This window comes from Mycobacterium sp. NGS33, assembly GCF_059812885.1.
In genome coordinates this window covers 1-49433 of the sequence record NZ_JCALDN010000030.1, presented here as the reverse complement: position 1 = coordinate 49433, position 49433 = coordinate 1, and the positions used below count along the sequence as shown (strand labels likewise).

The following is a 49433-nucleotide window of genomic DNA, read 5'->3' as shown; positions in this document are numbered from 1 at the left end:
CGGTCATCGCCGCAATGGTTTAAGTTTCGCGGCCCAGGGACCGAGAAGATCTAGACCTCGATGACCGTCGGCACGATCATCGGTTGCCGGCGGTAGGTTTCGCCCACCCACTTGCCGACGGTGCGCCGCACGCCCTGGGCGATGCGGCCCGGATCGGTGATGTTCTCGGCCGCCAGCGCTTCCAGTTCGGCCTCGACCCTGCGCACGGCGGGCTCGAGCGCCTTGGGATCCTCGGAGAACCCGCGCGAATGCAGGTGTGGCGGCACGACGGGACGCCCGGTGCCGCGGGCGACCACCACGGTCACCGCCACGAAGCCCGACGACAAAATGAGCCGCTCGCCCAGGGTGATGTCGCCGACGTCGCCGTTGATCAGGCCGTCGACGAACATCTTGCCCACCGGCACCGCCCCGGCGATGGAGGCCTTGCCCGCGACCAGGTCGACGCTCACACCGTTCTCGGCCAGCAGGATCGACTCCTCCGGCACGCCGGTGCGGGCCGCGAGTTTGGAGTTCGCGCGCAGCATGCGCCACGTCCCGTGCACGGGCATGACGTGGCGCGGCCGAATCCCGTTGTACAGGAACAACAATTCCCCGGCGTAGGCGTGTCCCGAAACATGGACGCGCGCTTGGGCGTTGGTGACGACGCGGGCCCCGATCTTGGCCAGCTCGTCGATGACACCGTAGACCGCTTCCTCGTTGCCCGGGATCAGCGACGACGCCAGCACCACCAAATCCCCGGCGGTCAGGGTGATGCTGCGGTGCTCGCCGCGCGACATGCGCGACAACGCCGACATCGGTTCACCCTGGGTGCCGGTGGTGATCAGCACCACCTTCTCGGGCGGCATCATCTCGGCGGCGCCGATGTCGATCACGTCCGAATCGGCCACCCGCAAGAATCCCAGTTCCCGGGCGATGCCCATGTTGCGCACCATGGATCGACCGACGAACGACACCCGCCGGCCCAAAGCGACTGCGGCGTCGATGATTTGCTGCACACGGTCGACGTTGGAGGCGAAGCACGCCACGATGACGCGGCCTTCGGCGCCGCGGATCAGCCTGTGCAACGTCGGGCCCACTTCGCTTTCCGACGGCCCGACGCCGGGGTGCTCGGCGTTGGTCGAGTCGCACAGGAACAGGTCCACCCCGGCGTCACCGAGGCGGGACATGCCGGGCAGGTCGGTCGGCCGGCCGTCCAGGGGAAGCTGGTCGAGCTTGATGTCGCCGGTGTGCAGAACCGTTCCGGCACCGGTGTGTACGGCGATCGCCAGCGCGTCGGGGATGGAGTGGTTGACGGCGAAGTATTGGCATTCGAAGACGCCGTGACTGCTCTTCTGGCCCTCGGCCACCTCGACGAACACCGGCTTGAGGCGATGCTCGCGGCACTTCGCGGCGACCAGCGCCAGCGTGAACTTCGACCCGACGACCGGAATGTCGGGGCGCAACTTGAGCAGGAAGGGAATGCCGCCGATGTGGTCCTCGTGGGCGTGGGTCAGCACCAACGCCTCGATGTCGTCGAGCCGGTCTTCGATGTGGCGCAGGTCCGGCAGGATCAGGTCGACACCGGGCTCGTCGTGGGTGGGGAACATCACCCCGCAGTCGATGATCAACAACCGGCCCAAGTGCTCGAAAACGGTCATGTTGCGACCGATTTCGCTGATGCCGCCAAGAGCGGTGACCCGCAACCCTCCCGTGGCCAAAGGGCCGGGCGGGGCGAGGTCTACATCCACTTCTCGGAAACTCCTCGGGTCAGCGCAGCACCGACGCCGCGCGCATATCGGCGGCCAACGCGTCGAGTTGTTCTGGCGTCGCGGGCATTTGGGGCAACCGCGGATCGCCCACGTCGATGCCCTGCAGGCGCAGGCCGGCCTTGGACATGGTCACCCCGCCCAGGCGGGCCATCGCGTCGCACAGCGGGGCGACGGTGGCGTTGATCTTGCGGGCGGTGCCGATGTCCCCGGAGCTGAAGGCGGACAACATCTCCCGAAGCTGTCCCGCCGCCACGTGAGAAATCACGCTGATGAAACCGGTGGCGCCCATGGCCAGCCACGGCAGGTTCAGCGCGTCGTCGCCCGAGTAGTAGGCCAGGCCCGTCTCGGCGATGATCTGGCCCCCGCTGTGCAGGTCGGCCTTCGCGTCCTTGATTCCGACGATGTTCGGGTGGGCGGCCAGCGCGCGGATGGTGTCGGGCTGGATCGGGATCACCGAACGCGGCGGAATGTCGTACAGCAGGACCGGCAGCTCGGTCGCGTCGGCGACGGCGGTGAAGTGGGCGATGAGCCCGCTCTGGGGCGGCTTGGAGTAGTACGGCGTGACCACCAGCAGCCCGTGGGCACCCTCGGCCGCGCACGCCTTGGCCAGCCCGACGCTGTGCGCGGTGTCATAGGTGCCCGCACCGGCGATGACGCGCGCGCGGTCGCCGACGGCCTCCAGCACGGCGCGCAGCAGCTCTCGCTTCTCGTCGTCGGTGGTGGTCGGGGACTCGCCGGTGGTGCCGGAGATCACCAGGCCGTCACAGCCCGCGTCGATCAGGTGGGTGGCCAGCTGGGCGGCCGCGGCGGTGTCGACGGAGCCGTCGGGTCGAAACGGTGTGACCATCGCGGTCAGCACGGTTCCCAACCGGGCTGGGGCGTCGAATCCGGCCGTGCTCACGGTGTTCAGGTTACCTGGCCCCGGCAAGGTATTTAGCACCCACGTGGCCGCGCCGTGGCGCGGCTTGGCGTCAGGCTTCGGTCGCGAGCGGGCTGGTCGCGACCTGCGTGCCGTCCGCCAGGGTGGAGATCTCGAAGTCGGCGAACACGGCGGGCGCCACCCCCGACAGCTGACGCAGGCATTCGATGGCCAGCCGACGGATTTCCACGTCGGCGTGCTCGCTGGCGCGCATCGCGATGAAGTGGCGCCACGCCCGGTAGTTGCCGGTCACGACGATGCGGGTTTCGGTCGCGTTGGGCAGCACGGCGCGGGCGGCCTGGCGGGCCTGCTTGCGCCGCAAGACGGCGCTGGGCTGATCGGCGAACTTGGCTTCCAGCTTGGTCAGCAGCTCGGTGTAGGTGGCACGGCTGGCGTCGGCGGCCGCGGCCAGGATGCGCTGCAGTTCCGGATCGTCGTCCAGGCCCGGCGGCACGACGACGTGCGAGTCCTTCTCCGGGACGTAGCGCTGCGACAGCTGCGAATACGAGAAGTGGCGATGCCGGATCAGCTCGTGGGTGCACGATCGCGAGATCCCCGTGACGTAGAAGGACACGCTCGCGTGTTCGAGCACCGAAAAATGCCCGACGTCGATGATGTGCTTGATGTAGCCGGCGTTCGTCGCGGTCTTGGGGTTGGGTTTCGACCAGCTCTGGTAGCAGGCCCGGCCGGCGAACTCGACCAGCGCGGGGCCGCCGTCGGCGTCGGTGTCCCACGGCACGTCCGGGGGCGCCAAGAAGTCGGTCTTGGCGATCAGTTGCACGCGCAGCGGCGCGATCTCGGCCACGGCGCTCACCTTAGCCCGGCGACGATGCGCGCCACGGAGTGGCGCGAGGAGAAGCGGGGCAATCCGCCTTAGCCCGGCGACGATGCGCGCCACGGAGTGGCGCGAGGAGAAGCGGGGCAATCCGCCTTAGCCCCGCGACGATGCGCGTCCGCCATCAGCTGACCCGCTTGGCCGCCGTGCGCAGCTCGCCGGACAGGTCACCGCGGCCGGCGACGCTGAATCCGCCCAGGCCCAGCCACGCCGCCATGGACCCAAGCTCACCGGCCAGCGCCGCGGCGACGCGGTTCCTGGGCGCATCCGGTTCGCCGAACGCGCCGAGGACCCGCAGCGTGTTGGCGGCGCGGTCGGCCTTGAGGTCGACCCGCGCCACCAGGCGCCCGTCCATGAGCAGCGGCCACACGTAATAACCGTATTGGCGCTTGGCGGCCGGCGTGTAAATCTCGATGCGGTAATGGAATTCGAACAACCGCTCGACGCGCGGGCGGAAGAAGATCAGCGGATCGAACGGGCACAACAGCGCGGTGCCGCGGTCGGCGCGGGGCACCGCGCGGCCCGCCCGCAGGTAGGCCGGCGCCGACCAGCCGTCGACGTCGACGCGTTCGAGGTCACCGGCGCTGACCAGCGCGGCGATCGCCGGCTTGACCTGGGCGGCCGACAGCCGAAAGTAGTCGCGGAGGTCGGCCTCGGTGCCGACACCGAGCGCGGTGGCCGCCCGCAGCGTGAGCTCGCGGATCGCCTCGTCGTCGTCGACCTCGCGGGCCAGCACGCGGGCCGGCAGCACCCGTTCCACCAGGTCGTAGTGGCGTGCGAAGCCCACCCGGGTGGCGGTGGTCAGCACCCCGGCGGAGAACAGCGCCTCGGCCACCCATTTGGTGTCGCTGCGCGTCCACCAGGTGCCCTTTTTACGGCGCGGCTCGGCGTCCAGGTGCGCCTCGATCTGGCCCGCCGTGCTGGGCCCGAGCTCGGCGATGGCGGCCACGATCTCGTCGGCCAGCCGCGGGTTGGCCTTCACGATGTGGGTGCCCCACCGCCCGTGCCGGTACTGGCGCATCCGCCAGCGCAACAGCGGCCAGTCCTCGACCGCCATCAGCGCCGCCTCGTGGGCCCAGTATTCGGCCAGCAACCGCGACGAACGCGGGCCCCAGGCGGCGCGGTCGAGCACGTCACGGTCGTAGGGGCCGAGCCGGCTGAACACCGGCGCGTAATGCGCCCGCACCGCCACCGAGACCGAATCCAGTTGCAGCACTTGAATTCTGGAGATCAGCCGCTTCAGGTGCGCACGGGTGATTCCCCCGGCGGGCCGGGGCTCGGTAAAACCTTGGGCCGCAACGGCTATCCGGCGGGCTTGGGCGGCCGATAGCCTGGGGGTCGACACGGCGCCGAGAATACCTCTTGGGTGCGACAACCCCTGGCGGCGGCGCCAGCGGAAACTCAGCCCGCGCGGACCTTGCGGTCCAGCGGTTTCAGGACGGCTTCCTCGCTCGAACCGTCTTGTTCGGCGTAGGCCGCCTCGAGGGCCTTGGGCACCTCGTCGAGGTCGTGGTACACGCCCATCAGCTGCTCGAGGATCTTGATGCGCCGCGCCGTCGCCTCGTCCACCGCGCGCTGCGCCTTCTCCCGGTAGTGGTCGGCGCCCTTCTTGGCGTCGCCCAGGAGTTGCTCGCACTCGCGTTCGGCCTCCTGGCGCGCCTTCTGGATCGCCGATTCGGTCTCCGCGCGCATGCCGGCCAGCTCGGCGTCGAGCTTCTGCTTGGTCTCCGCGTATTCGGCTTCCAGGGCTTTTTGCTGCGCGGCCATGTCGGCGAGCACCTCGTCGCGCTTGCGTTCCGCGGCTTCGGCCTCGGCCTCGGCCGCCGCGATCAGCGCATCCGCTTCGGCCCGCGCCTCGGCCTGCATCTCGGCCACCTCGTCGACCGCGCGGCTGAGCATCTTCGCCATCCGCTGCTGCACCGCCTGCGGCGCGGGCGAGGTGTCCGTGAGCACGGCCACCTCCTTGCGCAGCGCGGCCGTTTGATCGGCGGATTCCTGCAACCGGGCCCGTAGGCTCTCGACGTCGTCAAGCAGCAGCTGCTGCTTGGTGGTCAGCATCTCGATGTGGGCATCAACCGCGGCCGCGTCGTAGCCCATGAATTTTCGAGAGAACGTCTTCACGGGTTCGGTTATCACTGCCAAATTCCCCCTTCTCTCTTCGAACGCCTGGTTGACCCTGTGCGACCGACCCCCGCGTCCGAGTATGTCAGGTCAGCCCGCGGGCGCGAACGGGTGCGCAGCGGGCCGCAGATAGCTGTGGAAGCGATACCGCAGCCCCGAGCGGCTGGCCAGCCACTCCCCCGTCTCACCGACCCAGGTGTCGTCCAGCGTCGGCGCCAGGGCGTCGTCGTCATCGCGGCGCAAATCGATTTCGATCTCGGTGACCTCGCAGCGGGTGGCGTGCGGCAGCGCCAGCAGATAGATCTGCTCGCCGCCGATCACCCACGTCTGCGGTTCGCCCTCGCCCTCGGCCAGCGCCGCCTCCAGGGATCCGACCACCCGCGCCCCGTCGGCGACGAAGCCGGTGTCGCGGGACAGGACGACGTTGCGGCGCCCGGGCAGGGGGCGCACCTTCGCCGGTAACGACTCCCACGTCCGCCGGCCCATGACCACCGGGCGGCCCATGGTCACCTCTTTGAACCGGGAGAGGTCTTCGGGCACGTTCCAGGGGATGTCCCCACCGCGCCCGATGACGCCGGAGGTCGACTGAGCCCACACCAGGCCCACCTCGGTCATACGGCGACGGGGGCTTTGATCGCCGGGTGCGGATCGTAATTCTTGACGACGACATCCTCGTAGACGTAGTCGAAGATCGAATCTCGTTGCGCCAGAACGAGTTCTGGGTATGGTCGGGCATCGCGGCTCAGCTGCAGGCGCACCTGTTCGACGTGGTTGTCGTAGATGTGGCAGTCCCCGCCCGTCCACACGAACTCGCCGACCGCCAGGCCGGCCTGCGCGGCCATCATGTGCGTCAGCAGCGCGTAGCTGGCGATGTTGAACGGCACGCCCAAAAACAGGTCGGCGCTGCGCTGGTAGAGCTGGCAGCTCAGCCTCCCGTCGGCCACGTAGAACTGGAAGAACGCGTGGCACGGCGGCAGCGCCATCTGCGGGATTTCGCCGACGTTCCACGCCGACACGATGATGCGCCGCGAGTCGGGGTCGGTGCGCAGCAGTTCCAGGGCGGCGCTGATCTGGTCGATGTGCTCACCCGAGGGCGTCGGCCACGATCTCCACTGCACACCGTAGATCGGCCCGAGCTCGCCTGTGTCGCTTGCCCATTCGTCCCAGATGGTGACCCCGTGCTCGTGCAGCCAGCCGACGTTGGAATCGCCGCGCAGGAACCACAGCAGTTCGTAGATCACCGATTTCAGGTGCACCTTTTTGGTGGTGAGCAGCGGGAAACCGGCCGACAGGTCATAGCGCAGCTGCTGACCGAACAGGCTGCGGGTCCCGGTGCCGGTGCGGTCGGATTTGGCCGTTCCCTGCTCGAGCACCAGGCGAAGCAAGTCCTCGTAGGGGGTCGGGATCGGCACGCCGCAAGAATACGTCTACGCGCGCGGAGTAGAACGGGTGCCATGCCGAACATCATCGACGTCGTCACCACACCCGATGGCACCTGCACGGTGCACCTGTTCACCCCCGACGGCCCCGAATCGCAAGTCCCCTGGCCCGGGGTGGTCATGTATCCCGACGCCGGCGGCGTGCGCGACACCTTCGAACAGATGGCCGCCAAGCTGGCCGAGTTCGGTTACGCGGTGCTGCTGCCGGATGTCTACTACCGCACCGCGGACTGGGCGCCGTTCGACATGGCGACGGCCTTCAGCGACAAGAAGGAACGCGGGCGCCTGTTCTCGATGATCGGCAGCGTCACCCCGGACCGGATGGCCGCGGACGCGAGCGCGTTCTTCGACTATCTGGCCGCCCGCCCCGAGGTGGCCGGCGAGCGGTTCGGGGTGTGCGGGTACTGCATGGGCGGCCGCACGTCGCTCATGGTGGCCGGCCGGGTGCCCGACCGGGTGGCCGCGGCGGCGTCGTTCCACGGCGGCGGCTTGGTGACCGACACCGAGGACAGCCCGCACCTGCTCGCCGACCGGATGAGCGCCACGGTGTACGTGGGCGGCGCCCGCAACGACGCGTCGTTCACCGCCGATCACGCCGAGCAGCTCGACAAGGCGCTGACGGCGGCCGGCGTCGAGCACACCATCGAGTGGTATTCGGCCGGGCACGGATTCGCGGTCCCGGACAACGCGCCCTATGACCCCGCGGCGGCCGAGCGGCATTGGGAGGCGATGACGGAGGTGTTCGCCTCGGCGCTACCGCGGTAGCGCCGCCCGCAGCACCGTCGCGGCCACGGCCGCCCCGTCCGTGCGGATCGTCGCCGCCACCGAGCGCGCCCGCGCCCGGGTCCGTTCGGTCAGCACCGCCTCGAGCGCGGCCGACAGAGACTCGGTGGTCGGAACCGGACCGTCATGGGCGGCGCCGATGGCCAGATCGCGCACCCGGGCCGCCCAATAGGGCTGATCGGCCCCCTGGGGCACCACCACCTGCGGCGCGCCCGCCCGCGCGGCCGTCGCGGTGGTTCCCGCCCCGCCGTGGTGCACGACGGCGGCCACCCGCGCGAACAGCGCCTGGTGGTTGACCTCGCCGATGGCGAGGCAATCGTCGCCGTCGTCGATCGGGCCCAGCTGCGCCCAGCCGCGGGACAGCACCACGCGGAGGCCCTGGGCGCGGACCGCCTCGATGGCGACCCGGGCGACGTCGTCGGAGGCGCGCATGGGCATGCTGCCGAAGCCCACATAGACCGGCGGTGCGCCCGCGTCCAGGAACGCCAGCAGCTCGCCCGGCAACGGCCGCTCGTCGGGCAGCAGCCACGCGCCGGTTCGAACCACCTCGAGGTCGCTGGGCTGACGCCAGGGGTCGAGGACCGGATCGGTCGCCAGCCACGGGGACTCGGTGAGCGCGTAGTCGCGCAGGTCGTCCAGCGGCGCCAGCCCGATCGACGCCCGGTGAGCGTTGAGCGTCGCGCCGAACAGCTCCTGCAGGTGCCGGCCATCGAGTTGCCACAGCACCCGGTTGTCGACCACGCCCGGCGGGAAGGGACCGTGCGCGTAGGCGGGCGGGGGGTGGTGCGGCGACGGCAGGATGGTGGGCTGGTAGCTGGCGTAGACGTAGTGGATCCCCAGCCTGTCGGCCACCGATCGGGCGGCGGCCGCCGCCGGCGGGAACCCGGCCACCACCAGCGCGTCGCAGCCTTGGGCCGCGGCGGCCACGGCGTCGAATTGCGCGGCGATCAACGCGTCCAGTTGCCCGCGCAGCTCCGCCTCCGACGGCAGCGGCCCGGTCTTCATCGCCCGCAGTGATGCGCCGAAGGGCGCCAGCGGCACGCCGGCACGGGCCAGCAGCTCGACGAATTCCGTGTCCGGCGGCGCGCTGACCCGCGCGTCGACGCCGAGCGCCCGCAATTGGACCGCGAGCGCGGCAAGCGGCTCGACCCCTCCGCGCGAGTCGTACGCCGTCAGCAACACTCGCATCGCACCGCTCCCACTTCCACCCGCGTGGTCGCAGAACTTTATCGTCGCCCACCGGCCCGGCCGGGAACCGCGGGCCGGCCATCGGGGATGCCGCCGCGGAATGGCCTGGCTGCGCCGGCATTTGCCGGCCCGCGCGTAAAAATCACCGCGAGCCCAGGCATGGCGCGAGCGTGCGCGCCGCGTGGCCGGCTGACCGTCAGAACGCGGGCAGGTCCACCAATTCGGCCAGGCGGGCGCGGTGACGGTAGGCGGTGCCGAATGCCAACTGGTCGCTCTTGGCTCGCTTGAGGTAGAGGTGTGCCGGATATTCCCAGGTCATGCCGATGCCGCCGTGTAATTGGATGCATTCCTCGGCGGCATGCACGGCGATGTCGCTGCAGTAGGCCTGGGCGATGGCCGCCGCGGCGTCCGCGTCCGCGCCGTCGCGGGCGCAGGTGTCGGCGGCGTAGCGGGCCGCGGCGGTCGCCGCGCCGATCTCGAACCACAGGTCCGCCAACCGGTGCTTGATCGCCTGGTAGGAGCCGATCGTGCGGCCGAACTGCCGGCGTTGCCGGACGTATTCCAGCGTGGTCTCGAAGCACCACTGGGCGACCCCGAGTTGCTCGGACGCCAGCAGCGCCGCCCCGGTCCGGATGGCGTCGGTGACGGGCCCGTCGCCCACCCCTGCGCGCGACGACGGCGTCCCCGAAAACGACACGGTGGCAAGGGGTCTGGTCATGTCGAGCGCGAGCAGCGGGGAAACCTGCACGCCCGCCGCGGCGCGGGCGACGGTGTGCAGCTCGAGCCCGCCGGGCGCGGCGACCGGAACCACCAGCACGTCGGCGGCGTCGGCGCCGGCGACACTGGTGACCGATCCGCTCAGCCCGTCGGAGTCGCCACTGACCAGCGGGACCGGATCGCCCGGCGCGCTCGACAACGGCACCACCAGCGCCGCCGTCAGCTCGCCCTGGGCCAGCGCCGACACCGTCTCGGTGTCACCGGCCCGCAGCAGCGCGAGGGTGGCCAGGACCGCGCTGGACACAAACGGCACCGGAGCGACGGCCCGGCCGATCTCCTCCATGACCACGGCGGCCTCGCGGGCGGTCGCACCGGCGCCGCCCAGCGACTCCGGCACCAGCAGGCCGGCCACGCCCAGTTCGGTGGCCAGCGTGCGCCACACATCCGAAAAGTCTTGTGGCTCTGCGTTATACGCCAGCGCCACTCGTTCGGGCGGGCACCGCTCGGCGAACAGCTGGCGCACGCCGGCCCGTAACGCCTCCTCGGTGTCGGAGTACAGCAGGTCGGCGGTGTGCGCGCTCATCGAGGCAGATCCTTCCAGGCGACGTCCTTGTCGACACGATGCTCACCCGGCAGGCCCAGGATGCGCTCGGAAATGGTGTTGCGCAGGATTTCCGAGGTGCCGCCCTCGATCGAGTTGCCGCGCGCCCGCAGGTAGCGGTATCCGGGCCCGCGGCCGGTCAGGTCGACCGTCTCGGGCCTGCGCATGGTCCAGTCGTCGTAGCAGAGGCCCGATTCGCCGTGCAGTTCGATCTCGAAGCCCGAAATCGCTTGCGCCAGTTTGGCGAATGCCACCTTCATGCCGGCACCCTCCGGGCCCGGCTGACCGGTGGCGGCCTGTTGCCGCAGGCGTTCGCCGGCGAGCCGGAGGACCTCGGCCTCCACCCACAGCCGCATCAGCTGATCGTGCATGGCGAGGTTGCGCAGCGCCGGCTCGTCGCGCCAGGCGGCGGTGACCTTGCCGATATGACCGCCTTCCCGCGGCGCCCCGGCGCGGGATCCGATCGCCACCCGTTCGTTGTTGAGCGTGGTGGTCGCGACCCGCCAGCCGCCGCCCTCCGGGCCCAGCCGATTGGCGTCGGGCACCCGGACGTCGGTGAGGAACACCTCGTTGAATTCCGCCTCGCCGGTGATCTGGCGCAGCGGCCGGATCTCGACGCCGGGCTGCGTCATGTCGCACAGAAAGTAGGTCAGGCCGGCGTGTTTGGGCACGGCCGGATCGGTGCGGGCCACCAGGATGGCCATCTGCGCGTGCTGCGCTTGCGAGGTCCACACCTTCTGCCCGTTGACAATCCAGTCGTCGCCGTCGCGCACCGCGCGGGTCGACACCCCGGCCAGGTCCGATCCCGCGCCCGGCTCGCTGAACAGTTGGCAGTAGATCTGCTCACCGGTGAACAACGGGCGCAAGAACTTTCGTTTCTGTTCGTCGGTGCCGAACGCGGCGATGGTCGGCGCGGCCATGCCCATCCCGATGTAGTTCTTGGGCGTGCCGCCCACCGGCGCACCGGCGGCGGCCAACCGGGCATCAACGCGTTCCTGGGCGGTGCGCGGCAGGTCCAGCCCGCCGAAGCCGCGCGGCAGGTGGACCCAGGCCAGACCCGCATCGTATTGCGCGCCAAGGAAATCCCGCGGGTCGCTGGCCGTCGGATCGTGTTCGTCGAGCAGGGCCTGAACCCGCGCGTCCAGGTCGGCCGTATCGACGGCGGTCATCGACCGCCGCCCGGCGCGGACTGGAAGCCCTGCGCGGCGCCGAGCAGCAGGCCGCCGTCGATCACCATGGTCTCGCCGGTGATCCAGCTCGCCGCGTCGGACACCAGGAAGGCGACCGCCGCGGCCACGTCGACGGGCTCGCCGATGCGCCCGAGCGCGATCGACGAGGCCAGCGGGTCCTCGTGGTCCTTCCACAACGCCTCGGCGAGCTTGGTGCGCACCACCCCGGGCGCGATGGCGTTGACCCGCACGCGCGGCGAAAGCTCCAGCGCCAGTTGCTTGGTGACGTGGATTAGCGCGGCCTTGGTGGCGTTGTACATGCCCATCGCCGGCGATTGATGCAGGCCGCCGATGGAGGCCGTGTTGACGATCGCCCCGCCGTGCTCGCCCATCCACGACTTGACCACGAGCGAGGTCCACAACAGCGGGGCCCACAGGTTGACGTCGAAGATCTTGGTGAAACGGGCGTGATCCTGGTCGATCAGCGGACCGTAGGCCGGGTTGGTTCCGGCGTTGTTGACCAGGATGTCGACGCTGCCGAAGCGCTCCAGCGTGAGCTCCACGCAGCGCCGCGCGGCGTCCTCGTCGACCGCATGCGCGCCGACTCCCAGGGCCTGCTGCCCCACCTGGGCGGCGGCCTCGTCGGCGGCCTCCTGCTTGCGCGCGGTGAGGACCACGTTGGCCCCCGCCGCCGCCAGCTGCTGGGCGATCGAGAGCCCGATTCCGCGCGACGCGCCGGTGATGATCGCGGTGCGGCCGGTCAGATCTTGCGAGGTCATAGGGTCAGGCCTTCCGTCGCGGTGAGAGCCGCCGTGCGGCAGCGGAACTTCGTTTGGCGTCGAATTTTATTCGCGATGTTTTGGACCCGTGTTGAGGTGGTATGCCAGGCGCATGTTATCGAAATTGACACTGATGAAACCGCTGGTTGTCGCCGGGGCTGTCGCTGCGGCCATCGCCGCAGCGCCGACGGCCGCTGCTGACGTGTACGTCGCGGGACCAGCTGCCAACTCCGCCGCCCCGACCCACGTCATCTTCAAGGATGACCCGGGCGGCGGCGGCTGCGACGCCAACGGAAACTGCGGCTCGGGCGGCCAGTTCAACGGTCCGGGCGGCGGTCCGGGCGGTCAGGGTTGCGTCCCGGGCGTCGGCTGCGGCTCCGGCGGGCAGAACGCGGGTCCGGGCGGCGTGCCCGGCGGTACCGGATGTCTGCCCGGCGTCGGCTGCGGTTCCGGCCACGCCTGATCGATCGGCCCCTCAGCCGCCCGAGAGCCTGGTGATCCAGGCCCGGGAGGCTGCTGGGTCAATGACGTCGTCCAACTCGAACGTGGTGGCCGCCCGCAGCGCCTTGCCGTGTTCGTAGGCCGCGGCCACCAGGCGGTCGAACAGGGCTTGCCGCTCGGCCGGATCGTCGGCGGCCGCTAGCTCCTTGCTGAACCCGAGGCGCACAGCGCCTTCCAGCCCCATGCCGCCGATCTCGCCGGTGGGCCAGGCGATGGTGAACTGCGGCGCGCGGAACGAACCGCCGGCCATCGCCATCGCGCCCAGCCCATAACCCTTGCGCAGAATGATCATTCCCAGCGGCACCGTCAGCCGGGCACCCAGGACGAACATCCGGCCGAAACGGCGAACCGCCGCGTCCTTCTCCGCGTCCGGCCCCACCATGAACCCGGGCGTGTCGCACAGCGAGATCACCGGCAACCCGAACGATTCGCACAAGGCGAGGAAGTCGCCGGCCTTGTCGGCCGCCTCGGCGTCGATCGCGCCACCGAGGTGGTGGGTGCTGTTGGCGATCAGCCCGTACGGCACGCCCTCGACGCGGACCAGGGCGGTCACGATCCCCACGCCGTAGTCTGCCCGCAATTGAAGGACCGAGCCCACGTCGACGATCGACTCGATCGCCCGATGCACGTCGTACGCGCGTAATCGGTTCTGCGGCACCACCTGGCGGGCCAACCGCGGGTCGGGGGCGGTCCAGTCGCTCAGCGTGCCCTGAAAGTACGACAGGTATTGCTTGGCCAGGGCGACCGCGTGGGCCTCGTCGCGGGCGACCAGGCCGACCACCCCGTTGCGGCGCTGCACGCCGATCGGCCCGATCGCCTCGGGCGGATACACGCCCAGCCCGCCGCCCTCGATCATCGCCGGGCCGCCCATCCCGATGTTGGCGTCCGGCGTCGCGATGATCACGTCGCACACTCCGGCCAGCGCCGCGTTGCCGGCGAAGCAACGGCCCGACACGATCGACACCAGCGGCACCTCGCCGCGCAACGCCGCGAGCATCCGGAAGGTCGGCACGTCCAGACCGGCGGCGCCGCCGACGTCGGTATCGCCCGGTCGGCCGCCGCCGCCCTCGGCGAAGAGCACGACGGGCACGCGCTGTCGCGCGGCAAGATCGAACACGCGGTCGGTTTTGGCGTGGTTGCGCATGCCCTGCGTGCCGGCTAGCACCGTGTAGTCATAGGACACCACGACGGCCTGCGCCGCGGCCCGCCCGAACCGGTCCGCGCCGATGGTGGCCAGCCCGGCGACCAGGCCGTCGGCCGGGGTGTTGACGATCAGGTCCTCTTCCGAGCGGCGGCTGCGCTGGGCCGCGACGGCGAGCGCGCCGTATTCGACGAAGCTGTCGGGATCGACCAGATCGGCGATGTTCTCCCGCGCGGTGCGACGGCCCCGCTGGTGCCGCTTGGCAACGACGGCCGGGCGGCCCTCGTCGAGGGTCAGGGAATGCCGGTGCACGACCTCGTCGAGGTCGGCACGCGGTCGATCGAGATCCATTGCCGTCGAAGATGATTCGTCGTCGCCGGTGGGATCGGTGCGGGTGAAGACCAGCAGGGGATCTCCGGTCCCGACCACCTGGCCTGGTGTCACCAGGACCCGGACGGTCCGCAACGCGTCCGGCGCGACGAGCACGTGCTGCATCTTCATCGATTCCAGGACCACCAGCTGGCCCCCCGCCGGGTATTCGGCGCCCTCGGCGGCCACCTCGACCACGGTGCCGGCCAGCTGGGCACGCAGCGCATCCTCGCCGGGATAGAGCTCGATCGCCGCCGCCCGGGGTTCTTGCTGGTGCGACAGCGCGGCCCAGGCCAGCTCGGGGAGCTTCTCGTCGAGGAAACCGGTGCTGACCCAACCGGATTCGAGGCGATCATCGGCCAGCAGCTCGCGCAGGAACGCGATGTTCGTGTGCACGCCCTCGATGCTGAATTCGGCCAGCGCGGTGCGGGCCTTGCGCACCGCCGCCGGCCACGATGACCCGCGCTTGGCGGGCGATCCGTGGACTCCATGCACAAAGACGATGAGCTTGGCCAACAGCGAGTCGTACTGGGGGCTTATCACCAACCCCGCCGGCCATAGGTGTCGACGCGCACGCCGGGACCGCTGGGCGGGGAGAACACGGTGAGTGCGCCCGCGGAGGGCGCGACGGAGAAGTCGGGCCCGAAGGTCTCCGCGTTGACCCTGAGCTGAATGGCGACGCCGCGCCGCGCGGCCGGCTCGCCGATGACTTCGGTGCCGTCGGAGGCGATTCCGGACGGCAGCCCCAGCTGGTAGAAGGACGCGCCCCCGGCGATGGCGAGCTGCGCGGCCACCAGGTCGAGCCCGGTGGTTTCCTCGGTAACGGTGTGCTCGACCTGGATTCGCGGGTTGACCTCGAGGAACACGAAGTCTTCGCCGGTGACCAGGAATTCGACGGTGGCCAGCCCGCGCAGGCCGACGCGGGCGCACAGCCGCACCGCCGCCCGGTGCAGGGCCCGGCGCAGGTCATCCGAAATCCCTTGGGCGGGCGCGATTTCGACCAGCTTCTGGTAACGCCGCTGGATGCTGCAGTCGCGGTCGCCGACCGCGTGCGCGTGCGTCTGATGTCCGGCCGGCGCCGCCACCTGCACCTCGATGTGGCGGGCGTCGGTGAGCAGCGCCTCGGCGAACAGCGCGGGATCGCCGAATCCCAGTTGTGCTTCGGCGGCGCAGCGCCGGTAGGCGTCGTCGATCTGATCGGCGCTGTGCACCTTGCGCATTCCCCGGCCTCCGCCGCCGGCGAGGGCCTTGATCATGATGCCGCCGCCCTGGGCGGCGAAGAACGCCTTGACGTCCTCGACGCCGCTCGGGCCGTCGGTCGCGGGCAGCACGGGGACCCCGGCGGCGATCGCGGCGCCGCGCGCGGCGGTCTTGTTGCCCAACAGTTCGAGGACCCTGGCGTCGGGTCCGACAAATGTGTAGCCGCCGGCCGCGCAGGCGTCGGCGAATGCGGCGTTCTCACTGAGGAATCCGTAACCGGGATGAATCAGTTCGGCGCCGGAGCTTTTCGCCGCCGCCAGCATGGCGGCCTGGTCCAGATAGGCTCGTGGGCCGGTGCCCGGCAGGCCGATCGCCTCGTCGGCCGCATGCACGTGCGGGCTCTCGGCGTCGTCTTCGGCATAGACCGCGAGGGTGCGCATGCCCAATTCGGCTGCGGTGCGTATGATTCGCAGCGCGATCTCGCCGCGGTTGGCGACCAGCAGGCTCGCGCTCATCGCAGCGGCTCGCCCCACTGAACCTGCTCACGGAGTCTGGCCTTGAGCAGCTTGCCGCCGGCATTGCGCGGCAGCGCGGTGTCGACCACGGTGACGTATTGCGGCACTTTGTAATCGGCCAGCTGGGCGCGGCAGTGGTCGAGCACCGCCGGCACGTCGATCTCGTCGTCGCCGCCGAACAGCACCGCCCCGACCTTCTCCCCCATGACTTCGTCGGAAACCCCGAGCACGCAGGCGTCGGCCACGTGGGGCGCGGCCAGCAGCACGGCCTCCACCTCGACGCTGGAGACGTTCTCACCGCCGCGGTTGATGATGTCCTTGAGCCGGTCGACGATGTGCACCCGGCCCGCGTCGTCGACGCGCACCACGTCGCCGGTGTGCAGCCAGCCGTCCGCGAAGGTGGTGGCGGTGGCCTCGGGCCTGTTCCAGTAGCCGGTGGTCACGTTGGCGCCCCGCGCCACGAGCTCGCCCTCGCCGGGGTCGTCGCCGAACGGGATCACACCGAGGTCGACCGCGGGCACCGCGTACCCGACGGAGTCGGCGTGCTCGACGGCCTCGGCGGCGGGCAGCACTGTCATCAGCGATGCCGTCTCCGTCATGCCATAGCCGTTGAACACCGTGGCGTGGCCGAACGCGTTCTTCACCGACCGCACCAGCGACGGGGCGATCGGGGCGCCGCCGTATCCCACCCACCGCACGCCCGACGTGTCGAGTGCGGCAAATTCCTTGTGGCGCAACAACAGCGAATAGATCGCCGAGACCGTTACCAGGATCGAGATGCGCTCGGCGGTCAGCGTGGTGAGCAGCGCGTCCACGTTCAGCGCGGGCATGATCACCGACGCGCCACCGAGCCGGGCGGCGGTCAGAAGCTGGGTGTTGCAACCGGTCACGTGGAACAACGGCACCGAGATCAGCGTGCGCATCGCCTCGCCGAGGTCCCGCGGCTGTTGCAGGCAGCGGATCGCGTTCTCGGTGTTGGTCAGAAATGCCTCGTGCGTGGTCGGCACGCCCTTGGGGTGGCCGGTGGTACCCGAGGTGTAGAACAGCGCGGCCGTGTCGGCGTGGTCCAGTTGGTCGGTGACGTACGGGTGACCGTCGGGCAGCGGCGCGTCGGGCGCCAGATCCACCCGGGCCCCGGAGTCGGACAGGACGAACTCGACCTCCGGCCGCGCCGAGCGCGTATTGACCGCCACCGCAACGCCACCGGCCATCACGATGCCCCAGAAGGCCAGCGCCCAGTCGAGGCCGGCGGGGTAGCGCACCGCGACCCGGTCGCCGCGCCGCAGGCCGCCATCGCGCAGCCCGCCGGCGACTCGCGCCGCACCGTCCCAGAGCTGCCGGTAGGTCAGCCGGCCGCCGCCCAGCTCGACCAGGGCCTCGGCGTCCGGCCGCGCGTCGACGTGTTCGGCGAGCATGTCGAGCAGGGTGGCCGGGAGCGCATCGTAGCGCGGTATGCCGTCGGGGCCGCGGGACACACCGGTCATCGGGAACGGGTTGGCGCCGCGCGGAATTTCGATCACTGGAGGCATGCCCGGTCCTTACTATCCTGCTGCCCTATCGTGATAGCGGTGACGATCGAGGATTCCGCCATCATGCCCGAGGCGTTTTTCACTGTAGACGGCGACTCCTATGTTCCGGGTGCGATGACGCAAGGCCCGTGGGGCGCGGCGATGGGCGGCCAGATCGTCGGGGGGCTGTTGGGTTGGGGCATAGAGCGATCGGGCATTGATCCCGAGTTCCAGCCCGCCCGCCTGACCGTCGACCTGATCCGGCCGGCGCTGCTGCTGCCGGTGCAGATCCGGACCTCGGTCCAGCGGGAGGGCCGGCGGATCAGGCTGGTCGATGCCGCCCTGATTCAGCGCGACACCATCGTGGCCCGCGCCAGCGCGCTGTTCCTGCGCCGCGGCGAGCATCCCGAAGGCCAGGTGTGGTCGTTTCCGGTCGAAATGCCGCCGCTGCCGGCGTCCTACGACGGCTTTCCCACCGACATGCCGTTCCATATCTGGGGATACGGGGCGACGTTCGAAGGCAGCCCCGGCATCGCCGCCGGCGAGTGGGAGCAGTCCCATGCCCAGAAGTTCGCGTGGGCGAGGGTGTTTCGCCCGATGGTGCACGGCCACGCCCTGACGCCGTTCACCCGCCTGGCGTTCGTCGGCGACATCACCAGCTCGCTCACGCATTGGGGCACAAGCGGATTGCGGTACATCAACGCCGACTACACCGTCACGGCGAGCCGGCTGCCCGAGGGCGAATTCGTCGGGCTGGCCGCGCAGAGCCACTACGGCACGGCCGGTGTCGCCACCGGCGCCGCGACGCTGTTCGACCAGCACGGCCCGCTCGGCACCAGCTCCGCGCTGGCGGTGGCCCAGCCCGCCGGCGCGTTCCGGCCGACCCACACCTAGGCGGGCACCCTGGACTCGCGAGCCGTTTCGCGGGAGCCTTCAGTGGTGAACAAGCGCACAGCGAACAGCCGCCTCGCGGCCGCCGCCGTCTCCTTCCTCGGCTACACGGCGGTGATGCTCGTGCTGGAACGTCGTATGCGCCGCAGCGGCGGGCCGGGGATCATCGCATTCGAGTTGGCCGGCAGCGCGCCCCGAGCCGAAGACATCATGACCCGGTGGGGCAGCGATGGTCAACGCGCGGCGCGCCTGTCGCTGTGGCTCGACTTCGGCTACATGGCGACCTACGGCGTGTTGACGGCGCTACTGGTGGACCGCGCACGCCGGCGGCGTGGACACCCGGCTGTCGTGCCCGCCGCGGTGCTCATCGCCGTCGCCGGTGACGCGGTGGAGGGAGTCTCGCTGCTGAGGGTGTTGCGCCGGACACGCGTCGGTGTGCATGCCCGGCGCGCACGGGTCGCCGCGTCGATCAAGTTCGCCGTCCTGGTGGGGGCGGTGGGATACGCCGCGACCGGATCAGTCCGTCGGGAAACGGGCGTCGGCTAGTCCATCAACTGCGCGGCGACCGTCGCCCCCAGCTCCCAGCACGCTTGCAGCTCGTCCTTGCTCGGCTTGCCCGAAACCACCACGGTCGCAGCGGCTTTAGACCAGCCCAGCCCGGTGGTGATGGTATCGACGGCGCGCTCGGCGCCCTCGGTGCCCTCGTTGCCGTGCAGGTACAGTCCGAACGGCCGCCCGCGGGTGGAGTCGAGCAATTGGTAATAGGCGCAGTCGAATGCGTGCTTGAGGGCGCCCGAAATGTATCCGAGGTTCGCGGGGGTGCCCAGCAGGTAACCGTCCGCGGCCAGCATCTCGGCCGGCGACACCGTCAGCGCCGGGCGTCGCAGCACCTCCACGCCCTCGATGTCGGGGTCGGTGGCACCGGAGACCACCGCCTCGAACATCTCGTGGGTGTGCGGCGACGGCGTGTGGTGCACGATCAGCAGCGTCTTGCGCGGCGCTTCGCTCACCGGCGCCCCTGCAGGTCGACCGCGGTCTTCATCGCCTCGCGCGCGCGGCGACGATCCCCGGCGTAGTCATAGGCGCGGGCCAGCCGATACCAGCGCCGCCAGTCGTCGGGGTGATCCTGCACTTCCGTGCGTACCGCGGCGAACAGTTCGTCGGCCGCGTCGCGCTGGATGCGCCCCGACGGCCGGCGCGGCAGCGCGCTGGTGTCCAGTTCCATTCCGTCGGCGGCGATCAGCCTGGCCAGCTTCTGGTGCGCGAATCCGGCGCGCAGCGTGGCGATCATCGCCCACAGCCCGATCACGGGCAGGATCAACACCGCCACTCCGAGGCCGACGGCGGCGACCCGCCCGGAGCCGATCATCGCGACGGCCACCCGCCCCAACAGCACGAAGTACACCAACAGCGCGACGCACATGAAGGCGACGAGCAATTGGGTGCGCAGCGCTTTGGTCATGGCAGATTCAGGTCATTGCAGATCGAGCAGCGCCTCGAGACCCACAGTGAGGCCGGGGTGTTCCTTGACGCGCCGCACCGCCAGCAGCACGCCGGGCACGAACGAGGTCCGGTCAATGCTGTCGTGGCGGATGGTCAGCATCTCCCCCTCGGTCCCGAACAGGATCTCCTGGTGGGCGACCAGCCCGGCCAACCGCACCGAGTGCACCGGGATGCCGTCGACATCGGCGCCGCGCGCACCCGGCAGGGCGGTGCTGGTGGCATCGGGGTTGGGCGGCAAGTCTTTTCGCGCCTCGGCGATCAGCTTCGCGGTGCGCGCCGCGGTTCCCGACGGGGCGTCGGCCTTGTGCGGGTGATGCAGCTCGATCACCTCCGCGGAGTCGAAGAAGGGCGCCGCCTGCTTGGCGAAGTGCATCGACAGCACCGCACCGATCGCGAAGTTCGGCGCGATCAGCACCGACGTGCCCGGGCTGTCGGCGAGCCAGTTTTGCACCTGTTGCAGCCGCTCGGCGGTGAAGCCCGTGGTCCCCACGACGGCGTGAATTCCGTTGTCGATGACGAACTTCAGATTCTCCATCACCACGTCGGGGTGGGTGAAGTCGATGACGACCTCGGTGTCACCGTCGGTCAGCAGGCTCATCGGATCGCCGGCGTCCACCTCGGCGGACAAGCTCAGATCCTCGGCGGCGTGCACGCCCGCCACCATCGCCGATCCGACCTTGCCCTTGGCTCCCAGCACTCCTACCCGCATGGCCTTCACCCTAGACCGGGCCACATCCGCACCGCCGCGTGCGTCATGACCACTCGCACGCGGGTTCTTCGCGCCGATCAGGTGTGGACGATCCAGCCCGCAACGGCGTAGGGAGCGGGATGCGCGGGATCGTTCATCGTGATGTACAGGTCGCCTGCCGTGGGCACAGCGAAACCGACGAATCCATGCGTGGTCTGCCCGTCGTGCAGGCCACCCGATGTCAGCGGGGGCATCTTGTCCAGCCTCCGGAAGTCGACCGCTAACGTCGCCGGCTGGGGCGCATCGTCGGGATGCGTCCATGGCTGAGCGCCGCCGCCATGGCCGGCGAACATATGGTTCTGGTTGACCTGGAAGAACCGGTGCGACGTCGCGGTGATGGTCAGTTCCACCACGTTGCATGCGGAGTCAGGCGCCGGATTCGCAAAATGAGACGTGCACCCCGGCGGTAACCACGTTGCGCTGTTGACAGTGATGTCGGCGGTCGCGCCGTCGGCCGCCCGCGCGTGCACGGGCACGCCCATCTGACCGATCGGAAACGGCGGGCTCTCGGGCGTGTCGGCCGAAGCGGAGGGACACGGGCATGCGGCGATCACCACGGCGACCGCGGCTGCGGCATTGACAAATCCCGCGCGCACCACGGGTGATTACCCGCGGCGCTGCCCCAAAAAACGCCTGCGGACCGCCTCGAAGTTGCGTCATCGGACCGCCGGACCGGGGTGAGTTGTCCACAGTCCGGGATCCATCCACAGCTGCCGCGACAGTCCGTTTCCCTCCGGGCCCCGCCCGCATAACATTCGAACATGTATTCGATCGAGGCGCCGGCGGAGGTGTTGGCCGCCCTGGACGCCCAGGACGCCGCCGACGCGGCGATCCGCGGGCTGAACCTCGACGTGCTGAGCCCGGCCGTGCGGCTGCGCGTGCTCGAGCGGATGGAGGCCTCGCGCCGGCGACAGATCGCGCTGAGCCACGACGTGATCGCGGGGTTGGCCAAAGAGGATTCCGCCGACATCGGCGGTCCGGTGCACAAAGTGGTCGCCGACTGGCTGCGGATCAGCTACGCCGAGGCGTCCCGCCGGCTTCGCGACGCCACCGAGCTGTCTCCGCGCTTGACCCTCACCGGCCAGGAGCTGCCGCCCCCATTGCCGGCTACGGCCGCGGCGTGGCGGGAGGGGCTGCTCGACGGCCAGCACCTGCGTGTCATCCAAACGTTCATCCGGGATCTCCCGGATGCCGTCCCCGCCGCCACGGTGGACAGCGCCGAGCGATTCCTGGCCGGCCAGGCCCGGCAGCTGCGTCCCGATCAGCTGCAGAAGATCGCGCACCAGTGCGCCCTGCGGATCAATCCCGACGGAACGTTCTCCGACGCCGACCGGGCACGCCAGCGTGGCTTCACCTGGTGCGGCCAACGGCCCGACTGCATGAGCGTCGCGAAGCTGATCGCCTCACCCGAGCTGCGCGCGAACCTCGACGCCTGGCTGTCCCGCTTCGCCGCCCCCGGGATGTGCAACCCCGACGATGAAACACCTTGCGTCGCAGGAGAACCCGATGACGAGCGCGCCCGGCGCGATATGCGCACTCCGGCGCAGCGCCGGCACGATGCCCTCAACGCCCTGGTGCGCGGTCAGCTGGGTGACCCGAAACTCGGTCAGCACAACGGATTACCCGTGACCGTCATCGTGTCGACCACCCTGCAGGAGCTGACGTCGGGCGGCGGGTGCGCGGTGACCGGAGGCGGAACCCTGCTGCCGATGCGCGATGTGATCCGGATGGCCCGCCACGCCTACCACTACCTGGCCGTGTTCGACGATCACTCGCGCCGCCCGCTGTATCTCGGCCGGTCGCGGCGCATCGCGACACCGGATCAGCGCATCGTCTTGTACGCGCACGACCGCGGCTGCACCCACCCTGGCTGCGACGCGCCCGGCTATTGGTGCGAAGTGCATCATTGCGACGAGTGGGCCGCCGGCGGCGCGACGGACGCGAACAACCTCACGTTCGCCTGCGCGGCGCATCACAAGCTGGCCGCACGAGGCTGGCGGACACGCAAAACCTCCCAGGGCCGTACGGCGTGGATCCCGCCGCCACAGCTGGATCGCGGCGTGCGCACCAACGACTTTCACCATCCCGAACGCCTCTTCGACGACGGTGCGTCGCCGTGACCGCCCTACGTCTTGAACCGCCCGGCGAAACCGCGCAGCGGCAGGTCGGCGCTGGTGATCAGTCCCGGCGGCGCCGCCACCACCGACTTGATCGAGGCCAGCGCGGGCATGCCGGTGACGGTCATGCCGATCGAGGCGAAGTTGTCCGGGTTGGACAGGTCGACGCCGGGCTTCGGGAAGATCATGTGCTTGTTGTAGATGCAGGGATCGCCCTTGATCTGAGCGATGTAGCAGCCCTTGATGTTCCAGCTCGGGTCGGTGTGCGGGGTCATCTGCCATTCCAGGTGCGTCTCCACCCGCGGCACGCCGTCGACCATGCCCTGGTACTTGATGTAGTTACCACCCAGCGAACCCTTGGGCAGCGTGTACCAGCCCAGGTCGACGTCCCTGGTGCACGCGCCCAGCTCATAGCTGAACGTGACCTCGTCGAGCGTCAGGTCGAAACAGTCGGCCATCATGTACACGCTGTCGGCGAAGACACGCGTGTACTTCTCGAGCTTCGAGGGGATTTCGGGGTCGTCGACCGGCTGGCCGTAACCCACCTCGATCCAGGTGTCCTTGGAGTGGTGGCATGACACATCGACGGACTCGATGGTGGTTACGTTCTCGATGTCGGCGACGTCGGCCGAGCACACCACGCCCAGAATCTGATTCAGCCCGGGGTTCATGCCGGTGCCGTAGAAGGTCGCGCCACCCTTTTCGGCGGCCTCGGCCAACAGCTCGGTCACCGGCTTGCCCGACGGGTGCGGGTGGTTCCTGTCGCGGTGCCAGCCGGTGATCCAGTCGGCGGTGGTGACGATGTTGATGCCGGCCTCGAGCACCCTGACGTAGAGGTCCTCGTCGGGGAACACCCCGTGAAAGGTCAGCACGTCGGGCTTGGCGGCGATGATCTCCTCGACCGTCCCGGTGAAGGCCACCCCGTTGGGCGCCAGGCCGGCGAACTCGCCGGTATCCTTGCCGACTTTCTCCGGCGAATAGCAGTGCACGCCAATGAGTTCCATGTCGGGCTGGGTGGCGATCCGCTTGATCATTTCGGTGCCGACGTTGCCGCTTCCGACCTGAAAGACGGGTACCGGTGCTGTGCTCATTGCCTGGAGCCTTCCTGCGTTGCGAACGCCTCGGGATAGAACTGCTTGGCCCACTTGCGAATTGCGGTGAAGCCTTCGTACTCGTCGGGGGCGAGCGCGGGCGGATCCGAATAGCGCTGGTGGCGCCAGATCTCGATGTCCTGCTCGAACTGGCGGATGACCTCGCGGCCGAATTCGTCCGCCTTGGCGGCCGCGCGGGCGGGGTCTTTGTGCGGCGTTCGGCCGATGTAGACCATGAAACGCACGTCGGAGGTGAACTCGTCGATCGGCGTGATCGCCGAGATGGTGCGGTTGTCGATCATGCCCCAGCTCTTGGTCACCGCGATGCCCAGTCCGCCGTTGATGGCCTGCACGCCGCTGTTGACGTCCTCGATCTTCTGCCCGTCGTCGCCCTCGAAGGTGATGGTGAAGTCGACGTAGGACACCGGCTCGGCGAAGTCGTGGCGGGTGAACACCGGCACGATCGGGGTGTTGTGCACGAACTTGAAGTGCGCGAAGTCCACCCCGTTCTCCAGCACGTATTGCGGGTGCAGTTCCAGGCTTTCGCGATACAGCCGCTGTTGCGGGTAGTAGTCGTCCGCGCTGCTGCCGTCCCCGAACGCGGCGAACACGTCCGGCGCGTCGAAGTAGGGTTCGCGGCGGTCCAGGTCATGCCAGATGTACACCGAGGCGTTGCGCTCGACCACCGGGTAGGTGCGAATGCGGCGGCCGCGGTTGGGCCGGTCCTGGTACGGGATGCAGACATTGCGGCCCTCGTGGCTCCACTGCCATCCGTGGAACGGGCACTGCAGCACCTCGCCGACGACCGTGCCGCCGTACCCCAGGTGTGCGCCCAGGTGCTCGCAGTAGGCGTTCATCACGGTGAGCTCGCCGGATTCGGCGCGCCAGGCGACCATCTCCTGGTCGAAGTACTTCATTGTGTGCACGTCGCCGACGCCGATCTCGCCGGACCAGGCGACCTGGAACCAGCCGGTCGGTTTCATCGACAACGGTGGCTTAGCCATCGAGCCCTGCCATGTGAGCTGCCCTCCCTCGCGTACGAATGATAAGCCGCGCCGCCAGCCAAATCAAAGTACCCTCTATGAAAATCTTCGTCGACGGGGCGCCAGTGGATAAGATCGGCAAATGACCCGCCCACGCAGCGCCGCCGGCGTCGCGGGCCGGCGCCCGAATCGGCGGGGCCATGCGACTCGCGAAAGCATGCTCGAGGCGGCGCTGCGCTCCCTGGCCTCCGGCGAGCCCGGCTCGGTGTCGGCCAACCGGATCGCCAAGGACATCGGCGCCACCTGGGGCGCGGTGCAGTACCAGTTCGGCGACACCGACGGGTTCTGGGCCGCGGTGCTGCACCGCACCGCCGAACGGCGGGCCGCGACGTTCTCCACGCTGTCGACTCCGATCTCGCCGGACGCCCCGCTGCGCGAGCGTGTCGGCGCCATCATCGAGACCCTCTATCGCGGTCTGGCGTCGCCGGATTCCCGCGCGATCGAGAACCTGCGGGCCGCGCTGCCGCGTGATCCCGACGAGCTCGAGCGGCTCTACCCGCGCACGGCCGCCGAGCTGTTCTCCTGGGGCAAGAGCTGGCTGGAGACCTGTCAGCACGCGTTCGCCGGTCTGGCCGTCGATCCGGATCGGGTCCGGGAGGTGGCCGCCCTGATCCCGGGCGCGATGCGCGGCCTGGTCTCGGAGCGTCAGCTGGGTTCCTACGCCGACCTCGACATGGCGCGCCGCGGGCTGACCAACGCCCTGGCCGCCTACCTCGAGCCGCCCCGGCCCTAAGGCGCCGCCGCGTCAGGCGTCGATGACGATACGCTCGCCGTCGGCCCGCGAGACACACACCAGCATGCCGTCGTCACCGGCCGCGGCGCGGCCGCGGTGATCTACTTGTCCGGCAAGCACTTTGACCCGGCAAGTCCCGCAGAATCCCTGCCGGCACGAGTAGGGGGTGGTCGGATCGCGATCCAGCATGACGTCGAGCGCCGTCCGGTTCGCCGGCACCGCGAGCACCTGCCGTGATCGCGCGAGCTCCAATTCGAACGGGGCCCCGTCGACGACGGGTGCCGGGCTGAAGCGCTCGTAATGCAGTGGCGCACCGGCATGTTCGTTGCGGGCGATCCGGACGGCCTCCAGCATGGCGCTGGGACCGCACACGTAGACAGCGGTCGCCGGACCCGCCCCGGCCAGCAGCTCCGCCACGGTGGCGAAGCGGCCGCGCTCGTCGTCGGCCCACACCGTCACGCGATCCGGCCCCATCGACACGACCTCGTCGAGCAGCGGCATGTACTCGCGGCTGCGACCGGAATAGACTGCGCGCCAATTGATGCCGCGCTGCGCGGCCACCTGGATCATCGGCAGGATGGGCGTCACCCCGATGCCGCCGATGACGAACAACACCTCGTGTTCGGCGGTGCCGAGGTAGAACGCGTTGCGCGGCCCTTCGAAAGACAGCATGTCGCCCACGTCGAATGCCTCGTGCATCTCAATGGAGCCGCCCCCGCCGTCGGCGATCCGGCGCACGGCGATGCGGTAGTCGGTGCGTCGCCCGGGCGCACCGCACAACGAGTACTGCCGGCGCCGGCCCGAGGGCAGCAGGACGTCGATGTGTCCGCCGGGCGTCCAGGACGGGAGCAACCCGCCGTCGGGGTCGGCCAGGGTCAGCGCGACGACGTCGGGCGCGGCGAGCTCGCGCCTGGTCACCACCGCGGTCAGCGTGCGCTGCACCGGCTGCACCCGCGACGGCGACCAGCGGGACACCGAGGCGAACCCTTCGAACACCGCCCGCACACCCCACAACAGCGAGCCGAAGCGGTCGTGCTCGCGCCGCCCGTACAGGTCGGTGGGCCTGCTCGCCCAGATGCTTTCCGGCACCTCAAACGGTCCTTACTTCTGCCGAATGTCCAAGCGCGCAAACAACCGAATCGCCCCGGGGCTGATGCGCCGCATGGCGTAGCCGATCCTCGACTCCGCGGCGATCGGCAACACGGCCGGACCGGTCTTGATGGACTTGACGATCGCCTTGGCGGTGGCCTCGGGGGTGAAGTTGCGGCGCCGATAGGCGGCGTCGGCCTTGCCCCGCGCCCGCTCCTGCTGGTCGGCCGTCATGCCGGCGTAGATCGTGTTCTTGGCGATGTTGGTGTTGACGAATCCCGGGCACACCGCCGTGACGCCGATCCCCTCGTCGGCGAAGTCGGCCCGCAACGATTCGCTCAGAGCCAGCACGGCCGCCTTGGTGGTGCTGTAGGCGACCATGGATTTCGACGGCAGGAACGCCGCCGCGGAGGCCACGTTGATGATCGTGCCGCCCTCGCCCCGCTCGACCATCTGCGCCCCGAACGCCCGGCTGCCCGAGATGACGCCGCGGACATTGACGCCCAGGATGTCTTCCCAGTTCGCCGAGCTCGTCTCCAGGAACCGGCCCGCCATGCCGATGCCGGCGTTGTTGACCAGGATGTCGACCACCCCGTGTTCGTTGCACACCTGCGCCGCAAGGCCATTCACGGCGGACTCGTCGCTGACGTCGACCTGGTACACCGGGGCCTCGGCGCACGCCGCACGCACGGCGTCGGCGGTGTCGTTGGCCGCGGCCAGATCTCGGTCGACGAGCACGATCTTGCGCGCGCCGTGCCGGGCCAGTTCCACCGCCGTCGCCCGGCCGATCCCGGCGCCGGCCCCGGTGACCAGGGCCAGTTTGCCCCGCACCTCGCGCCGCTCGCCGCGCACCTCGGCCGCGCCGGCGCCGGTGGCGCCGGCGACGTTGCGGTCGACCCACTCGGCGGTCAGCCGGGCGATGACGTCGGGGCGCGACGTCACCACCCAGTGCCCGCCCTCGATCTCGGTCACCCTGGCGCCGTGGGGAATTGCGCCGGTGAATCGTTGTAGCGCGGGGGTGACGAAGATGTCCCGGCGCGGAACCAGCGTCTGGACCGCGACCGAGGTCTCGGGCAGTTGGCGGCCCGGAGCCAGCATCGGCGCCGGCATGTTCTGCCGGTACAGGTTGAGCCCGTGCACATAGTCGGTGATCGAACGCATGGTGTCGTGGCGTTGGCTGCGCGTGCTCGACCGGCCAATGCGCTCAAGGGCCTCAACGACTTTCACCCCGACGCGGGAGCGGAACGACAGCTCCGGCACGCCCGGGCACAGGAAGAAGCCGATGTAACCCGACGAGATCAGTTGCCGGATGACCCGGGCGACCGCGCGCGGGGTGCGTGCCGAGCGCAGGAACGCGCCGGCGTAGTTCAGGTGCGGCCCCGAGATCGAGGTGAAGGACGCGACCTTGCCCATCACCGCGTCGTCGGTGACCGCCGCCCAAGCTTGGATCGACCCCCAGTCATGGGCCAGCAGGTGCACCGGTCCGACGCCCAGGCTGTCGATCACCGCGCCGATGTCGGAGACCAGCTGCGTGAAGCGGTATCCGGATCTTTGTGCGGGGCGGGTGGATTCACCGGCGCCGCGCACGTCGTAGGCCACGACGTTGTAGGGGTTGCCGGCCAGCTCGTGGGCCACGCCGTCCCAGACATGGTGGTTGTCCGGAAAGCCGTGGATTGCCAGGATGGTTGGCCGCCCGGGGTCGATGTCGGTGTAGGAGTGCACGGCCAGCGTGACGCCGTCGCTGGCGGTAATGGTCGACGCGACCGTCGACGTCGTCGTCGAGTTCGTGGTCATCAGTGCGAGGCGCGGGCGGCGGGTGAGACGGCCAGGTAGTCGACGGCGAGCCCCAGTCCGCCGAGCTGTGCGGGGTGAAAGCCGGGTCGGTAGTAGTTGCCCATCGCGCGGATGAAGCGCAGCGGCCCGGGCACCAGGCCGCGCCGCGCGGCGCTGAAGTAGTCCCGCCAGCGGGGCTTGGTGCGCGGCGGCAGCTCGGGATCCAGCGAGTACATGAACCGCACGCCGCGAATCCACAACAGCAGCATGGCGGGCGTCACGACCAGTTGGGCACGCACTTGCCGCCAATAGCCGGCCTGCAGGTGCTTCATGGTGTCGAAGGCCACCGCCTTGTGTTCGACCTCCTCGGCGCCGTGCCAGCGCAACATGTCCAGCATCACCGGGTCGGTGCCGATCTCGTCGTGGGCCGGCGAGTCGAGGATCCACTCCCCCAGAATCGCGGTGTAGTGCTCGATGGCCGACACCAGCGACACCTGCTCGAGGAGCCAGCTCTGCCGCCGGCGCTCGCTCCAGTGGGGGCGGGGCCCCAGCAGCCGGTCGAACAGCCACGTGATCTGGCCGGTGTAGGGCGTCAGGTCGATGTCGCGCGCGGCGAAGTGGGCGAGCACGTTGGCGTGCGCCTGCGAATGCACGGCCTCCTGACCGATGAAGCCCTGCACATCCAGCCGCAGCTGGTCGTCCTTGATCAACGGCAGCGTCTGCTTGAACACCTCGACGAAGAATTCCTCGCCGGCGGGCAGCAGCAGGTGCAGCACGTTGAGGACGTGGGTGGCGAACGGCTCACCCGGCACGTAGTGGAACGGCAGCTGTGACCAGTCGAAGTGCACGTCGCGTGCCTCGAGCACCAGTCGCTCGTGGTCCAGCGAGGCGTCGTGCGGACCCGCTGCCTGGTCGTCGACGGTCAGCATCATGCCCCCTACCTCGGCGTTTAGCCCTCGATCACGGTCTTGCGGTGGACGCCGCGCGTCCCAAGGCGCGTCCCAAGTATAGGTAGGCGACCCAGATATGCGAAACCGCCGGTACTGGGTTCTTCGGCGAGGCCCTCAGCGGGCCGCGACGTGCCGGCGCAGGTCGTACTGGCCGGGGTCGGGGTTCGCCAGCATCCGCCGGTGTTCGGCCGGCGTGAGGGGCCACACCTCCGGCACGCCGTCCTTGTTGAGGTACCAGCTGTTACAGCCGGTGGTCCACACGGTGTCCGGCATCGCCGCGCGCAACCTCGCGTTGAACCGCTCGGTCGCGGCGGCCGTCGGCTCGACCGTGTCGAATTCGTGGCGGCGCCAGCGCTCCACCCAGCCCACGATGTGGTCGGCCTGCGATTCGGCCACCGTCGTCAGCGCCAGGTTCCCCACCGGGCTGTGCGGCCCCAGCATCATGAAGAAGTTGGGGAAGCCGGACAGCGCCACGGTTTGGTAGGCCCGCGGCCCGTCGCGCCACACGTCGTTGGCGCGGATGCCGTCGCGGCCGATCAGCTCCATCGGCCGGAAGAACGCGTGGGTGTCGAATCCGGTGGCGAGCACGATGACGTCCACCTCATGGAGGACCCCGTCGGCGGTGACGATGCCGCGCTCTTCGACGTGGTCGATGCTCGCCGTCACCAGGTCGACGTCGTCGCGCTGCATCGCCCGGTAGAAGCCGTTGGACATCACCAGTCGTTTGCAGGCCGGCGTGTAATCGGGGGTCAGGGCTCGCCGCAACTCGGGATCGCGGATCTCCCACAGGCTGGCGCGGCACAGCGCCGCCATGATCTTGCGGCGCAGGCCCGGCTTGGTCAGTCCGACCGCGAAGTAGTCGTAGCCCAGGCTGTAGGCCCGGTACGCCAGCGCATCGAGCCACGGCATCTTGCGCCGCGTCAGCCCGGTGAAGCCGCTGTAGCGCGGATTGGCCAGCCGCAGCACCCATTGCGCCGTGCGCTGGAACAGCGTGACGTGCCCAGCCGTCCCGGCCAGCCCGCACACCAGCTGCACGCCGGTCGATCCGTTGCCGACGACCGCGACCCGGCGGCCGCGCACGTCGACGCCGTGATCCCAGCGCGCCGAGTGAAAAACGTTGCCGCCGAAGTCATCCAGGCCCGGAATCGACGGCAGCCGAGGGTGGTGCAGCACGCCGGTGGCCGAGATCAAGAAATCGACCTTGAATTCCTGGCCGGTTTCCTCGCCGGCGTCGGTGCGCACCACCCACCGGCCGTCGTCGAAACGCGCGTGGGTGATCTCGGTGCCGAACCGGATCCGTTCCCGCAACCCGTAACGGTCGGCGACGCCGCGGAAATAGGCCTGGATTTCGCCGCCGGGCGAGAACAGGTGCGACCAGTCGGGGTTTCTGGCAAAGCTGTATTGGTAGATGCGCGAAGGGATGTCGCAGACCAGACCCGGGTAGGTGTTGTCCCGCCAGGTGCCGCCCACCTCGTCGGCCTTCTCGTAGATCGTCACGTCGGTGATTCCGCTGCGCAGCAAGGCGATTGCGACACACAGCCCGGACATGCCCGCTCCGACGACGGCCACGGCGGGATCGCGTCGCGTCATCGCAGACTCCGGCGGTTGTTGGGCTAGTGGCTTTCGGCGCGCTGCTTGAGGCGCTGCAGGGTGAGCCGGATGTGCTCGGTGTTGGCGGCCACCCGATCGGTGACGCCGGTGGCCTTGCCGGCGACCTTGCGGAACCACCCGGGCCTGCGGTCCCAGGTGCTTTCGGTGACCGCACATCCGCCGTCGGCCGCGACGATGTCGTATTGCCAGCGGGCGACCGGAAAAATGGTGTGGCTCACGTCGAATGCGAAGCGGCGACCCGGCTCCGCCTCGGTGACCGTGCACTTGGTGCTCCAGCGCCGGCTGGCGCTCCGGTTGTGGCCGGTGAACACCGCGCCCGGGCGCACGGCGTCGCCTTTGCGCCATTCCATCGCCACCGCCTCCTCGGCCAGCTCGGCCAGCGTGGGCAGGTCGGTGATGAGCCGGTACACCTCGTCGGGCCGGGCCTCGATCTGCACGGTGGCCGTCACGCACGGGTCGTTCATTGGCCGATCATAGCCAGCAAACATCGGCTTTTGCGCCCCTCACGAACTTTCTTCACACTTGAAGGTGAACCGGCAACCTAGGGGCGATCATGCGAGTCGGCGTACCGACCGAGACCAAGACCAACGAGTTTCGGGTGGCCATCACCCCCGCCGGTGTCGCCGAGCTGACCCGGCGCGGCCATGACGTGTTGGTGCAGGCGGGCGCGGGAGACGGGTCGGCGATCCCGGATGCCGAGTTCAAGGCCGCCGGCGCGCAACTGGCGGACACGGCCGAGCAGGTGTGGGGCGACGCCGACCTGCTGCTCAAGGTCAAAGAGCCGGTGCCGGCCGAGTATGACCTGTTGCGGCGCAACCAGATCCTGTTCACCTACCTGCATCTGGCTGCGTCGCGGGCGTGCACCGAGGCGCTGTTGGCGTCCGGGACGACGTCGATCGCCTACGAGACGGTCCAAGCCGCGGACGGCACGCTGCCGTTGCTGGCCCCGATGAGCGAGGTCGCCGGCCGGCTGTCGGCTCAGGTGGGGGCCTATCACCTGATGCGCACCCACGGTGGGCGCGGCGTGCTGATGGGTGGGGTGCCGGGCGTCAAACCCGCCGACGTCGTGGTCGTCGGCGCGGGGACGGCCGGCTACAACGCGGCCCGCGTCGCCAACGGCATGGGGGCGGCGGTCACGGTTCTCGACGTCAACATCAACAAGCTGCGGCTGCTCGACGCGGAGTTCGGCGGCCAGGTCCGCACCCGCTACTCGTCGGCCTACGACCTGGAGGGCACCGTCAAACGCGCCGACCTGGTCATCGGCGCGGTGCTGCGGCCCGGCGCAAAAGCACCCCACCTGATCTCGAATTCCCTTGTCTCGCAGATGAAACCGGGCGCGGTGCTGGTGGACATCTCGATCGACCAGGGCGGCTGCTTCGAGGACTCCCGACCGACCACGCACGACGACCCCACCTTCACCGTGCACGACACGGTGTTCTACTGCGTGGCGAACATGCCCAGCGCGGTGCCCAAGACCTCGACCGTGGCGCTGACCAACGCGACGATGCCCTACGTGCTGGCGCTTGCCGGCCGTGGCTGGCAGGCCGCGTGCCGATCGGATCACGCTCTGGCCAAAGGCCTTTCGACGCACGACGGCACCCTGCTCTCCGAGCAGGTGGCCACCGATCTCGGCCTGCCGTTCACGGACCCGGCCGGCGTTCTGGGCTAACCCGTGGCCGCGAGTTTGGCGATGATGTCGGCCGCGGGCCCGGCGCACGCGTGCTTGAACGACGTCCCCGCCCACAGGGGCATCCCGTTGGGATCTTCCATGGCGGCGGCCGCTTCCCGGATCGGCGAGGTCATCTGGTTGACCTCGGGGTAGCCCAGCGGTGCCACGTGGTCGAGAGTCCGGGTGAAGTCGTTCTCCAGGCCGCGCGCGTAGCGGCCCGAAAACGCCCGCGTGACAACGGTGGTGGCGAACAGCGGGTTCTTCAGGGCGACGCGGTGCGCCGAGTTGGTGCCCGCCTCGTCGGCCAGCAGCAACGCGGTGCCGACCTGGGCCGCCACCGCTCCCCTGCGCAGCGCCGCGCCGACCTCGTCGGCGGTGCCCAGGCCGCCCGCCGCGACGATCGGGACGTCATGGGCGTGCCGGATCCGGTCGATGAGCTGGTGCAGCGACTCGTTCGCGGGTTCCATGTCCGGGGCGAACGTGCCGCGATGCCCACCCGCGGCGGGTCCCTGGACCACCAGGCTGTCCGCGCCGGCCGCGACGGCCACTCCCGCTTCGTAGGCCGATGTCACGGTGACCATCACCAGCAGTCCCAACGCGCCGAGCCGCCGGATCACGTCCGGCGGCGGCACGCCGAAGGTGAACGACACCAGCTCGGGCCGGACGTCGGCGACCACCTCGAGCTTCTGCTCCCACTCGTCGTCGTCGCCGTGCTCCGGGTGACCGACCTCCACGTGGTAGTGCTCGGCGATCTCCTCGAGTTCGGCCGCGTAGTAGTGCAGGGCCACCCAGTCGGCGACGCTGGGTTGGGGCACGAACAGGTTCACCCCGAGCGGACCGGTGGTGGCCTTGCGGGCCGCGGCGATGTCGTCGGCGAATTGCTCGGCGCTGCGGTGCCCGCCGGGGACGAAACCGAGCCCACCCGCATTGGACACCGCCGCGGCCAACGCGGGAGTCCCGGGCCCGCCGGCCATGGGGGCGCCCACGATGGGCACCGTGATGTCCCAGAAGCCCAGTACCATCCGGCTAGTCCGTCGACGGCGAGCGCCGCCACGGCGCGAGTGAGGAGGCGGACATTTGAGTTAGCCTACCATCGCCCGAAGTTGTTGCGGCAGTGATCGTTTGGCGGCATAAGGGCCCAGAACCGCGGCGCCGTAGCGCTGCCCGAGCAGCCGGTGGGCCACCGCGTTGACCTCGTCGACGGTCACCCGATCGATTTGTGCCAGCGTGTGCTCGATGCTGCGGTGTCTGCCGTAGTTGAGCTCGCTGCGGCCCAGCCTGCTCATCCGCGAGCTGGAATCCTCCAGGCCGAGCACCAGCCCGCCGCGCAACGACCCCTTGGCGATCCGGCATTCCGATTCGGTGATGCCGTCGCGGGCCACCGACTCGAGCACGCCGCTGGTCACCGCCATCACCTCGGCGAAGCGTTCCGGCTGGCAGGCGGCATACACCGACAGCGCGCCGCTGTCGGCGAACACGTCCACCGTCGAGTACACCGAGTAGGCCAACCCCCGCAGCTCCCGAACCTCCTGGAACAGCCGGGAGCTCAGGCCGCCGCCCAGCGCGGTGTTCAGCACCGACAGCGCCCAGCGATGCTCCCAGCCGCGCCCGGGCGTGCGCACACCCAGCGACACGTGGGCCTGCTCGGCGTCCCGGTTGCCCAACATCAGGACGGGACGGCCGGCGACCCGGCCGGACCCCTTGCGCGGCGCGATCGGTTCGCGCCCGCGGACCAGATGCGGCCCGAAGTGCTTGCGCACCAGCGCGACCACCTCGTCGTGGTCGACGTTGCCGGCCACCGCGACCACCATCCGCTCCGGCGTGTAGCGCCGGACATGAAACGAGTGCAGCTGGTTTCGGGTCATCGACGTCACCGAGCGGGCGGTGCCGATGACGGGACGGCCCACCGGATGATCACCGAAGAGCGCGGACAGGAACATGTCGCCGAGCGCGTCCTCGGGATCGTCGTCGCGCATGGCGATCTCTTCGAGGACCACGTCGCGTTCCAGCTCGACGTCGGAGGCCGCGCAGCACCCGTTGAGCACCACGTCGGCCACCAGGTCGACGGCCAGGGCCAGATCGCTGTCGAGCACGTGCGCGTAGTAGCAGGTGTGCTCCTTGGCGGTGAACGCGTTCAGCTCTCCCCCGACGGCGTCCATCGCCTGCGCGATGTCCACCGCCGTGCGGCTGGGGGTCGACTTGAACAGCAGATGCTCGAGGAAGTGCGCGGCGCCGGCCACGGTCGCGCCTTCGTCGCGCGAGCCGACCCCGACCCAGACCCCGACCGACGCGGAACGCACCGAGGGCAGGTACTCGGTGACCACCCGCAGGCCGCCCGGCAGCGTGCTGCGCCGCAGCGTGGCCTGGGGTGCGACGTCGGCCTCAGCGGCCTTGCCCCGGCGCAGAGCACCGGCCCGACCGGGACGCGTCCCGGTCGACGAGTCAGCTGCTCGCCGTCGCGGCATCGGCAGGTGCGGCCGCCGGAGCATCGGCGGGAGCCGAGCTGTCTTCCTCCACCAGGACCAGCGAGATCTTGCCGCGCTTGTCGATGTCGGCGATCTCCACGCGCAGCTTGTCGCCGACGTTCACCACGTCCTCGACCTTCGCGATCCGCTTGCCCTTGCCGAGCTTGGAGATGTGCACCAGGCCGTCACGGCCGGGCAGCAGCGACACGAACGCACCGAAATCCGTTGTCTTGACCACGGTTCCGAGGAACCGCTCACCGACCGTGGGCAGTTGCGGGTTCGCGATGGCGTTGATCCGGTCGATCGCGGCCTGCGCCGAGGGCCCGTCGGTGGCGCCGACGAACACGGTGCCGTCGTCCTCGATGGAGATCTGCGCGCCGGTCTCCTCGGTGATCGCGTTGATCACCTTGCCCTTGGGGCCGATGACCTCACCGATCTTGTCCACCGGAACCTTGATGGTGGTGACCCGCGGCGCGTACGGACTCATCTCGTCGGGTGCGTCGATGGCCTCGGCCATGACCTCCAGGATGGTCAGGCGCGCGTCCTTGGCCTGCGCCAGCGCTCCGGCCAGCACCTGCGACGGGATGCCGTCGAGCTTGGTGTCCAGCTGCAGCGCGGTGACGATGTCCTTGGTGCCGGCGCACTTGAAGTCCATGTCGCCGAAAGCGTCCTCGGCGCCGAGGATGTCGGTCAGCGTGACGAAGCGACGCTCGGTCTTGCCGTCGACCTCGACGTCGTCCGACACCAGGCCCATCGCGATACCGGCGACCGGGGCCTTGAGCGGCACACCGGCATTCAGCAGCGACAGGGTCGAGGCACACACCGAGCCCATCGACGTCGAACCGTTGGAGCTCAGCGCCTCGGACACCTGACGGATGGCGTAGGGGAACTCCTCGACGCCGGGCAGCACCGGAATCAGGGCACGCTCGGCCAGGGCGCCGTGCCCGATCTCGCGCCGCTTGGGCGAGCCCACCCGGCCGGTCTCGCCGGTGGAGAACGGCGGGAAGTTGTAGTGGTGCATGTAGCGCTTGGAGGTCTCGGGCCCCAGCGAGTCGATCTGCTGAGCCATCTTGACCATGTCGAGCGTGGTGACGCCCAGGATCTGGGTCTCACCGCGCTGGAACAGCGCGCTGCCGTGCGCCCGCGGCACCACGGACACCTCGGCCGACAACGCGCGGATGTCGGTGATGCCGCGGCCGTCGATGCGGAAGTGATCGGTCAGGATGCGTTGGCGCACCAGCTTTTTGGTCAGTGACCGGTATGCGGCGCTGACCTCTTTCTCGCGGCCCTCGTAGGTCTCGGCCAGGCGCGCCAGCACCTCGGCTTTGAGCTCGTCGGTGCGCGCGTCGCGTTCGGCCTTGCCGCCGATGGTCAGCGCCTTGGCCAGCTCGTCGGTGGCCACCGAGGCCACCGAGTAGTAGACGTCGTCGCCGTAGTCCGGGAACGTCGGGAACTCGCCGACCGGCTTGGCGGCGGCCCCGGCAAGCTCCTCCTGCGCGCTGCACAGCACCGAGATGAACGGCTTGGCGGCCTCGAGCCCTTCGGCCACAACGGTTTCCGTCGGCGCCTGGGCGCCGCCCTCGACGAGCTCGATGACCTTCTCGGTGGCCTCGGCCTCGACCATCATGATCGCGACGTCACCGTCGACCTTGCGGCCGGCCACCACCATGTCGAACACGGCGCGCTCGAGCTGCTCGACGGTCGGGAACGCCACCCACTGGCCGTCGATGAGCGCGACCCGCACGCCCCCGATCGGACCCGAGAACGGCAGCCCGCTCAACTGGGTCGACGCCGACGCGGCGTTGATCGCCAGCACGTCGTACAGGTCGTTGGGGTCCAGGCTCAGGATCGTCACCACGACCTGGATCTCGTTGCGCAGCCCGGACACGAACGACGGGCGCAGCGGCCGGTCGATGAGCCGGCAGGTCAGGATCGCATCGGTGGAGGGACGGCCCTCCCGACGGAAGAACGAACCGGGGATGCGACCGGCGGCATACATCCGCTCCTCGACGTCGACGGTCAGCGGGAAGAAGTCGAAGTGCTCCTTGGGGCTCTTGCTGGCGGTGGTCGCCGACAACAGCATGTTTTCTTCGTCGAGGTAGGCGACGACGGCGCCAGCGGCCTGCTGGGCCAACCGGCCGGCCTCGAAACGGATGGTGCGGGTGCCGAAGCTCCCGTTGTCGATGGTGGCGGTCGACTCGAACACGCCCTCTTCAATTTCAGCGACAGACATGGACGTCCGTACGGCCTCTCTTGTATTCAGCTTTTTCGCGTGGCCACGCGCGAACCGCAGGCCTGACGGCCACGGGTCACCCGCGGGAGGCGCTGAGTCTGAATACGGCTACGGCCATCGATCGAAGCGGCCGACCTGCCCCAGATCCGGAGAGCCCGGCAGCCACTACCGAAGACCGCCCGATGCAGACTGGCTGCTCCCTCGAACGTGCGTAGTGACACGCTGGAACGGCACACGCGGATCTGCGTGACCGCACCGTTTGCTCGGACCGAACCGGCCCAGAACGTCCTCACTCTACACGGGCGACCTCTGCCCGCCATATCGCTCGGAATTTGCGGGGCCGCGAACGCCCCGTGAGGCCTGCGTCAGCGACGCAGGCCCAGCCGCTCGACCAGCGAGCGGTATCGCTCGACATCGATCTGCGCGACGTACTTGAGCAGCCGCCGGCGGCGTCCGACCAGCAGCAGCAGCCCGCGCCGCGAGTGGTGGTCGTGCTTGTGCACCTTCAGGTGCTCGGTCAGGTCGGCGATCCGCTTGGTCAGCAGCGCGACCTGCGCCTCAGGCGAACCGGTGTCGGTGCCATGCAGGCCGTAGTTGCCCAGGATCTCTTTTTTCTGCTCGGCAGTAAGCGCCACGAACTAACTCCATCAATCGGTGCCGCGAGAAATCTTGTGCGTGGCCGCCGCGGACTGCAGCACACGCCATATCGGCTGGCGAGTCTATCAGCGGCGGCGACGTCCACCGAAATCGCAGGCCAGCGCGGCGCCGTTGACAACATACAACCATTTGGTTGTATGTTGCCCGGGTGACCGTAGACCAGGAAGACCGGGTGGACGCTCTGTTCCACGCGCTCGCCGACCGAACCCGGCGCGACATCGTGCGCCGGACACTGGCCGGGGAACACTCGGTTTCGGCATTGGCACTCAAGTACGACATGAGCTTCGCCGCGGTGCAGAAGCACGTCGTCGTGCTGGAAAGGGCCGGCCTGGTCACCAAACGACGACGCGGTCGCGAACAGCTGGCCAGCGGTGACGTGGCGACCGTGCGGTCGGTGGCCGCGATGCTCACCGAACTCGAATCCCTCTGGCGGGATCGCATCGCCCGCGTCGACGAACTCATCGCATCCGACTCACACCAGGAGGACTGAACCATGCCCGTGACCGACGTCCAGCACGACCCGGACAACCTGACGCTGACCATCACGGCGGACTTCGCCGCGCCGGTAGCCCGGATCTGGCGGTGTACGCCGACCCTCGTCAATTGGAGAAGGTGTGGGGGCCCCCGTCCCACCCGGCGACCGTCGTCGACCACAGCCTCACACCCGGCAGTCGCACGACGTATTTCATGACCGGACCGGACGGCGAGAAATACGCCGGGTACTGGGAGATCACGGCCGTGGACGAACCGACGAGCTTCTCGTTCCTGGACGGCTTCGCCGACCTGGACTTCAACCCGAACCCCGACCTCCCGGTCTCGAGAAATGTGTACACATTCGCCGAGCACAACGGCGGCACTCGCGCGACCTACGTGAGCACCTACTCCTCCGCCGAGGCGCTGCAGCAGGTGCTGGACATGGGCGTCGTCGAGGGCGCCTCTTCGGCCATCGACCAGATCGACGGCCTGGTCGCCGCCTGACGCCTCCTGGCGGCTCCTGCGGATCAGTCTTGGGCCGAGAGGGTGATGCGGGTCCGTTCGGTGTCCCTGCCCATCGCCTCGATCAGGTCCCCGATCGAGTCGAACTTGTGCTGACCGCGGATGCGGGCGACGAAGTCCAGGGCCACGTGCTGCCCGTACAGGTCGGCTTCGGTATCCAGGACGAACGCCTCGACGGTGCGGGTGCGCCCGGAAAACGTCGGGTTGGTGCCCACCGACACCGCCGCCTGATAACGCTCGCCCCGGACCATCTCCCCAGGGGCCCCCGCCCCCTGACCATGGCCGAGCACCGTGAACCACGCCGCGTACACGCCGTCGGCCGGGATGGCCGAGTACATCGGCGGCGCCACGTTCGCGGTGGGAAAGCCCAGTTCGGCGCCGCGACCGTGGCCGCGGACCACCACGCCCTCGACCCGGTGGGGCCGGCCCAGGGCCTCCATGGCCGCCACCACGTCGCCGGCGTCCACGCAGGACCGGATGTAGGTGGACGAGAACGTCACGGTCTCGTTGCTGTGGTGCTCGGAGAGCAGCGACATCGACTCCACGGCGAACCCGAAGCGCTCGCCGGCGCGTCGCAGGGTTTCGACGTTGCCGGCCGCCTTCTTGCCGAAGGTGAAGTTCTCCCCCACGACGACCTCGACCACGTGCAGGTTTTCCACCAGCAGCTCGTGGACGTAGCGCTCCGGGGTGAGCTTCATGAAATCGGTGGTGAACGGCATCACCAGGAACACGTCGATGCCCAGCTCTTCGACCAGCTCGGCGCGCCGGGTCAGCGTCGTCAGCTGCGCGGGATGGCTGCCGGGGTAGACCACTTCCATCGGGTGCGGATCGAACGTCATCAACACCGTCGGGACGTTGCGGGCGCGCGCCGCTTTCACGGCGTGCGCGATCAGCTCGGCGTGGCCGCGATGCACACCATCGAACACACCGATGGTGAGCACACACCTGCCCCAGTCCGTGGGTATCTCGTCTTGGCCGCGCCACCGCTGCACGTCCGCAAGCCTACGGCGCCGAGTGGTCCGCCGGGAGATCGGAGCGGGGCAAACCCCGCCATGGTGTCGGGGAACACGCCGGATCAGGCGTGGGTTGCCTAAACTTTGTCGTTGTGAGGGCTGACGAGGAACGTGGCGGTATCAGCGCGGTCGGCCAGGACTACCTGAAGGTCATCTGGAACGCCCAGGAGTGGTCGCTGGAAAAGGTCAGCACCAAGATGCTGGCCGAGAAGATCGGGGTGTCGGCCAGCACCGCCTCGGAGTCCATCCGCAAACTCGCCGAGCAGGGCCTCGTCGACCACGAGAAATACGGCGCGGTCACACTGACCGAGGCGGGGCGGCGGGCGGCGCTGGAGATGGTGCGCCGCCACCGGCTGCTGGAGACCTTCCTGGTCAACGAGCTCGGCTACGCCTGGGACGAGGTGCACGATGAGGCCGAGGTGCTCGAGCACGCCGTGTCGGATCGCCTGGTGGCCCGCATCGACGCCAAGCTGGGCTTCCCGCAGCGCGACCCGCACGGGGACCCGATCCCGGCCTCCGACGGGCAGGTGCCCACCCCGCCGGCCCGCCAGCTGTGGGCGTGCGACGACGGTGACACCGGGACGGTGGCCCGCATCTCCGACGCCGACCCCGAGATGCTGCGCTACTTCACCGACGTCGGCATCAACCTGGATTCCCGGCTGCGGGTGCTGACCCGGCGCGAATTCGCCGGAATGATCTCGGTGGCGATCGATTCCGGCGACGGCGCCGAGACGACGGTCGACCTGGGCAGCCCGGCCGCCCGGGCGATCTGGGTGACGGCCTAACTCGACAGCAGACCCTTGGCGATGTGGGTGACCTGAACCTCGTTGCTACCCGCATAGATCATCAGCGACTTGGCGTCGCGGGCCAGCTGCTCCACCCGGTACTCGGCCATGTAGCCGTTGCCGCCGAACAGCTGCACGGCCTCCATCGCCACCTCGGTGGCCGCCTCCGAGGAGTACAGCTTGATGGCCGACGCCTCGGCCAGCGTCAGCGGCTTGCCGGCCTGCTGGCGCTCGATGGTGTGAAAGACCATGTTCTGCACGTTCATTCGGGCGATCTCCATCTTGGCCAGCTTGAGCTGGATCAGCTGGAACTGCCCGATGTTCTTGCCCCACAAGGTCCGGGTCTTCGCGTAATCCACGCACAGCCGGTGGCATTCGTCGATGATGCCCAGCGCCATCATCGCGATCCCGATCCGCTCGGCGGCGAAATTGTCGCGCGCGCTGTCGCGGCCGTCCCCGCTGGCGTGCTGTTCGCTCTCGCCGAGCAGCCGGTCCGGTCCCAGCCGCACGTTGTCGAAGAACAGCTCGCCGGTCGGCGAGGACATCATGCCCATCTTCTTGAACGGCTTGCCCTGCGTGAGGCCCGGCATGCCGGCATCGAGCACGAAGACCAGCACCGGGCGGTCGCGTTTGTCCACAGTCGCGTCGCCCTCGTCGAGCTTGGCGTAGACGACCAGGACGTCGGCGCAGGGCCCGTTGGTGATGAAGGTCTTCTGCCCGTTGAGGATGTAAGACCCATCTGCGTCGCGCCGGACCGTGGTCTTCATGCCGCCGAACGCATCCGAACCCGAGTCCGGCTCGGTGATGGCCCACGCCGCGATCTTGTCCAGCGTCATCAACTCGGGCAGCCAGCGTTCCTTCTGGGCCAACGTCCCGCGGCTGGCGATGGTGGCCGCGCCCAGGCCGAGGCTCACCGACGCCGTGCTGAGCAACCCGATGCTGACCCGGGCGATCTCGGAGACCAGCACCGCGATCATCGATCCCTGGGCGCCGCCACCGAAACCGCCTGACCCGTCGGGCTTTTCGCTGGATTCTTCGGCGGCGGTTCCGTCCAGCTTGGCGCGCTCGCGGTCCAGCATCTTCTTGACCGACTCGGCGGCCATGGCGTCGAGGCCGAACTGGCTGAACAGCTTGCGCGCGACGGGATACGGCGACATTGCGCCGGTTTCCAATTCGTCCAGATGCGGGCGGATCTCTTTGTCGACGAACTGCCGAACGGCATCCCGGACCATCAGGTCCGTCTCGGACCACTCGATCATGGCGCCCTTAACGCTCGGCGCGCTGGTAGGCGGTGACGACGGCCGCGCCACCCAGCCCGATGTTGTGTTGCAGTGCGGCGGTGACATTGTCGACCTGTCGCTTGTCGGCGGTCCCGCGCAGCTGCCAGGTCAGTTCGGCGCACTGCGCCAGCCCGGTCGCGCCCAGCGGGTGACCCTTGGAGATCAGGCCGCCCGACGGGTTGACCACCCAGCGCCCGCCGTAGGTGGTGTCGTTGTTGTCGATCAGCTTGGGCGCCTCACCCTCGCCGCACAGACCCAGGGCTTCGTAGAGCAACAGCTCGTTGGCCGAGAAGCAATCGTGCAGCTCGATCACCTGGAAGTCTTGCGGCCCGAGCCCGGACTGATCGTAAACCTGTTGCGCGGCTTGGACATTCATGTCATAGCCGATGAGGTTCTTGGCGCTGCCGTCGAACGTCGAGGCGAAGTCGGTGGTCATCGCCTGCCCGACGATCTCCACGGCCTGGGCGGCCAGCCCGTGGCTGTCGACGAAGCTTTCCGAGGCCAGGATCGCCGCGCCCGAACCGTCGGAGGTGGGCGAACACTGCAGCTTGGTCAGCGGGTCGGAGATCATCCGAGCGGCCAGGATGTCATCGAGCGTGTAGGACTCCTGGAACTGGGCGAACGGGTTGTTGACCGAGTGCTTGTGGTTCTTATAGCCGATCTTGGCGAAATGCTCTGCGGTGCTGCCGTATTGCTTCATGTGTTCGCGGCCGGCGGCGCCGAACATCCACGGCGCGACGGGCATCGCGAACTCGTCGATGGCGGCCATCGCCTTGACGTGGCGGCCCATCGGCGATTCGCGGTCCTGGGCGCCGCCGCCCAGCGAACCGGGCTGCATCTTCTCGAAGCCGAGCGCGATCGCGCAGTCCACGATGCCGCCGCGGATGGCCTGGGCCGCGAGGAACAGCGCCGTCGACCCGGTGGAGCAGTTGTTGTTGACGTTGACGACCGGGATGCCGGTCATGCCCAGCTCGTAGAGCGCGCGCTGGCCGGACGTCGAATCGCCGGCGACGTAGCCGACGTAGCCCTGCTGGACCTCGCGGTAGTCGATGCCGGCGTCGGCGAGCGCGTTGGTTCCCGATTCCCGGGCCATGTCCGGGTAATCCCAGCCCTCCCGGCGGCCCGGCTTTTCGAACTTCGTCATGCCGACGCCGATGACGTAGACCTTGTTGGACATCCTTGTCCCCTTCCGAACCGTGGGCGGTCTAGGCACTCAGTGTGCAACGTGGCCCAACCAACCGTTCGGCCGGGGCGGGTGACAGTGCCGGCGGTGACAGCGCCGCGGGCGGCTACAGCGTCGCCGGGCGGATCACCACCACCGACTTGGTGCGTGACCCCTCGTCGCGCAGCAGCGCCATCACCCGGCCGTCGGGATCACACGCCGCGTAGACGCCGTCGATGCCGGCCGGCTGCAGCGACCGGCCGTTGGCGGTCGCCTCGGCCTGGTCGGACGACAGGTCGCGGCGCGGGAAGATCAACAGGCAGGCCTCGTCCAGGCCGTAGCTGAGCCGGGGCCGCTCCGCCAGCTCGTCAAGCGGATACGCCTGATCGAGCCCGAAGCGCCCGACGCGGGTGCGCCGCAACGCCGTCAGGTGCCCGCCCACCTCCAGGGCGGCGCCGAGGTCGCGGGCCAGGGCGCGGATGTAGGTTCCCGACGAGCAGTCGACCTCGACGTCGAGGTCGACGACGTCGGCGCCGGCGCGGATGTCGCACACCTCGAACCGGTCGATGCGCACCGGGCGGGCCGCGAGCTCGACGGCCTGGCCCTCGCGGGCCAGCCGGTAGGCGCGCTTGCCGTCCACCTTGATCGCGCTGACCGTCGACGGCACCTGCTGGATGTCGCCGCGCAGGCCGGCCACCGCCGATTCGATCGCCTCGCCGGTGAGGTGGCGCGCCGGGACGCTGCGCACCAGTTCGCCCTCGGCATCGTCCGTGGACGTGCTCTGGCCCAGGCGGATGGTGGCGGTGTAGGACTTGGCGGTCGCGGTCAACAGGCCCAGGATCTTGGTGGCGCGCTCGATGCCGATCACCAGCACGCCGGTGGCCATCGGGTCCAGCGTCCCCGCATGCCCCACCCTGCGGGTGGCATAGATCCGCCGGCAGCGCCCGACCACGTCATGACTGGTCATCCCGGCCGGCTTGTCGACGACGACTATTCCGGGCCCGCTGGGGCTTTCGGTCATAGCACGATCGCGGTGAGCACCAGCCCCCGCTCGACGGACCAACGGCCCCGCAGTTCGGTCAGCGGCGGGCCGGACAGCGCCGCCGGGTCGATCAGGATCCGCGACACGAACCCGCCCGTCGTCGACCCGGGACCGTCGGCCTCGAACGCGATGTGGGCGTCCTCGAAGCCCAGCCACCGCTTGGTGAGCGGGAACCACGCCTTGTACGTTGCCTCCTTGGCGCAGAACAGGATTCGATCCCAATGCAGATCACCCGACAGGTTCGCCGGGATCTCGGTGCGTTCGGCGGGCAGGCTGATCGCATTCAGCACCCCGTCGGGCAACACGTCGTGCGGTTCGGCGTCGATGCCCACCGAGCGCACCGCGTCCGTGCGGCCCACCACCGCACCCCGGTAGCCCGTGCAGTGGGTCAGGCTGCCCACCACGCCGTCGGGCCAGCAGGGTTCTCCCTTCTCGCCCTTGAGGATCGGGACCGGCGGCAGGCCGAGCTCACCGAGCGCGATGCGGGCGCAGTTGCGGACGGTGATGAACTCGTTGCGCCGCTTGGCCACCGACCTGGCGATCAGCGACTCCTCCTCGGGCAGCGGCGCGAGATCGGGCGGGTCGGAATACGTCTCCGCGGAGGCCAGGCCGTCCACCATCGGGAGCACCGAGGACACCAGCTTGTCCCCCGTCATCGAGATTGCCGCTGCCGCAACCGTTCCCGGAACTGCTCGGCCTGCTGCCGCATCTCGGGAGTGATCTGGAAGTGGCCACCGAAGTCGTTGAGGTCGCCCGGCGCGTACTGCGGATCCGGCAACACCTGGCGCAGCCAGCTGGGCGGCCTGCGGCGGCGCCACTCGCGCGGATAGCCCACCGACACTTCCTCGAAGCGCACGTCGTCATACCAGGTGGTCCGCGGGATGTGCAGGTGGCCGTAGACCGAACACACGGCGTTATACCGGGTGTGCCAGTCGGCGGTCTTGGTGGTCCCGCACCACAGCGAGAATTCCGGGTAGAACAGGGCGTCGCAGGGCTCACGGACCAACGGGAAGTGGTTCACCAAAACGGTCGGCGTCATCCAGTCCAGCTCTTCGAGCCGGGCGCGGGTGATCTCCAGACGCTCGCGGCACCACGCCTCGCGGGTGGGGTACGGTTCCGAGGAGAGCAGGAACTCGTCGGTGGCCACCACGTTGCGCTCGCGGGCGATGGTCAGGCCTTCGGCTTTGCTCGTGGCTCCCTCGGGCAAGAAGCTGTAGTCGTAGAGCAGGAACATCGGCACGATCGTGGCCGGTCCCCCGCGCTCGGTCCACACTGGGAATGGATGCTCGGGCGTGACGATGCCCATCTCGTCGCACATGTTGACCAGGTACTCGTAGCGCGCCTTGCCGAAGATCTGCACGGGGTCGCGGGTGGTGGTCCACAGCTCGTGGTTGCCCGGCACCCAGATGACCTTGGCGAAACGCCGTCGTAGCAGGTCAAGGGCCCAGCGAATCTCGTCGGTGCGTTCGGCGACGTCACCGGCGACGATCAGCCAGTCGTCCGGATGGGACGGGTGCAGCGATTCGGTGACCGGCTTGTTACCCAGGTGACCGGTGTGCAGGTCGGACACCGCCCACAGTGTCGGTTGCCCACCGTTGCTCGATTCCCGCCCAGATGTATGCCCAGCCACGAATAACCACCCTAACGACTTGACCCGGCCAGGCCCCTTTCGCGGGCGTCATTTCGGCCGGCGAGCGGGTGAGTTAGAACAAGTTCAGGTTTGCCTGTGACGTCGCGCGCGGTACTTGTACACTCCCCCGAAAGGGCCGCTCGGGCGTCAGGGGGTGTCGTGTTCGCCAATGTTCGTCTGATGGGGGCGCTGGGTGCGCTGCTCACAGCGGCCATCGGGGGCACGGTGGGCTTGGTGAGCGGCCCGGCCCCGTCGGGTGGCGGGGATCGGCCCGTCGAGCTGCGCTCGACGGCCCAGCCGATGGAGACCACGATGAAGAGCCCGATCGTGGCGACCACCGATCCGCGCCCGTTCGACGCCTGCGAGGACATCCCGTTCGACGTCATCCAGCGCCTCGGGCTGGGATTCACACCGCCCGAACACGAAGACGGGCTGCGCTGCCACTTCGACGCCGGGAACTACCAGGTGGCCGTCGAGCCGATCATCTGGCGCACCTACGAGGCCTCGCTGCCCGCCGACGCCGTCGAGACGACGATCGCGGGTCACCGGGCCGCGCAGTACTGGGTGCTCAAACCGACCTACCACAACAGCTACTGGTTCTACTCGTGCATGGTCGCGTTCAAGACCAGCTACGGCGTGCTGCAGCAGGCGCTGTACTACTCGACCGTCTACTCCAACCCCGAGGTCGACTGCATGCAGACCAACGTGCAGCGCGCCAACGACCTCGCGCCGTATTACAAGTTCTGATTTCCGCCGCGCCGCGTCGCGACCGGCCGGCCGGGCCCTAGGGTGAGGATCGTGAGCACGACCATGACCCGGCCCGCGCAGCCGGCGCTGCACACCCTGCGACACCTGGGCACCAAAGCCGCCGCCCGGCTGCTCGGCCTGCCGCCGGAGACCACCGACTACACCGTGGCGCGCGTGCGCGTGCCGATGCGCGACGGGGTCTCGCTGGTGGCCGACCACTACGCACCGGCGACCGCGTCGCCGCTTGGCACCCTGCTGGTCCGCGGCCCCTATGGACGCGGGTTTCCGTTCACGCTGATATTCGGCGCGCTGTACGCCGCGCGCGGCTATCACGTCGTGCTGCAAAGCGTGCGCGGCACGTTCGGATCGGGCGGGGCCTTCGAGCCGATGGCCAACGAGGTCGACGACGGGGCCGACACCGTCGCCTGGCTGCGCGAGCAGCCATGGTTCACCGGCCGCTTCGCCTCCATCGGAATGTCGTATCTGGGGTTCACCCAGTGGGCCCTGTTGCAGGATCCCCCGCCGGAACTGGCCACCGCCGTCATCATGGTCGGTCCGCATGATTTCAACGAATCAACTTGGGGCACCGGCACATTCGCGATCAACGACTTCCTGGGGTGGAGCGACATGGTGGCGCACCAGGAGGACCCGGTGCGGGTGCGCGCCGCGCTGCGCCAGCTGCAGACCCGCCGCAGGGTGGCCCAGGCCGCGGCCGCGGTGCCGCTGGGCGACGCCGCGCGCGGCGTGCTGGGCACCGGCGCACCGTGGTTCGAATCCTGGGTCGAACACAGCGAACCCGACGACCCGTTCTGGGATGCGTTGCGGTGCACCCAGGCGCTGGACCGGGTGCAGGTGCCGGTGCTGTTGGTGGGCGGCTGGCAGGACATCTTCATCAGGCAGACGCTGCAGCAGTACGCGCACCTGCGCGGTCGCGGTGTCGACGTCGCGCTCACCGTCGGCCCCTGGACGCACACCCAGTTGCTCACCACCGGGTTTTCCACCTGCGCCCGGGAGTCACTGGACTGGCTGGGCACGCACCTGGGTGGCGCGGCCACGTCGCGCCGGCCCAGCCGCGTGCGCGTCTACGTCACCGGCGGGGGCGGCGGCTGGCGCAGCCTGCCTGACTGGCCGCCCGCCACCACCGGACGCGCGCTGTACCTGCGGCCCGGCGGCTACCTGGGTGAGACCGCGCCCACCCTGAAGGGGTTGGCGCCCGCCACCTTTCGCTACGACCCGACCGATCCGACACCGACCACCGGTGGCCCGTTGCTGTCCGCCAACGGCGGATACCGCGACGACAGCCGGCTGGCATCGCGCGATGACGTGCTGGCCTTCACCAGCGCGACGCTCACCGAGGACTCCTACGTCTACGGCTGCCCGGTCGTCGAGCTCGCCCACGGCGCGGACAGCCCGCACGCCGACCTGTTCGTGCGGGTGAGCGAGGTCGACGCCAAGGGCCGGTCACGCAACGTCAGCGAGGCGTATCGACGGCTGCGCCCGGCGTCAAAACCGAAGTCGGAGAAGATCGTTCGCCTCGACCTCGACGGCATGGCCCACCGCTTCCGGGCCGGTTCGCGCATCCGGGTGCTGATCGCCGGCAGCTGGTCGCCGCGCTACGCGCACAATCTCGGCTCCGGCGAGCCGGTGCTGACCGGCCGGCAGCCCACGCCGGTCACCCACACCGTGCGCTACGGACGCTCCCGGCTGGTGTTGCCGGTCGGGCCCGCCGAGTTGTCAGCCAACGGCGTCGCGGACCCGGGCCGCGACCGCGGCTAGCGCCGCCTGGTCGTGAACGGGGTGGCGCCCCGGCGCCGCCAAAGAAGCCTGCACCGGCAGCTCCACCCAGCTCTTGCAGCCGCCGTACTCCGGGGCCCGGCTGAGGCGCATCGGCTCGGACAGCGGGAGCACCGAGACCACCAGCACCGCGAGTTTGTGCTTGGGACGGAAGTCAAGCCGGTCGGCGCGCACCGACTCGGCGGTCCAGATGTGCAGGTCCTCGATGGCCGCCAGGCCGTCCGGGCGCTCAACCGGCACCGCCGCAACGACTTTCGCGGCGGCCCGGATCACCAGCTCCTCGTCGGTGCTGTCCGCGGCCGCCGGTGTCAGCAGGTCCCGATGCTCGGCGCGCACCCGCTCGGCGTGGCTGTGCGCGACCGTCGGGAACAACAGGAACTCGCGGGCGGCCAGTTCGAACCGCTTCTCCCCGATGCCGCCCTTGCGCAGCAACACCCGCTGGCGACCGTCCAGCAGCGCGTGCACCGCCGCACTCCACTCCTTGAGCGCGGGCGTCGTTGTGATGACGGTCATTTCGCGCCCGCCATGCGCGCGATCACCTCGGGCCGGCGCAGCGGCGGGACGGTCTTGGGCGGCTGGCGCCGCGGCGGCAGCTGAGCCAGCAACCGCGTCGTCGTCTCGGTGACCTCGGCGACCGCCGCCTCGAACGCGTCGACATGAGCCGCCGACGGGCGGGTGATCCCGCTGACCTTGCGCACATACTGGCGGGCCGCCGCCGCGATCTCCTCGGCGGTGGCCGCCGGCCGCAGCCCGCGCAATTCGGTGATGTTCCGGCACATCTTTCCCACGATAAGCGCTGCTCGCCGGCGCCGCTCCCCGGAGCATGGGCCGGCGGCAAGGCGGCCCGCCGCCCCGGCGGCCGACTGGCTACGGTGAAG

The 49433-nt window shown here is 69.5% G+C and carries 46 protein-coding genes and 2 pseudogenes; 12 read left to right on the top strand and 36 right to left on the bottom strand.

What is annotated here, in order from left to right:
- Window positions 1-50: 50 nt before the first annotated feature.
- From AC5Y5B_RS25020 to AC5Y5B_RS24990, 7 genes are all read right to left on the bottom strand, one after another.
- Window positions 51-1727 (bottom strand): ribonuclease J, encoded by a 1677-nt coding sequence (locus AC5Y5B_RS25020; protein ID WP_500007325.1) that lies wholly within the window; start codon window positions 1725-1727, stop codon window positions 51-53.
- Between the two features lie 19 nt (window positions 1728-1746).
- Entirely contained in the window at window positions 1747-2649 is a 903-nt protein-coding gene (gene dapA, locus AC5Y5B_RS25015) for a 4-hydroxy-tetrahydrodipicolinate synthase (protein ID WP_112633777.1), read from the bottom strand.
- A 70-nt stretch (window positions 2650-2719) separates the two neighbouring features.
- Complete coding sequence (thyX, locus tag AC5Y5B_RS25010; RefSeq protein ID WP_112633789.1) at window positions 2720-3472, bottom strand: FAD-dependent thymidylate synthase; 753 nt, start codon at window positions 3470-3472, stop codon at window positions 2720-2722.
- A 154-nt stretch (window positions 3473-3626) separates the two neighbouring features.
- A complete protein-coding gene (locus AC5Y5B_RS25005; RefSeq protein WP_500007320.1) occupies window positions 3627-4877 on the bottom strand; it encodes a winged helix-turn-helix domain-containing protein in 1251 nt (416 codons plus the stop codon).
- 26 nt (window positions 4878-4903) lie between these two features.
- The gene (locus AC5Y5B_RS25000) at window positions 4904-5638 is read right to left on the bottom strand and encodes a cell division protein DivIVA (protein WP_500007318.1); all 735 of its coding nucleotides are present in this window, start codon (window positions 5636-5638) and stop codon (window positions 4904-4906) included.
- A gap of 75 nt (window positions 5639-5713) precedes the next feature.
- On the bottom strand, window positions 5714-6238 hold the full coding sequence (locus tag AC5Y5B_RS24995) for a dihydrofolate reductase (RefSeq protein ID WP_112633774.1): 525 nt from the start codon (window positions 6236-6238) through the stop codon (window positions 5714-5716).
- Window positions 6235-7035, bottom strand: coding sequence for a thymidylate synthase (locus AC5Y5B_RS24990; RefSeq protein ID WP_112633773.1), 801 nt, complete (start codon window positions 7033-7035; stop codon window positions 6235-6237). Before AC5Y5B_RS24990 ends, AC5Y5B_RS24995 begins: the two co-directional genes overlap by 4 nt.
- Window positions 7036-7077: 42 nt before the next feature.
- Between AC5Y5B_RS24990 and AC5Y5B_RS24985 the strand changes: the two genes are divergently transcribed.
- Window positions 7078-7827 carry a dienelactone hydrolase family protein gene (locus AC5Y5B_RS24985; protein ID WP_112633772.1) on the top strand — a complete coding sequence of 250 codons (750 nt, stop codon included), beginning with the start codon at window positions 7078-7080 and terminating at the stop codon, window positions 7825-7827.
- On the opposite strand, the gene AC5Y5B_RS24980 is transcribed toward AC5Y5B_RS24985, so the two are convergent.
- From AC5Y5B_RS24980 to AC5Y5B_RS24965, 4 genes are all read right to left on the bottom strand, one after another.
- Window positions 7816-9033, bottom strand: a complete 1218-nt coding sequence (locus tag AC5Y5B_RS24980) for a glycosyltransferase (protein ID WP_112633771.1) — start codon at window positions 9031-9033, stop codon at window positions 7816-7818. The genes AC5Y5B_RS24985 and AC5Y5B_RS24980 overlap by 12 nt on opposite strands.
- A 196-nt stretch (window positions 9034-9229) precedes the next feature.
- Window positions 9230-10333: an acyl-CoA dehydrogenase family protein gene (locus tag AC5Y5B_RS24975; RefSeq protein WP_112633770.1), complete on the bottom strand. Its 1104-nt coding sequence runs from the start codon at window positions 10331-10333 to the stop codon at window positions 9230-9232.
- Window positions 10330-11520, bottom strand: coding sequence for an acyl-CoA dehydrogenase family protein (locus AC5Y5B_RS24970; RefSeq protein ID WP_500007314.1), 1191 nt, complete (start codon window positions 11518-11520; stop codon window positions 10330-10332). Before AC5Y5B_RS24970 ends, AC5Y5B_RS24975 begins: the two co-directional genes overlap by 4 nt.
- Entirely contained in the window at window positions 11517-12299 is a 783-nt protein-coding gene (locus AC5Y5B_RS24965; RefSeq protein WP_500007311.1) for an SDR family oxidoreductase, read from the bottom strand. Before AC5Y5B_RS24965 ends, AC5Y5B_RS24970 begins: the two co-directional genes overlap by 4 nt.
- A 133-nt stretch (window positions 12300-12432) precedes the next feature.
- On the opposite strand from AC5Y5B_RS24965, the gene AC5Y5B_RS24960 reads away from it, so the two are divergent.
- Window positions 12433-12762, top strand: a complete 330-nt coding sequence (locus AC5Y5B_RS24960) for a PE-PGRS family protein (RefSeq protein WP_500007308.1) — start codon at window positions 12433-12435, stop codon at window positions 12760-12762.
- 12 nt (window positions 12763-12774) lie between these two features.
- Here AC5Y5B_RS24960 and AC5Y5B_RS24955 read toward each other — a convergent pair.
- Both AC5Y5B_RS24955 and AC5Y5B_RS24950 read right to left on the bottom strand, forming a co-directional pair.
- Window positions 12775-16025, bottom strand: a pseudogene (locus tag AC5Y5B_RS24955) (acetyl-CoA carboxylase family protein).
- Window positions 16022-17554 carry a class I adenylate-forming enzyme family protein gene (locus AC5Y5B_RS24950; RefSeq protein WP_500007305.1) on the bottom strand — a complete coding sequence of 511 codons (1533 nt, stop codon included), beginning with the start codon at window positions 17552-17554 and terminating at the stop codon, window positions 16022-16024. Before AC5Y5B_RS24950 ends, AC5Y5B_RS24955 begins: the two are co-directional and overlap by 4 nt.
- Window positions 17555-17593: 39 nt before the next feature.
- Between AC5Y5B_RS24950 and AC5Y5B_RS24945 the strand changes: the two genes are divergently transcribed.
- Both AC5Y5B_RS24945 and AC5Y5B_RS24940 read left to right on the top strand, forming a co-directional pair.
- The gene (locus tag AC5Y5B_RS24945; RefSeq protein WP_500007303.1) at window positions 17594-18427 is read left to right on the top strand and encodes a thioesterase family protein; all 834 of its coding nucleotides are present in this window, start codon (window positions 17594-17596) and stop codon (window positions 18425-18427) included.
- A gap of 45 nt (window positions 18428-18472) precedes the next feature.
- Window positions 18473-18970, top strand: a complete 498-nt coding sequence (locus AC5Y5B_RS24940; RefSeq protein ID WP_500007301.1) for a hypothetical protein — start codon at window positions 18473-18475, stop codon at window positions 18968-18970.
- On the opposite strand, the gene AC5Y5B_RS24935 is transcribed toward AC5Y5B_RS24940, so the two are convergent.
- The 4 genes from AC5Y5B_RS24935 to AC5Y5B_RS24920 all read right to left on the bottom strand — a co-directional run bounded on the left by AC5Y5B_RS24935 (window position 18967) and on the right by AC5Y5B_RS24920 (window position 21271).
- The gene (locus AC5Y5B_RS24935) at window positions 18967-19368 is read right to left on the bottom strand and encodes a flavodoxin family protein (RefSeq protein ID WP_500007331.1); all 402 of its coding nucleotides are present in this window, start codon (window positions 19366-19368) and stop codon (window positions 18967-18969) included. The genes AC5Y5B_RS24940 and AC5Y5B_RS24935 overlap by 4 nt on opposite strands.
- Before the next feature lie 62 nt (window positions 19369-19430).
- The gene (locus tag AC5Y5B_RS24930; RefSeq protein WP_500007299.1) at window positions 19431-19886 is read right to left on the bottom strand and encodes a tetratricopeptide repeat protein; all 456 of its coding nucleotides are present in this window, start codon (window positions 19884-19886) and stop codon (window positions 19431-19433) included.
- Between the two features lie 12 nt (window positions 19887-19898).
- Complete coding sequence (gene dapB / locus AC5Y5B_RS24925; RefSeq protein ID WP_500007296.1) at window positions 19899-20636, bottom strand: 4-hydroxy-tetrahydrodipicolinate reductase; 738 nt, start codon at window positions 20634-20636, stop codon at window positions 19899-19901.
- Between the two features lie 77 nt (window positions 20637-20713).
- On the bottom strand, window positions 20714-21271 hold the full coding sequence (locus AC5Y5B_RS24920; protein ID WP_500007294.1) for a hypothetical protein: 558 nt from the start codon (window positions 21269-21271) through the stop codon (window positions 20714-20716).
- A 165-nt stretch (window positions 21272-21436) separates the two neighbouring features.
- Between AC5Y5B_RS24920 and AC5Y5B_RS24915 the strand changes: the two genes are divergently transcribed.
- Window positions 21437-22795 (top strand): HNH endonuclease signature motif containing protein, encoded by a 1359-nt coding sequence (locus AC5Y5B_RS24915; protein ID WP_500007292.1) that lies wholly within the window; start codon window positions 21437-21439, stop codon window positions 22793-22795.
- 5 nt (window positions 22796-22800) lie between these two features.
- On the opposite strand, the gene AC5Y5B_RS24910 is transcribed toward AC5Y5B_RS24915, so the two are convergent.
- Both AC5Y5B_RS24910 and AC5Y5B_RS24905 read right to left on the bottom strand, forming a co-directional pair.
- The gene (locus AC5Y5B_RS24910) at window positions 22801-23883 is read right to left on the bottom strand and encodes an NAD(P)H-dependent amine dehydrogenase family protein (RefSeq protein WP_500007290.1); all 1083 of its coding nucleotides are present in this window, start codon (window positions 23881-23883) and stop codon (window positions 22801-22803) included.
- Complete coding sequence (locus AC5Y5B_RS24905) at window positions 23880-24887, bottom strand: aromatic ring-hydroxylating dioxygenase subunit alpha (protein ID WP_500007288.1); 1008 nt, start codon at window positions 24885-24887, stop codon at window positions 23880-23882. Before AC5Y5B_RS24905 ends, AC5Y5B_RS24910 begins: the two co-directional genes overlap by 4 nt.
- Before the next feature lie 121 nt (window positions 24888-25008).
- Between AC5Y5B_RS24905 and AC5Y5B_RS24900 the strand changes: the two genes are divergently transcribed.
- A complete protein-coding gene (locus tag AC5Y5B_RS24900; RefSeq protein WP_112633759.1) occupies window positions 25009-25659 on the top strand; it encodes a TetR/AcrR family transcriptional regulator in 651 nt (216 codons plus the stop codon).
- 12 nt (window positions 25660-25671) lie between these two features.
- Here the strand turns inward: AC5Y5B_RS24900 and AC5Y5B_RS24895 are convergent, their stop codons facing one another.
- From AC5Y5B_RS24895 to AC5Y5B_RS24875, 5 genes are all read right to left on the bottom strand, one after another.
- Window positions 25672-26748 (bottom strand): PDR/VanB family oxidoreductase, encoded by a 1077-nt coding sequence (locus AC5Y5B_RS24895; RefSeq protein ID WP_500007284.1) that lies wholly within the window; start codon window positions 26746-26748, stop codon window positions 25672-25674.
- A gap of 12 nt (window positions 26749-26760) precedes the next feature.
- A complete protein-coding gene (locus AC5Y5B_RS24890; RefSeq protein WP_500007282.1) occupies window positions 26761-28542 on the bottom strand; it encodes an SDR family oxidoreductase in 1782 nt (593 codons plus the stop codon).
- Complete coding sequence (locus tag AC5Y5B_RS24885) at window positions 28542-29453, bottom strand: metal-dependent hydrolase (RefSeq protein WP_240631769.1); 912 nt, start codon at window positions 29451-29453, stop codon at window positions 28542-28544. The genes AC5Y5B_RS24890 and AC5Y5B_RS24885 overlap by 1 nt, the downstream gene beginning before the upstream one ends.
- Before the next feature lie 132 nt (window positions 29454-29585).
- Window positions 29586-31061, bottom strand: coding sequence for a flavin-containing monooxygenase (locus tag AC5Y5B_RS24880; RefSeq protein ID WP_112633756.1), 1476 nt, complete (start codon window positions 31059-31061; stop codon window positions 29586-29588).
- 23 nt (window positions 31062-31084) lie between these two features.
- Complete coding sequence (locus AC5Y5B_RS24875; protein ID WP_500007281.1) at window positions 31085-31546, bottom strand: SRPBCC family protein; 462 nt, start codon at window positions 31544-31546, stop codon at window positions 31085-31087.
- An 89-nt stretch (window positions 31547-31635) separates the two neighbouring features.
- On the opposite strand from AC5Y5B_RS24875, the gene ald reads away from it, so the two are divergent.
- Complete coding sequence (gene ald, locus AC5Y5B_RS24870; protein WP_500007280.1) at window positions 31636-32751, top strand: alanine dehydrogenase; 1116 nt, start codon at window positions 31636-31638, stop codon at window positions 32749-32751.
- On the opposite strand, the gene AC5Y5B_RS24865 is transcribed toward ald, so the two are convergent.
- The 4 genes from AC5Y5B_RS24865 to rpsO all read right to left on the bottom strand — a co-directional run bounded on the left by AC5Y5B_RS24865 (window position 32748) and on the right by rpsO (window position 38084).
- On the bottom strand, window positions 32748-33773 hold the full coding sequence (locus tag AC5Y5B_RS24865; RefSeq protein ID WP_500007278.1) for a nitronate monooxygenase: 1026 nt from the start codon (window positions 33771-33773) through the stop codon (window positions 32748-32750). The genes ald and AC5Y5B_RS24865 overlap by 4 nt on opposite strands.
- Before the next feature lie 60 nt (window positions 33774-33833).
- Window positions 33834-35216: a M16 family metallopeptidase gene (locus tag AC5Y5B_RS24860; protein WP_240631771.1), complete on the bottom strand. Its 1383-nt coding sequence runs from the start codon at window positions 35214-35216 to the stop codon at window positions 33834-33836.
- A complete protein-coding gene (locus AC5Y5B_RS24855; protein WP_112633752.1) occupies window positions 35194-37449 on the bottom strand; it encodes a polyribonucleotide nucleotidyltransferase in 2256 nt (751 codons plus the stop codon). The genes AC5Y5B_RS24860 and AC5Y5B_RS24855 overlap by 23 nt, the downstream gene beginning before the upstream one ends.
- A 365-nt stretch (window positions 37450-37814) precedes the next feature.
- Window positions 37815-38084: a 30S ribosomal protein S15 gene (gene rpsO, locus AC5Y5B_RS24850; RefSeq protein WP_007775081.1), complete on the bottom strand. Its 270-nt coding sequence runs from the start codon at window positions 38082-38084 to the stop codon at window positions 37815-37817.
- Window positions 38085-38254: 170 nt separating this feature from the next.
- Here rpsO and AC5Y5B_RS24845 point away from each other — a divergent pair, with 170 nt between their 5' ends.
- Both AC5Y5B_RS24845 and AC5Y5B_RS24840 read left to right on the top strand, forming a co-directional pair.
- Complete coding sequence (locus AC5Y5B_RS24845) at window positions 38255-38596, top strand: ArsR/SmtB family transcription factor (RefSeq protein WP_112633751.1); 342 nt, start codon at window positions 38255-38257, stop codon at window positions 38594-38596.
- A gap of 3 nt (window positions 38597-38599) precedes the next feature.
- Window positions 38600-39084: pseudogene (locus tag AC5Y5B_RS24840) on the top strand (SRPBCC family protein).
- 23 nt (window positions 39085-39107) lie between these two features.
- Here the strand turns inward: AC5Y5B_RS24840 and AC5Y5B_RS24835 are convergent.
- Complete coding sequence (locus tag AC5Y5B_RS24835) at window positions 39108-40094, bottom strand: bifunctional riboflavin kinase/FAD synthetase (protein WP_500007276.1); 987 nt, start codon at window positions 40092-40094, stop codon at window positions 39108-39110.
- 113 nt (window positions 40095-40207) lie between these two features.
- Between AC5Y5B_RS24835 and mntR the strand changes: the two genes are divergently transcribed.
- Window positions 40208-40900, top strand: coding sequence for a manganese-binding transcriptional regulator MntR (mntR, locus tag AC5Y5B_RS24830; protein ID WP_112633749.1), 693 nt, complete (start codon window positions 40208-40210; stop codon window positions 40898-40900).
- On the opposite strand, the gene AC5Y5B_RS24825 is transcribed toward mntR, so the two are convergent.
- The 5 genes from AC5Y5B_RS24825 to pptH all read right to left on the bottom strand — a co-directional run bounded on the left by AC5Y5B_RS24825 (window position 40897) and on the right by pptH (window position 46014).
- On the bottom strand, window positions 40897-42159 hold the full coding sequence (locus tag AC5Y5B_RS24825; RefSeq protein ID WP_500007274.1) for an acyl-CoA dehydrogenase family protein: 1263 nt from the start codon (window positions 42157-42159) through the stop codon (window positions 40897-40899). The genes mntR and AC5Y5B_RS24825 overlap by 4 nt on opposite strands.
- A 7-nt stretch (window positions 42160-42166) precedes the next feature.
- Window positions 42167-43357, bottom strand: a complete 1191-nt coding sequence (locus AC5Y5B_RS24820; protein WP_112633747.1) for a lipid-transfer protein — start codon at window positions 43355-43357, stop codon at window positions 42167-42169.
- Between the two features lie 112 nt (window positions 43358-43469).
- Window positions 43470-44363, bottom strand: a complete 894-nt coding sequence (gene truB, locus AC5Y5B_RS24815) for a tRNA pseudouridine(55) synthase TruB (RefSeq protein WP_500007272.1) — start codon at window positions 44361-44363, stop codon at window positions 43470-43472.
- On the bottom strand, window positions 44360-45040 hold the full coding sequence (pptT, locus tag AC5Y5B_RS24810) for a 4'-phosphopantetheinyl transferase PptT (protein WP_112633745.1): 681 nt from the start codon (window positions 45038-45040) through the stop codon (window positions 44360-44362). Before pptT ends, truB begins: the two co-directional genes overlap by 4 nt.
- Window positions 45037-46014 (bottom strand): ACP phosphodiesterase PptH, encoded by a 978-nt coding sequence (gene pptH, locus AC5Y5B_RS24805; protein WP_500007269.1) that lies wholly within the window; start codon window positions 46012-46014, stop codon window positions 45037-45039. Before pptH ends, pptT begins: the two co-directional genes overlap by 4 nt.
- Before the next feature lie 159 nt (window positions 46015-46173).
- On the opposite strand from pptH, the gene AC5Y5B_RS24800 reads away from it, so the two are divergent.
- Window positions 46174-46761, top strand: a complete 588-nt coding sequence (locus tag AC5Y5B_RS24800; RefSeq protein WP_500007266.1) for a DUF3558 domain-containing protein — start codon at window positions 46174-46176, stop codon at window positions 46759-46761.
- Window positions 46762-46812: 51 nt separating this feature from the next.
- The gene (locus AC5Y5B_RS24795) at window positions 46813-48537 is read left to right on the top strand and encodes a CocE/NonD family hydrolase (RefSeq protein WP_500007263.1); all 1725 of its coding nucleotides are present in this window, start codon (window positions 46813-46815) and stop codon (window positions 48535-48537) included.
- Here the strand turns inward: AC5Y5B_RS24795 and AC5Y5B_RS24790 are convergent.
- Both AC5Y5B_RS24790 and AC5Y5B_RS24785 read right to left on the bottom strand, forming a co-directional pair.
- Window positions 48496-49068 carry a DUF1802 family protein gene (locus AC5Y5B_RS24790; protein ID WP_112633741.1) on the bottom strand — a complete coding sequence of 191 codons (573 nt, stop codon included), beginning with the start codon at window positions 49066-49068 and terminating at the stop codon, window positions 48496-48498. The two genes, AC5Y5B_RS24795 and AC5Y5B_RS24790, sit on opposite strands and share 42 nt — an antisense overlap.
- Window positions 49065-49334: a DUF2277 domain-containing protein gene (locus tag AC5Y5B_RS24785; protein WP_112633740.1), complete on the bottom strand. Its 270-nt coding sequence runs from the start codon at window positions 49332-49334 to the stop codon at window positions 49065-49067. The genes AC5Y5B_RS24790 and AC5Y5B_RS24785 overlap by 4 nt, the downstream gene beginning before the upstream one ends.
- Between the last annotated feature and the right edge of the window lie 99 nt (window positions 49335-49433).

Coding starts and splice junctions, on each gene's coding strand:
- AC5Y5B_RS24995 (WP_112633774.1), bottom strand. CDS start 6,238: ATGACCGAGGTGGGCCTGGTGTGGGCTCAGTCGACCTCCGGCGTCATC.
- AC5Y5B_RS24985 (WP_112633772.1), top strand. CDS start 7,078: ATGCCGAACATCATCGACGTCGTCACCACACCCGATGGCACCTGCACG.
- AC5Y5B_RS24980 (WP_112633771.1), bottom strand. CDS start 9,033: ATGCGAGTGTTGCTGACGGCGTACGACTCGCGCGGAGGGGTCGAGCCG.
- AC5Y5B_RS24975 (WP_112633770.1), bottom strand. CDS start 10,333: ATGAGCGCGCACACCGCCGACCTGCTGTACTCCGACACCGAGGAGGCG.
- AC5Y5B_RS24970 (WP_500007314.1), bottom strand. CDS start 11,520: ATGACCGCCGTCGATACGGCCGACCTGGACGCGCGGGTTCAGGCCCTG.
- AC5Y5B_RS24965 (WP_500007311.1), bottom strand. CDS start 12,299: ATGACCTCGCAAGATCTGACCGGCCGCACCGCGATCATCACCGGCGCG.
- AC5Y5B_RS24960 (WP_500007308.1), top strand. CDS start 12,433: ATGAAACCGCTGGTTGTCGCCGGGGCTGTCGCTGCGGCCATCGCCGCA.
- AC5Y5B_RS24950 (WP_500007305.1), bottom strand. CDS start 17,554: ATGCCTCCAGTGATCGAAATTCCGCGCGGCGCCAACCCGTTCCCGATG.
- AC5Y5B_RS24935 (WP_500007331.1), bottom strand. CDS start 19,368: ATGTTCGAGGCGGTGGTCTCCGGTGCCACCGACCCCGACATCGAGGGC.
- AC5Y5B_RS24930 (WP_500007299.1), bottom strand. CDS start 19,886: ATGACCAAAGCGCTGCGCACCCAATTGCTCGTCGCCTTCATGTGCGTC.
- dapB (WP_500007296.1), bottom strand. CDS start 20,636: ATGCGGGTAGGAGTGCTGGGAGCCAAGGGCAAGGTCGGATCGGCGATG.
- AC5Y5B_RS24915 (WP_500007292.1), top strand. CDS start 21,437: ATGTATTCGATCGAGGCGCCGGCGGAGGTGTTGGCCGCCCTGGACGCC.
- AC5Y5B_RS24910 (WP_500007290.1), bottom strand. CDS start 23,883: ATGAGCACAGCACCGGTACCCGTCTTTCAGGTCGGAAGCGGCAACGTC.
- AC5Y5B_RS24905 (WP_500007288.1), bottom strand. CDS start 24,887: ATGGCTAAGCCACCGTTGTCGATGAAACCGACCGGCTGGTTCCAGGTC.
- AC5Y5B_RS24900 (WP_112633759.1), top strand. CDS start 25,009: ATGACCCGCCCACGCAGCGCCGCCGGCGTCGCGGGCCGGCGCCCGAAT.
- AC5Y5B_RS24890 (WP_500007282.1), bottom strand. CDS start 28,542: ATGACCACGAACTCGACGACGACGTCGACGGTCGCGTCGACCATTACC.
- AC5Y5B_RS24885 (WP_240631769.1), bottom strand. CDS start 29,453: ATGATGCTGACCGTCGACGACCAGGCAGCGGGTCCGCACGACGCCTCG.
- AC5Y5B_RS24880 (WP_112633756.1), bottom strand. CDS start 31,061: ATGACGCGACGCGATCCCGCCGTGGCCGTCGTCGGAGCGGGCATGTCC.
- AC5Y5B_RS24875 (WP_500007281.1), bottom strand. CDS start 31,546: ATGAACGACCCGTGCGTGACGGCCACCGTGCAGATCGAGGCCCGGCCC.
- ald (WP_500007280.1), top strand. CDS start 31,636: ATGCGAGTCGGCGTACCGACCGAGACCAAGACCAACGAGTTTCGGGTG.
- AC5Y5B_RS24865 (WP_500007278.1), bottom strand. CDS start 33,773: ATGGTACTGGGCTTCTGGGACATCACGGTGCCCATCGTGGGCGCCCCC.
- AC5Y5B_RS24860 (WP_240631771.1), bottom strand. CDS start 35,216: ATGCCGCGACGGCGAGCAGCTGACTCGTCGACCGGGACGCGTCCCGGT.
- AC5Y5B_RS24855 (WP_112633752.1), bottom strand. CDS start 37,449: ATGTCTGTCGCTGAAATTGAAGAGGGCGTGTTCGAGTCGACCGCCACC.
- AC5Y5B_RS24825 (WP_500007274.1), bottom strand. CDS start 42,159: ATGATCGAGTGGTCCGAGACGGACCTGATGGTCCGGGATGCCGTTCGG.
- AC5Y5B_RS24820 (WP_112633747.1), bottom strand. CDS start 43,357: ATGTCCAACAAGGTCTACGTCATCGGCGTCGGCATGACGAAGTTCGAA.
- truB (WP_500007272.1), bottom strand. CDS start 44,363: ATGACCGAAAGCCCCAGCGGGCCCGGAATAGTCGTCGTCGACAAGCCG.
- pptT (WP_112633745.1), bottom strand. CDS start 45,040: ATGACGGGGGACAAGCTGGTGTCCTCGGTGCTCCCGATGGTGGACGGC.
- AC5Y5B_RS24790 (WP_112633741.1), bottom strand. CDS start 49,068: ATGACCGTCATCACAACGACGCCCGCGCTCAAGGAGTGGAGTGCGGCG.
- AC5Y5B_RS24785 (WP_112633740.1), bottom strand. CDS start 49,334: ATGTGCCGGAACATCACCGAATTGCGCGGGCTGCGGCCGGCGGCCACC.